Source organism: Microvirga sp. GN3 (assembly GCF_055792825.1).
Genome location: NZ_JBVVAK010000006.1, coordinates 57,207 through 113,519 on the forward strand (window position 1 = coordinate 57,207; position 56,313 = coordinate 113,519).

A 56,313-nucleotide genomic window follows, 5' to 3' on the forward strand; every position below is an offset into this window, starting at 1 on the left:
CAAGCACAGTCAATTTCTTCATGATCAGTCTCCCCAGAGGTTAGGCAAACCTCCGTCGATCGATCAATTCATTACTCTCTGTTCAGTTCACAGCTTGGCCGGGGAATTCAAATCACTTCTTGTCGACTCGTGATGACAACAAGCCATTATTTTTCTATTTCATGAGAATTCTGGAGGTTCATTTGCTGAATCTCTCCTCAACTTCGTGCCTTTTCACTATTCGGCCCATCTCTCTGGCTGACGGAACGCCACTTTCTGGCCAAACGTTGATTCAGAGCCCAAGAGGCCGAGGAGAGATCAGATGCTGGAGACAATCAAAACGTCCGCTCTGACGATGATGCTGGTGGCTTGGAGCGCCATTGCCATGGCCCAAACCCCTCCAAGCGGGACGCCCGGAACGGCGCCCCCCGCTCCGTCAGGAACCACGGCAGGCGAAGGAACGGACTGGCTTTGGATCATTGCGTTGATTGCGGTGGTCGCTGTCCTGCTTTTCTACTTTCTAGGACGCGGTCGCAGCACGCGAATCTGAACGGGAAGGCTACCTGACTACCTAGAAAGCTTGATTGACCACTGCTTCCGAGAGATGCAGCATCAGGTCCTCAAGGGAGGCGCCCATGTTTGAGCAGGCCGTCCAAGTGAGTGAGGCATTCCGCCAAAGTGCACATCAGATGCAGGGATCTCTTCATATGGCGCTGAAAGGCTGCCCGGAATGCGGCACGACGCAGATGATCGCATCGCCGGCTCTCGGCATTTGCGAGGATTGCGGATCGAGCTTGGTTGAGCTGCCGCGCGAGTAGCGCTCTCCTCAGGAGATCGTCTTTCCCGTAGCCGGCCCAACGAGCCACCCTCTATGCTCTGCATTCGGAGAATCGCATGGCATTCTCAGGGTGGATCGAACGGGCACGCGACCGTATCAAAACACGTCCCGCGGAACTGAAGCTGGCGTTGCGAGTGACCATTGCTGGAACACTTGCCTTTGCCATCACGCGCATCTTCGATCTACCGCAGGGCTATTGGGCTGTCATCACGGCCGTCGTCGTGATGCAGGCAAGCGTCGGCGGTTCCCTCAAGGCCGCTATCGAGCGGTTTAGCGGAACCTTGGCTGGCGCTATCTTTGGCGGCTTCGTCGCCGCCTTCGTTCCTCACGGTTCGCCTTTAAGCTTGGGACTCGCCATCGTGGTGGCACTGTTTCCGCTGGCGCTTCTGGCTGCGGTCAAGCCGGCTTTCCGTGTCGCGCCCATCACCTCGCTTATCATGCTTCTGCCGCCGACGGGGCAGGCGATCGGCCCGCTGGCCTCCGCTCTCGATCGGGTCCTGGAGATCACACTCGGCAATATCGTCGGTGTGACCGTCTCTCTGTTTGTCCTGCCTGCTCGGGCGCATACCCTGATGACCGAAGCTGCGGCCAAGGTTGTGTCGCTCAACGCGGAACTCGTTTCAGTCTTCATTGATGAGCTGACGGCAGGACCGAAGGGACGCTCGGCGCTACAGAAACTGCATCCTCAGATCCGCGCCGCATTGAAGAAGGCGGAGGCTGCCGCCGAAGAAGCGGCGCGGGAACGAAAGAGCCATCTGACCGAAGCCCCCGATCCGGAGCCGCTCATCCGCACTCTATACCGGGTTCGCCATGACCTCGTGATGATCGGGCGTGCCGCCTCCAGTCCCCTGCCCGCACCCGTACTCGAACGGCTAGGCCCCTCGCTCACCAACTTGCATCGGGCAGCACGCGACCTCCTTCTCAACCTCGCGAAAGCCCTCCAGCAGTGCAAAGACCCGCCGGAGGATGTGGCATTTCGGTCTGCGCTCGACGCCTTCACCAGCGAGGCGGACGCGCTGAGGGCCGATGTCATGGCGCGCGAATTGCCCGGAAAGACCTTCGGGCAGGTCTTTGCCTTAGGCTTCGCGTTCGAACAATTTCAGAAGAACCTGAGCGACCTGCTGGCCCGCACCGAGGAGCTAGCCTTGGGGCGCACAAACGAGGCTGCGGAGAGTTGAGTTGCCCGTGGTTCGAAAATCCAGGTCAGCGCCGATGTGGTTTTTCACCCTCATTCTTGGTGTCACGCTCCTCTATACGGGCATGGTGCTGATTGCAGCACTGTTCCAGACGAAGATGCTCTTTCCAACGCAGATGGCAGCTGCCAACCAACCACCGTTGCCTCCCGCGGCCGAGCGGCTTGAGGTAACGACACGTGATGCCAATCGCCTCATCGGCGTGCGCCTCGGGGTTCCATCAAACTCGAAACCTCTCCTGCTCGGCTTCGGCGGCAACGCCTGGAATGCGGATGCCGTAGCGCTTTATCTTCACGGCCTCTTTCCGGATCATGAAGTGATCGCCTTCCACTATCGGGGCTATTCGCCGAGCACCGGCGGGCCGAGCGCAAAGGCACTGCTTGCCGACTCTCTGACGATCTTCGATCACCTGAAGCAGGAACACTCGCGTCCCGTCATTGCCATCGGCTTCAGCATCGGCAGCGGCGTGGCAGCCTATCTGGCACACCATCGCTCCGTGAGCGGCCTGATCCTCGTCACGCCCTTCGATTCCTTGAACGCCTTGGCGAAAGAACACTTCTCCTGGGCGCCGACGGGATTGCTCCTGCGGCATCAGATGGTTGTCATCGATCTGGTGAAGGATCAGCCGACCCCCACCGCTATGATCGTGGCTGGCCGCGATACCATCGTTCCGGCGCATCGTAGCGCGCCCCTGCGGGGCGCCATCCCTAATCTCATTCTCGATCGAACGATTGCGGACGTAGGCCACAACGATCTTTACGATCATCCGGCCTTCATGGCTGCAATGCGCGAAGCGGTGGCCGTATTCGAGGCTGCCGCTTCGCGCTGATGCTCATCAATCGTAGAGCGGCACCAGCTCCATCTCCGGCACGAGCACAAGGCCCTTGTCGGTGATGCGGATTTCCGGGATGACCGAAAGCGGGATGAGGTTGAAGCCCATATAGGGGATCTTGCAGCCCGCGTTTTCCCACGCTGTCTTCAGAGCACGTGTCTCCTCCGCCACCTCCGTGACACGTTTGTCGGAGAGAAGGCCGGCGATCGGCAGCGGCACCATGGCGACAACCTTGCCCTGATCCACCACGCAAACGCCGCCCTGCGCTTCGATGATCGCATCGAGGGCCACCTGCATGTCGCCTTCGTTCGTCCCCGCCACGATCAGGTTGTGGGAATCGTGCCCGACGCTGCTCGCGACCGCGCCGCTCTTCAGGTCGAAATCCTTGAGCAGGCCATGGGCTATTCCGGCGCCGTCCGTACGGCCGTGGCGCTCGATCACTGAAACGAAAGTGAGATCGTTCTTGGCGAGCAGCGTATCCCAATCCTTCTCGGGCTGGAGTTGCACCTTGTCATGGAAGAGCACGATTCCCGGCAACGCAACGCGGATGACATTGGCTCCGCAGGGCGATGTGGGCAGCTCCGGGATCAGCTTCGGCCGCTTCGAGACATGAACCGTGCGATACGCCTCCGCGGGATAGCGATAGCGATTGGACAACGCTTCATCGAGCACCGGCGTGATCTTCTTGTTCTCGACCACGAGCTCGCCGCCATACCAGGTGTTCTGCACTTCGAGATTATCGTTGAGCAGCACCACGTCCGCACGGCGCCCACCACCGAGCCCGCCGATCTCGCCGTCCATGCCGAAACGCGTTGCCGGGTGGAGTGAGCCCATGCTCCAGGCCTGCTCGCGGCTCATGCCTGCGCGGCGGGCTTCACGCGTCACCCAATCCATGCCGAAAAGCATGAGATCGTCGGCATCGCGATCGTCGGTGCAGACGCAGATGCGCTTATGCGAAGAGCCCAGTTCAGTGATGGTCTTGATGGCCTCGGGCAGCGAATGCCAGGGCGTCGTGGGCGGGCCGCCGCGGAGAAAGATCCACACGCCCGCATCGAGCAGATCGTCGGCGATATCCCGGTCGATGGCTTCATGCGTATCGGTCACGCCGCTCGCCGCATAGGCCGCGACGAACTCGCGTCCATAGATGTGACCGGAAACGGGCTTGCCGCGTTCCAGGGCCGCTGCGAGGATCGCGTGGCTGCGCTCGTCGCCCATGGTGACGGGCACGAAATCCATCTTCTCGCCGAGCGCCGCGGCCTCGGGCCAGCGGTCGAACAGAGCTGCGATCTTGTCCGGCGTAAGGTCGCCGCCGGCCGTCTCCAGGTCCGGCGAGGTCGCGGGCACTGTACTCGGCACCGTGAGGAAGATGGAAAGCGGCGCGTGACGGGCATCTTCAAGCATCATCTCGATACCGGCGGCATCCATCACGTTGCCGATCTCATGACTGTCGCAGAAGATCGTCGTGGTGCCGTTGAGCAGCGCCGCTTCCGCATAGGCGCAAGCGGTGATCATGCTGCTCTCGATATGGATGTGCGGATCGACAAGGCCCGGCGCGACGATGCCGCCCTTCGCATCATAGACACGGCCCGGCGTTCCCTTGACCTGCCGATACGCACCAGCCGGCTTCACGGCTGCGATGCGTCCGCCGGCGATCCAGACCTCCCGCTCGGGCGCGATACGCTCGCTGTAGGTGGAAAGCACACGGGCGCCGGTGATCACGAGATCGGCAGGAGCGCGACCCGAGGCGACGTCTGCGAGGCGCCGGGTCATGGTCGACAGGGAAGCCACGGAAAAGCGGGTCAGCGCCGATTTGGGCGGCAGCGAAGGTGTGCGATGGTCCATGATCCCTCATCCCGTTTGAACAATGTTGTCCCACGGTAGCAGGATGAACCAGCAACCGCATCTCAGTTCAGGCCGAGAGACAAATCTTCCCCAACGGCATGTTTTCTTAATGCTAAGCTCGGATCCAATAGGAAAACAAACTGATCGATCTGAAGCTCGGATGCTTAGCCGCCCCTTCGAACCGCTGGCCTGGGAGCGAAAACAAAAGGCGCCTTTCGGCGCCCTACACTAGAAAACTAGAAATGAAGTTGGTGGCCAGCCAGGGACAGCGTTGAGGAGGCAACGATCTGCCCCCAGGCTGGCCGAGCCCCCGAAGTCCCAGGAGATGCGGCGGACCTGAGCATCCGTAGGGCATTTCTTCCGCTCGCAGCGGAAAGTTAGGCTGAACGTATAGGAAACATGGAGCGATGCAAGCACCCATGTGGCCAAAAAGCGGCATTTTCCCAAAAAAGTTAAAGCTAAGTCATCTCAACGAGATGAGTCAGTCTCTTGAAGCTTCGGCTCGGGTCCTGCCATGGATTCGGCCCAGTTATGTCGGCTTGCCGTCGGCTTCGAGATAAGTTTTCACGGTCGCGATGAACTTGGAGACGGAGATCGGCTTGGACATATATGCCTCGCAGCCCCCTTCCCGGATCCGTTCCTCGTCGCCTTTCATGGCAAAAGCCGTGATGGCAATCACGGGAATCGACTTCAGCTCGTCATCGGCCTTAAGCCAGCGGGTTACCTCGAGGCCCGAGACCTCGGGCAACTGTATATCCATGAGGATCAGGTCGGGCTTGTGCGCCCGGGCCAGTTCCATGGCCTCAATGCCGTGGCTGGTCTTCAAAGTCGCATAGCCGTGGGCCTCGAGGAGGTCGTTGAAGAGCTTCATGTTGAGTTCGTTATCCTCAACGATGAGCACAGTCTTCTTCATGGCCGCTATCCCCGGGGCTTCGGATGTACTTCACCGGCCCAATGGTTCATTTGATGGTATAGTTAGATCCAAACCTATTGATGAAATGCAAATTGACAGCATGAACACTCCCTTAAAAAGAGTTACCCGCGAGGAGGCCGAAAATGTCGCACTCGGCGCTTTTTCACTTCTGACGAGCGACGAGGAGCGTCTGAGCCGATTCCTGGCAGTCTCCGGGCTGCGCCCGGACACCATCCGCTCAGCCGCCTCGTCCCCTGGGTTCTTCGCGGGGATCCTGGACTATGTCGTCTCCGACGAGTCGCTGCTGATCGCACTCGCCAAGGAGCTGAACACCAAGCCCGAGCACATCATGCAGGCCCATTGGACTCTCTCGCCGTCCGAGTTCGAGTAGCCCCGACCGGCCATGAGTGAAGCGCCCTTCTGCCGTGACTGCCTGACCCTGGCCGCCAGCCCCACGGCGGAACGGTGCTCGGCCTGCGGGTCCCCTCGCCTTCTGCGGCACAAGGAGCGCGACAGCCTATCCATCGCCCATGTGGATTGCGATGCCTTCTTCGCGGCTGTGGAAAAACGGGACGATCCGAGCCTCGCTGATAAGCCGGTCATCATCGGCGGCGGCAAGCGCGGGGTCGTCTCGACGGCCTGCTATGTGGCACGCACCTATGGTGTGCGCTCGGCCATGCCCATGTTCCAGGCGCTCAAGCTCTGCCCCCATGCCACGGTGATCAAACCGAGCGGCGAGAAATACAGCAAGGCCGGACGTGAGGTACGCCAGCTCATGCGGGAGCTGACCCCGCTGGTGGAGCCCGTCTCCATCGACGAGGCCTTTCTCGACCTGACAGGGACGGAGCGGCTGCATCATGGCAGCCCTGCCCTCACCCTCGCCCGTTTCGCCCATAAGGTGGAGAAGGAGATCGGGATCAGCATCTCCGTCGGGCTGTCCTACAACAAGTTCCTGGCCAAGATCGCCTCGGACCTCCAGAAGCCCCGCGGTTTCTCCATTATCGGGCGTAAGGAGGCGGCGGATTTCCTCGCCGACAAGCCGGTCGGGATCATTCCCGGCATCGGTGCATCCGCCCAGAACAGGCTCGCCAAGGTCGGCGTGACGCGGATTTCGCATCTGCGCGACGTGCCGCTGAAGATCCTGTTCGAGGCTCTCGGGCGTGACTCCCAACGCCTCTCCCGTCTTGCCTGGGGTGATGACCGCCGGTCGGTCAACCCGGAACGGGAGACAAAAAGCATTTCGGCAGAGACGACCTTCGAGACGGATCTGCGTTCCTTCGAGGATCTGGAGCCGATCCTGTGGCGGCTCTCGGAAAAGGTTTCGCGCCGCCTCAAGACCGCCGGCCTTGCCGGGCAGAGCGTGACCCTGAAGCTGAAGGACAAGGATTTCCGTCTGCTCACGCGGACGCGATCCGGCCTCGCTCCGACCCAGCTCGCCGCCCGCATGTTCGATCCAGCACGGCAACTCCTGAAGGCGGCCTGCGACGGCACGGCCTTTCGCCTCATAGGCATCGGCGCGGCCGATCTCTGTGATGCCGCCGATGCGGACAAGGGCGACCTCGCCGATCAGAGCGTGGTCCGGCAGGCCCACATGGAAGCCGCCATCGACAAGATCCGCGACAAGTTCGGGGCTGACGCCGTGCAGAAGGGGATTGTGCTGCGCAAACCCTAGAGGAGCGTCGATCCTAGCGCTGACAGGGGCTCGGCACCTGCATGTCCAGGCTCTTTAGGTCGCCCTTCAAGGCGAAGTCCCCGTAATCGAGCTTCAGATTGCGGCTGATGCCGTTCTCGTAGAGTTCGAATGAGATCGTATAGACCGGCATCCGGTCAGCCTTGCCTTCCTCGAAGTAGCTGATCGTGACGGGCCAGCGTGCGACCGAGGCGAGTTTTTCGCCTTGGGCAACATCCTCAAGGGAGGCTGTTGCCGCCCCCGCCTCGATCTTGCGTCCGATCAAGCCCAGGGTGTCGTAAACCTTATCACCCTTGTTAGAACCGTCATAGACCTTCACGGACAGGGTGCTATCACCCCGGCGCCCCGCTTCGATCAGGCGCTTGAGGTGCTCGGTCGGGAACACGGTCTCGCCCGCGGCCTCGAATGCCTTTCTCTTCGGCTGCTTCAGATCGACGTTGAGGCTGCCCTGCGGCGTGAGCTTGGCGTCGCCGTCGACCTCGCCATCCTTGATCATGCCCTGACGGAAGGCCGTGGACTTGAAATGCATCGAGCGGCCGTCACCCGTCTCATAGGTCGCGGTCTGAATATCGAGGGTATTCGAGCCCGTCTCGCTGCTATTGAGAATGGTGACCTGCCGGTATTTGAGGGTGTAGCCATCGCAGGCATCGCCGCCGAATTCCATGGCGATGCGCCCCCTTGCATTGTCGACTCCGTTTGAACCACCGGCCCGTAGGAGCGAGAGATCATAGACCGCTCTGTGAGGTACCAATTGAACCGAGGGCTTCGCCGTTTCCGCAAAAGCAGAAGCCAGCAAAGCGATGGACAAGCCAGAGGCCGCAAAGAGGAAACGCATATCTTCTCCAGATCCGACGCGAGCCAAGATATGATCCTCCTGCGGACAGGGCAATCTTCAAGCTTGCGTCCTTACGGCTCATCCGCCACTACTCCGTCCGGATGATGTCACGGAATGAGGCTTCCATGAGCGCAGTCGACAAGAAACTTCAGGAACTGGGAATCACTCTCCCGACGCCAGCCGCGCCGGTTGCGAATTATGTCCCATTCGTACGGACTGGAAACCTGATCATCATTTCCGGGCAACTCTGCCTCGGCCTTGATGGCAAGCTGGCCGACGCCCACAAGGGCAAGCTCGGCGCAGAAATCTCGCCCGAGGTCGGCCAGGAAGCAGCACGCCTGTGTGCTATCAACCTGCTCGCCCAGCTCAAGGCGGCGATCGGCGATCTCGACAGGGTCACGCGCTGCGTTCGCCTCGGCGGCTTCATCAATGCAGTGCCGACCTTCGCTGCCCTCGCCCCCGTCATGAACGGCGCCTCGGACCTGATGGTCGAGGTTCTGGGCGACGCGGGCCGCCATGCTCGCTCCACCATCGGCGTCGCGGAATTGCCGCTCGATGCCTGTGTCGAAGTCGAAGGAATGTTCGAAGTCAAATGAGCACCCCGAGCTGGCTCGTCGCGAAGCCCATCGCCCATCGCGGCCTTCATAACAAAGCCAACGGCATCATCGAGAACACGATCTCGGCCGCGGAGGCCGCCATCGCGCGCGGCTTCCCCATCGAGCTAGACGTTCAGCTGACCGCCGATAACGAGGCCATCGTCTTCCACGATTTCGAGCTCGACCGCCTCACGAGCGGGACCGGGCTGGTGGTCGAGCGGAAGCTTTCCGCCCTGACCGACATCGACATCGCGGGCGCCACGGACGGAGACAAGATTCCGTCTTTGAAGGACTACCTCGGCGCAATTGCCGGACGCACGCCCCTAGTCATCGAGATCAAGAGCAAGTTCAACGGCGATATGCGGCTGACCAAGCGGGTCATCGAAATCCTGGCTGACTACAACGGCCCCTTCGTCGTGAAGTCGTTCGATCCGGACATCGTGGCCTATCTGCGCGAGAACGCACCGGACATCACGCGTGGCTTCATCGGAGAGCTGGAATACGCCTCCAAATCGGACAGCTTCCTGCCCCCTGAGCAGAAGCACCGCATGGCAAACCTTCTGCATTTCTCGGAAACGCAGCCGCACTTCCTGTCCTGGCGCGTGAAGGACATCCCCTGTGCCTCGACCCATCTCAGCCGGATTCTGAGCAACCTGCCCGTGATGACTTGGACCGTGCGCAACCCGGAAGATCGCGCCCGGGCCGAGAAGCATGCCGACCAGATGGTCTTCGAGGGCTTCCTGCCCTGATGGTTGCAAGGATCTCGCCGAGTGATTAGCTCATAATCCCTAACGGCGAGATCCTTCAAACCCTGTGACCTTCCAAGTCAAAATTGCCCAAGGCCTGAAGGCAGTTCCCGCCACCGACTGGGATGCCTGCGCCGTCAATGCCGGCTCCGGCGACGACGATCCGTTCAATCCGTTCGTATCTCATGCCTTTCTGTCCGCGCTGGAGGATTCCGGCTGTGTTGGGGGAAAGACCGGCTGGGCCCCTGTTCATATTCTCGTCGAGGACGAGGCTGAGAAACTGCTGGGCGCGGCCCCCTGCTATCTCAAGTCCCATTCCATGGGTGAATACGTCTTCGACCATTCGTGGGCGGACGCCTACACCCGTGCGGGCCGGCATTACTATCCCAAGCTCCAAGTCGCGGTACCGTTCACACCGGTCACAGGCCCTCGCCTCCTCGTCCCGAACGGACCTCAAGCGGCGGAGGTCCGCTCCTATCTGATCGCGGGCTTAAGAGCCTTGAGAGACCAGACCGGGGCTTCTTCCATCCACGTTACCTTCCTGCAGGACGCAGATCTCAAGGCACTGACATCGGAAAAATTTCTGCAGCGGGACGATCAGCAGTTCCATTGGCTCAATGACGGCTATGGCAGTTTCGAGGAGTTCCTGACTGCGCTGGCGTCCCGCAAACGCAAGGCAATCCGGCGCGAACGGCGCGACGCACTGGCAAACGGCATTTCCATCGAGTGGGTGACCGGCAAGGACATCACGGAAGCGCATTGGGACGCCTTCTTCGCGTTCTACATGGATACAGGCTCCCGGAAATGGGGGCGGCCGTATCTCAATCGCTCCTTCTTCTCCCTCATCGGCGAGCGCATGTCCGAGAGGGTCCTCCTCGTCATGGCGAAGCACAACGGACGCTACATCGCCGGTGCCATCAACTTCATCGGCGATAAGCGTCTTTATGGCCGCAATTGGGGGTGCATCGAGGATCACCCCTTCCTGCATTTCGAGGTCTGCTACTATCAAGCCATCGAATTCGCCATCGCCCGTGGCCTCGACCGGGTTGAGGCGGGGGCGCAGGGAGAGCACAAGCTCGCACGGGGTTACAGGCCCGTGATCACCTCCTCGGCTCACGATATCGCCGATCCCTCGCTGCGCCGGGCGGTGCAGGCCTATCTCGATCAGGAGCGGCTCTATGTATCCGAAGCTGCCGGCGAGCTATCGGAGGCATCTCCGTTCAAACAGCGGAAAGCGGATTAGGCTCAGGGCGCGGATGCGTTTTGCCGTGCGGCTCGAACGTAAGCTGTGAAGCCTTCGAGAAACTTGCGCAATTGCTCCTCGACCTTCTGATCGGCGAAAGTGCCATCCTGATTTAAGACTGTCTGCGCATGCGACACCATCAGGCGCCCTCCGGCCCAGAAATCGGCTCTCAACGTACGCAGCACCGGGAGCCACGCATTCTGTGACAGGATTGTGCCGAAACTGCCCGGCGACGCGCCAATGACAGCCACTGGCTTGCTGCCGAAAACGCGCTTGATGTCCGAGGCTGGCCGGGAGAGCCAGTCGATGGCGTTCTTGAACACGCCGGGGATCGAATTGTTGTATTCCGGCGTGACGAGGAACAGCCCATCCGCAGCGGCGATGGCATCTTTCAACTCTTCGACGCGCTGAGGGATCCCCTCGTTGACCTCGACATCACCATCATAGAGCGGGATACCCCGGATGGTTTCGACCACGAGTTCCGTATTCTCGGGCATCAGTCCCGCTGCGTTTCGCAGCAATGCGGAGTTGAACGAGGCTTGGCGCAAGCTTCCCGAAATGCCAATCAGTTTCGTCACAGTGTCCTCGTTGCCTGTCAGAATTTCATCTCATAGGTGATCGACGGGTTAGCGAGGCTAGGGTTCGTGGGAGGCCAAGTCAAACCGCCCCGGGGAAACGCTCTTCACCCTAAACAGGCTGATTGTGTGAGGCATGAGCCCCCAAGCTTATTGGATCTGGGGGCTCGCGCATGGCCAAACGCTATGAATTGACGACCCAGCAGTGGCAGCGGATCGCAGAGTCAGATCGGAGTGGGATTGGGATGATGAACCTCCCTGGCTCATCACGTTCGCTCCGACGCAGGAAATCACGAACGAGCCACTCCTCAGAGACCTGATCTTAGGCAACAGTCAGCCGATGGCGCATGCGTTCGAAGCCATCATTGCTGTCCCGTGCATAGACATCCTCCAATCGTACGATGTCATCCTCCCCGAGATAGGCGCCGGATTGCACCTCGATCAGATTGAGGAGCACGCGACCGGGGTTCTCCAGACGGTGCACACAGCCCAGCGGCAGATAGACTGACTCGTTCTCCCGCAGCAGGATCTGTTCGTTATCGCGGGTGACAAGAGCTGTCCCGTTCACCACGATCCAGTGTTCTGCGCGATGGTAGTGCTTCTGCAGCGATAGCTTCTCACCGGGCTTCACCGTGATGCGCTTGACCTGGAAGCGTTCACCCATGTGGAGGGACTGATAGAAGCCCCACGGCCGGTGAACCCGTGTCGTCTGGACGGCGCTATCATGTCCCCTCGCCTTCAACTGGTCCACGAGCTTCTTGACGTCCTGATCTCGCTCTTTCTGCGCGACCAGAATAGCGTCCTGGGTTGCAACGACGATGAGATCCTGAATTCCAACAGCCGCCACCAAGGGGCCGTCCGAGCGGAGATAGCAGCCGCTGCTGTCGAGCGCGACCACATCACCGAGGGCGACCGTGCCATCCTGATCTTTTGAGGCCAGATCCCACAATGCGGACCAAGCACCAACGTCCGACCATGCGCAATCCATGGGCACTACCACTGCAAGGGACGTCTTTTCCATCACCGCGTAGTCGATCGAAATGTCGGGTATGTTCTGGAAGGATGAGGGATCGAGGCGCAGGAAATCCAGATCGACGGTGGCCTTGTCGACAGACTGGGTACAAGCCTGCAGCAATCTTGGCTCCAGGCGCCTCAATTCTTCCAGAAATCGGCGTGTCGGCAGCAGGAAGATGCCACTGTTCCAGGAGTATGTCCCGGACTCGACATAGCTTTTGGCCGTACTCGCGTCTGGCTTCTCCTTGAAGCCCAGCACCTGACGGATACGCGAGTCTTCGAGGCTCTCTCCGCATTGGATGTAGCCATACCCGGTGGCGGGAGCCTTGGGTGTCATGCCGAAGAGCACGAAACGGCCCTGCTCGGCAGCCGTTCTCCCCGCTTCGATGGCCGCCTGGAATTCCGGCACGTTCCCGATACAGTGATCGACCGGCATCAGCAGAATCAGGCTGTCCGGATCCTGCCTGGAGGCCAGGATGGCAGCCACTGCCGCCGCCGGACAGGTATTGCGCCCAAATGGTTCAAGCAGAAGAGTGGCATCCGCGCATCCCATTTCACGGAGTTGCTCCGCAATCAGGAACCGGTGCTCTGCATTGGCGATCACGAGAGGCGCGCCGAAAAGCGGCTGGCCGGATACCCTCCGAAGCGTCTCCTGCAACAGGCTTCCCTGCCCCAGTAGCGGCAGGAGCTGTTTCGGGTAAGCCTCTCTGGAAAGGGGCCACAGACGGCTGCCGGTGCCGCCCGACATCAGAACTGGGGTGATGAGGCTCATGACTAACGCCTCCGCTGGATTGAGATCGTCGATAGTGTGAAGGGCGGATTACCCTGGACGCGCTCGACAACTCAGGCTCAGTCCACGTGAGAATCATAAAACATCCATACGATTGTCATCACGACTATTTCGAGGTCGAACAGAATGGATAGTTCTCAGGGTCGGGGTGCTGCAGCGGGGCGGCCAGAAGGCTGGTCTCCAACGCACTTTATCGAAGAGCATTTATATCGAATAAAGAGTTACATCTGAGAGACAGCCTATTTGCGAGACCGTTAGCATCTATAACAAGATCAAAGGTCGTTGCTTCTGCCTCCTCCTTGCTTACGAGGATCTCTCCAATGTTCGGCAAATGAGAGTACGTATAGCCGAGATTGTGACCCATCATGCTGGTCGGCTCAACCATTGGGTCATAGATCGATAAGCGAAATCCCAGTTGAAGCAGACGACGCGCGAGATCGAGATTGGGGCTTTCCCGCAGATCGTCATTATTTGCCTTGAATGCAAGTCCGACCAAAAGCACCTTTGCTTCAAGGGCTAGGCCTTTTGTGACCAGCTCAACTAAAAATCGCTTGTGTGCTTCATTCGATCGCAAAAGGGAGTCAATAACAAACGTATTGGCTCCAATTTCTTCAGCGATGAAATTTAGCGCACGTACATCCTTTGGCAGGCATGAGCCTCCGAAAGCCCCGCCTGGCCGAAGATATTGCGGCGAGATGTTCAGCTTCGTATCGGAAACAAACATTTCATGAATTTTGCCGGCATCAATCCCGAGTTTTGAGCAGACACGGCCTATTTCATTTGCAAAACTTACCTTGAGAGCATGGAAGGTATTATCAACGAGCTTGATGAATTCTGCCTCACGATAGCCAGTGTAAAATATCGGCGCGGACATGTTCTCATACAGCTTATTCACATTAGCCGAGCGTTTGCCGCCCTCGGTTCCTACGACGATCTTTGGCGGATTGAAGTAGTCTTTTATAGCGGTCGACTCTCGTAGAAACTCCGGATTGTAAATCAGTTCCACGGCGGACAGGTTTTCCTCAAGAATACCTTGAAATATTGGGCGCACGAGTTGCTCGATTGTGCCTGGGCGAAACGTGCTGCGGAACATAACCGTCAGCGGATTTCGGCGGGCAGGGTCAACGTGACACGCAATTTGCCGGGATACCTCCGCAATGTAAGACATGTTGTGCGAGCCATCGGGTGCACTAGGTGTGCCCACGCAGACCATCACAATATCGCAGTGACCGAGACGCCCATCGACGCTCAGAGAGGTCTCAAGCCGACCTTCCTGCACTCCGAGAAGAAGCAAGTCATTGAGACCGGGCTCATAGATTGGAGATCTTCCGTCTTTGATAAGTGCTAGCTTGTCCTCGTTTGGCTCAATGCCAAGGATAAAGTGCCCTTCCTTGAGCAAACAGCCAGCAGCTGTCAATCCGACATAGCCGAGGCCTAATATTGCGATTTTCATCGTTCATGCCTCATTGCCCCATTTTGAATATGATCTTTGTTTTTCAGAAAAACTAATGACCTTGGACAACCATGAAGTCGCATAATCTCAAACAATACTACATCTTTTTCATTTATATTGACACAGTATCCAGGCGGCCGCCCTGATCATATCAAAATTAAACTATGTAAAAAATTATTATTCTGAACTCAAAAACCACTGCAGAGAGTAATACATAATATTATAAAATTAATACCGATGAGTTATTTGCCCACCAACCGCCAAGCTTTGATTCGAAGCGTCCAAACTCGGCTGCATTTGACGTCGCGCATATGCAGTTCGGCATAGCAGGTTAATTAAAGCCTACTTGATGCGGGTGAGTCGCCAAGGAAAAAGCCGCACCGGCGTTTGATCCGATGCGGCTTGATAGACGGCTGGGCTAGTCTCAGCCAATCTTAGAGGCTGACTGAAAACTCCCGGAACGCATCCTGTGGCTGCATCCTGGCAGGAATAGGAAGCTTAATCAGGCCCAAACGGGACAGATTTTCACCGTTTCAGGTGCGGGGAGCGCCAGGAAGACACCTCGGTGGCAGCGGATAGCCGCATTTTGAGTCAGACTCTTAAAGACTGGAGATGATCGCGTCGATGCCTTCCATAATCGCGGATGGCGAGGTGCCGAGCGCGTTGAGGCCGATGTCCAGCAGCCAATAGCAGCCCAAGATGATCACCGGCACGAGGATCCACCCCAAGATTTCCTCGAACCATACACGCCGGCGACGGCGCAGATAGCGCTTCTCGCGCCATGACAACTTCGCCGGCGTCTCCAGGGTTCGGGACGCTTCCAGGGGTCCCTCGTGAATCTCGGTCGTCATGCTCTAACCAACGGAACTTTCGGAACGGTGCGGACACCGCCGCCCCCATTACCATCGGATCCCTTCGGTTTCACGGTCTTTTTCGCCTTCGACGAAGAGGCCTTGGCCTTGGGCTTCTTCTTTGCAGCATTCGCCACGTCCTTCTCGGGCTTCGGCTTCACCGGACCCTCGACATATTCGAAGCCGAGACTCTGCAGACCGATCTCGTCCGTCTTGACCACCACATGAACGGCACCGCCATTCTTCAGGCGACCGAAGAGGACTTCGTCCGCCAGCGGCGTCTTGATGGTCGACTGGATCAGGCGGCCCATTGGGCGAGCGCCCATGGCCTCGTCATAGCCATGCTCGACCAGCCAGTCGCGGGCCTCGTCCGTGAGTTCGATCGAGACGTTGCGGTCGGCAAGCTGGGCATCGAGCTGCATGACGAACTTGTCCACGACCTTCTGAACCACCTCTTTCGGCAGATGAGCGAAGGAAATGATCGCATCGAGTCGGTTGCGGAACTCGGGCGTGAACAGCTTGTTGACCGCTTCCGTATCGTCACCTTCGCGCTTGGTGCGGGTGAAGCCGTAGGCCGGACGGGCCATGTCGGCAGCCCCCGCATTCGTGGTCATGATGATGATCACGTTGCGGAAATCGACCTGCTTGCCGTTGTGATCCGTCAGCTTCCCGTGGTCCATGACCTGAAGCAGGATGTTGAACAGATCCGGATGCGCCTTCTCGATCTCGTCGAGCAGGAGCACGCAATGCGGATGCTGGTCGACGCCGTCGGTCAGCAGGCCGCCCTGATCGAAACCCACATAGCCGGGAGGCGCACCGATCAGACGGCTGACCGTGTGCCGCTCCATGTATTCCGACATGTCGAAGCGCAGGAGCTCGACGCCGAGCGAGGCCGCCAGTTGCTTGGCCACCTCCGTCTTGCCGACGCCCGTGGGGCCGGCGAAGAGGTAGGAGCCGATGGGCTTTTCCGCATCGCGCAGGCCAGCGCGGGCCAGCTTGATCGCCGAGGACAACGCCTCGATAGCCTTGTCCTGACCGTAGACGACCCGCTTCAGGGTATCCTGCAGGTGCGCGAGCACCTCGGCATCGTCCTTCGACACGGTCTTGGGCGGAATGCGGGCCATGGTGGCGATGGTCGCCTCGATCTCCTTGATGCCAATGGTCTTCTTGCGACGGCCTTCGGGAAGGAGCATCTGCGATGCGCCGGTCTCGTCGATCACGTCGATCGCCTTGTCCGGCAACTTCCGGTCGTTGATGTAGCGGGCCGACAGTTCCACCGCCGCCTTCACGGCGTCGTTGGTGTATTTCAGCTTGTGGAAGTCCTCGAAGTAAGGCTTCAGCCCCTTCACGATCTCGATCGCATCCGGCACCGAAGGCTCGTTGACGTCGATCTTCTGGAAGCGACGCACGAGGGCCCGATCCTTCTCGAAATACTGCCGGTATTCCTTGTAGGTCGTGGAGCCGATGCAGCGCAGCGTACCCTGAGCCAAGGCAGGCTTGAGCAGGTTCGAGGCATCCATGGCGCCGCCGGAGGTCGCACCAGCACCGATCACCGTATGGATCTCGTCGATGAACATGATCGCGTTCGGGTGCTGTTCGATCTCCTTCATCACCTGCTTCAGACGCTCTTCGAAGTCGCCGCGATAGCGGGTGCCCGCCAGGAGCGTGCCCATGTCGAGAGAGAAGACGGTGGCTCCCTTGAGGACCTCCGGCACCTCGCCCTGGACGATCTTGCGAGCCAGACCTTCCGCGATGGCGGTCTTGCCGACGCCGGGCTCGCCGACGAGGAGCGGATTGTTCTTCTGGCGGCGGCACAGGACCTGGATGGTGCGCTGGACCTCGGACTCACGACCGATCAGCGGATCGATCCGGCCTTCCTTCGCCTTCTTGTTGAGGTTGACGCAGTATGCTTCGAGCGCGTCGCCCTTTTTCTTACTCCGCGCATCACCCTCGTCCTGGGTCGGACGCTCGGTCGAGGATTCCTCCTCGGATCCGCGCGGCGAGCGGCTCTCGGTGAGGCCGGGACGCTTGGCGATACCGTGGCTGATATAGTTGACCGCGTCGTAACGGGTCATGTCCTGCTCCTGCAGGAAGTAGGCCGCATGGCTCTCCCGCTCGGCAAAGATGGCGACAAGCACATTCGCACCCGTCACCTCGTCGCGACCGGACGACTGGACATGAATCACAGCCCGCTGAATCACACGCTGGAAACCGGCCGTCGGCTTGGAATCCTGGCGTCCATCGGCCACGAGATTGGCAAGTTCGCTGTCGACGTAATCGATCAGGTTGCGGCGGAGAACATCGAGATCGACATTGCAGGCCCGCATGACGGCCGCGGCGTCCTGGTCGTCGATCAGAGCCAGGAGGAGGTGTTCAAGGGTTGCGTATTCATGGCGGCGCTCACCCGCAAGAGCGAGGGCTCGGTGAAGGGCTTGTTCAAGACTGCGAGAAAAGCTCGGCAACGGCTTGTCCTTTATGAGACGGGGCTCGGCTAATTCTTTTCCATGACACATTGCAGAGGGTGCTGGTGCTTCCGGGCGAAATCCATCACCTGAGTCACCTTCGTCTCAGCAACTTCGTAAGTAAAAACTCCACATTCCCCCACGCCATTCTGATGCACGTGCAACATGATCCGGGTTGCATCCTCACGGTTCTTGTTGAAAAAGCGCTCCAGCACGTGCACCACGAACTCCATCGGGGTGTAATCATCGTTCAAGAGAAGAACGCGGTAAAGGTTCGGCCGTTTCGTGCGCGGTTTGGTTTTCGTGATGATGGCCGTGTTCGAGCGACCGCCATCATCGCCTCCAGGGGGCTGTGAACCGCCGGCAGCGGAGATCGGAAAAGACTCCGACAGGGTCAAAGTACCTTGAGCTAACCGCAGCATAATCGGACGACCGCCCCTTCTTCTGTTCTCGCCCTCGGCCTTCGGCCCACCTGTCTCGGGCCGTCGACACCAAGCCAAATGTATAGTCGCTCCATTCGGTTCGCCAGATCAACCAGATGGGTGGTCGCAGCCTCCTGGAAAAGAGCGACATCTTGGTCACTCCTGCGCGAGCGGCGCAAGCGTGCAGCCAAGCCTTAGGCGCATGGCAGCTCCAACGCAAAACGCCCGGGACAGGCCCGGGCGCTTCATCATGAGAGAAGAGCTGCAATCGTCCGATCAGGCGGTCGTCGCCTTGGAAAGGAGGCCCTCGTAAGGCTTGATCGTCTCAGTCGCGAGAGCGGAATAGAGCGCGCCCATCTTAGTGGTCTGGCTCACGAGGCTGTCATAGGTGCTCTTCACGAAGGCCGTCTGGATTTCAAAAGCCTTATCGAGGGTCTGCACACCGATGAGCTTTTCGACGGTCGCAGAGGTCTGCTCGAACGACTTCTGGGCGAAATCCGCTGTTTCGGTCGCGATCGCCTGGCTGTTGCTGGAAAAGGCGCCCAGGGCCTTCACGGTGGCATCCAGGTTGTCCTGGCCGAATTTCTGAATCTGGGTAAACGGCTGAAGCATTGTGAACCTCGGCAATAAGGCGTTAAATGACGGTTGGCGCCGCTGGATAGCTGACGAACTCAATATGTGCAGTGCACAAAATTTGTCAAGTTCTATTGTGCATTGCACAATATCTCAATCATTCGATTCTCCCCCGTTAACCGCCCCGTAACCGCATCCTCTTACTGTCGGAGGATGTGTTGTGCTGGCAACGGTTCCTTTCAGAGAGCCGGGCGCACGGGCCTAAAACCAAACGAAACAGGGATTTTTGCAGCATGAATTCGGTTTGGATGGGACACCGAAAGACATGGGCTCTTATTGGTATTATTGCTTCAGTTGCGGTTGCGTTTTCCTCTCCGGCGGATGCAGCGCGCCGCAGGGCTAAGCCCTCCGGCGGCGGCAGCCCTCTCACAGCCTCCATCGTCGTCGATTCCAAGACCGGCAAGGTGCTCCAGGGCGAGAATATCGACGAACCCCGGATTCCGGCTTCGATCACCAAGGTGATGAGCCTTTACCTGCTGTTCGAGCAGCTCGAACGCGGGCGCATGCGCCTCGACACGCCCCTGACCGTTTCGACCTATGCCGCAAGCCAGCCTCCGACCAAGCTCGGTCTTCGTCCCGGATCAGCTATCGAGGTCGACGATGCCATCAAGGCCATGGTGACCCTATCCGCCAACGACGTCTCGGTCGTGGTGGCAGAAAACATCGCGGGTTCAGAGGATGCCTTCGCCCAGATGATGACCCGCAAGGCCAAGGAGCTCGGCATGAGCTCAACCGCGTTCTACAACCCGCACGGCCTGCCGCATGAGCCGCCGAACATCACCACCGCCCGCGACCTGTCCGTCCTCGGCCGCGCGATCCAGGACCGATTCCCGAAATATTTCGCCTATTTCCAGACCCGCTCGTTCCAGTACGGCAGCCGCACCATCCGCGGCCACAACCGTCTGCTCGGTAAGGTCGAAGGCGTGGACGGCATCAAGACCGGCTACACCCGCCTCTCCGGCTTCAACCTGCTGACCTCGGTCAATACCGATACCCGCAGCATCGTCGCCGTCGTGCTCGGCGGCCGCTCCGGCTCTTCTCGCGACCAGAAGATGGCGGCCCTGATCGACGATCACCTGCCCCGCGCCTATGCCGGTGCTCGTACGGCACCAGCCGTAGTCGAGAGCCGACCCGCCATGGTAGCCGAAGCTCCGGCTCCGCGCCCGGTTGAAGCCACTCCGGTCGCAACTCCTGTGCGAGTCGCCTCGGCCACCCCACAGGCTCCTGTCGCGCAGGCCTCGACGCCTCAAGCTGCACCCGAGCGTAAGCCGCTCGACCTGAATACCTTGCGCCCCGTCGTGGCCTCGGCCGCCGGCGCCAGCTCGACCACCACACCCTCCTCGGTGCGGTGGCAGAAGGGACAGGAGCCGTTGCCCCTGAACGCCCAGGCCTACGCCGCCCTGCCGGCTCCGGCCCAGATCCCGGCCTCTCAGAAGGCCGCTCTGCAGGCCAAGATCGAGGCGAAGGCAGTCGAGCCCGCACCGGCTGCAACCACCGCTGTGGCGACCAAGGTCGCATCTCTCAAGACGGATGCTCCCAAAACTGAGGTTGCCGAACCCAAAAAAGCTGTGACGGGTTGGGTGATCCAGCTCGGCGCCACGGACGACGAGGACAAGGCCAAGGCCATGCTCGACTCGGCCCGCAGCCGCTTCGGCAAGCTCCTCAACAAGGCCGCTCCGTTCACCGAGAAGGTGACTGTGGACGGCAGCACGCTCTATCGTGCCCGCTTCTCCGGCTTCTCCGAATCCAACGGTGCCGCCAACGCTTGCAAGCAGCTCAAGAAGGGCGGCATGAACTGCTTCGCCTCGCGCAGCTGATCTGATGTAAGGGAGTTCTGCGACGGCGCGTGTGTTTGCGCCGCCGCAGTCTAAAGACAAACCGGATCGCGCGTGGAGTATCAGCGATGTCGGCCCAGCAAAACTTCTCTCGCCTCGTTCACGCGAGCCGCGAGATACGCCGTCCCTCCCTGGTCGGGATGGAGTTTCTTCATGAGCGTCCGATGCGCTTTTCGGATCTCATCGAGGCTCGCACCCGGCTGAAGCCCCAGGATCTGATAGGCTTCCTCTTTCGTCATTACGCCCGAATGCGCATGGGTGCGCGTCCGCGTGTCACGATCTCCCTGAGCGTTTTCACGCCAGCCGGAAAACCTGCGATCAAGATAAGCCTCTAGGAGCGGAACGCCCTGGGGATCATGGGCACAGCATTCGTCATAGAGACGGCGCAGGCTCTGCGGATCGAGACTTGAGAGGCGGCGGCCAGCGAAAGCCCCGACCAAAATGCTGCCCTCGACGGCGCCGGTCGCGTGGTCGATTTCCATCTCGATCATCGCCGATCGGATGCGGGAGAAGCGGCCGGTCGCCTGCTGGAATTTCTGCCAGGGGCCGGGAATGTTCAGGGCATTCCAGCCTAGGGCCCAGGCCCCAAAGCCCCCTAGCAGGAGGGCCATATCGAAACGCCCCTTGATGCCGAGAAGCACGGCCGCGCCAAGAGCCGCGACACCGGCCACGACTTTGAGGCTCTTCGCCAGAACCTTCGTGTCCGTCCGCGTATACGTCTTGGCAAGCCACCACAGAAGGGCGACCGCCGCGATTCCGAAAAGCAGCATCATCGTTTTTGTCCCCACCCCAACATGTGGGCCGGGATGGGGCGGATGTAAATTGCAAGGTTGAAGAATGAGGGCCCGACGAAAGCCTATTCGGGCCGTTTCGGAATATCGAGGCCGCGCTGGACGGCCGGACGTGCCAAGCCACGCTCCAGCCAGGCCGGAACCCACTTCAGGCGGTCGAACTCCACCAGTTCGCCCGCGCCATAGAACCCGATCAGGTTGCGGACCCAGCCGAGCAGAGAGATGTCGGCGATGGTGTAGTCCTCGCCCATGATCCAATTGCGGCCTTCCAGCCTCGTCTCAAGCACGCCGAGCAGGCGCTTGGATTCGTTGCGATATCTTTCGAGCGGACGCTTGTCCTCGATCTCGCGACCCGCGAATTTGTGAAAGAAGCCGAGCTGGCCGAACATCGGTCCCACCGCCGCCATCTGGAAGAATACCCACTGGATGGTCTGATAGCGCTGTGCCGGATCGGACGGCAGGAATTTGCCTGTCTTCTCGGCGAGGTAGAGGAGGATCGCGCCGGATTCGAACAGGGGCAGCGGTTTTCCGCCCGGTCCGTTAGGATCGATGATGGAAGGAATTTTGCCGTTCGGGTTCAGAGACAGGTATTCTGGCGTCCAGGTCTCGTTCTGGCCGATATTGATGAAATGCGGCTCGTAAGGAAGTTCGGTCTCCTCCAGCATAATGGAGACCTTGACCCCGTTCGGCGTGGGCGTGGAATAGAGCTGGATCCGGTCGGGATGCTGGGCTGGCCAGCGGTTCGCGATCGGGAAAGCGGAGAGATCAGCCATGGAAACTCCATCATCGGCGTGAGTCGTGATGGAGCGATGCTAGAGCATCGGACCCAAAAGTGGATCCACTTTTGGGATTCAATCCGATGCTCCACTCTTTGAAGAGCGCATCGTTCGGCGCGGAAAACCGGGTCCACTTTTCCGCACGATGCGCTAGAGGGAGCAACCCGGCCTGCAAACGTGAAGCCGGGGCTGTCCCAATCAAGTTTCAGTGCAGCTGCGAGAACCGGCTGCGCTGGCTTTCCCGTTCCCAGGTCTGGACCACGATCCCGTTGATACCCGAATCGTGCAGTCTGTCGCTCAGATCGATGAAATGTCGCTCAGTTGCCTCCACATCGAGCTCGATCTGGTCGTCATCCACATGTTCGAGTTCCGAGGCGGCGTAGCGCTCATAGGCGGCCGACATCTCGGCGTAGGCAAAGGCCACGGGAAGGGTGCGGAAGATGGTGGAGAATTCCTCGTCCAGCTCGCCAGTGGTCAAGTCCCGCATTTGGACGAGATAGCCGTCATCATGCTCGCAGACTTCGTAACGCCAGTGCCGGCCTTCAGATGCACACATCAGCATCGGAACCTCCACTCAACTGTACTGCTGAGCCAATGCTATTCAAGGCAGCGCGGTTCCAGGACGATCCCCAGCTAAAAAGTCTAACGGCGCCCACCGACTTCCGCCCGGACACGGCCGCCGATCCGCACTTGCGTACCATTCCCTAAATCGATGAAGCCCTGGTTCGCCCTGAGAGAATTTTGACTCTTTGCCTCCAGCCGGCGGTCCGGCAAACGTTCCTTGCATTCCGGGGGCACTTGCACGTTCATGCCAGGAGGCATGTCAGGCATGCGGCACTCTTTCGCAAGGACAGAGCTATCGGTGGCGATCAGAAGGAAGGCTGTCGCGAACAGAAGCCTCATCGAACCATCTCCAGGGATTCACATAGGTTATAGAAGACCCAGCTCGGCCAGTTCGCGACGCATGTCTTCCGGCATGACGGCAAGATCGCCCGATTTGAGATCGATGTCACGCGGAGCTTCCTTGGCGGCCAGATAGCGCCAACCCTGGAACGGCCGATACGGACGCGGCTCCACTGCAACCACCTTCGATTCCAGCACCAGATGACAACGGCCAATGCCGTCGGCATCTGTGAAGGGACGCACGTCCAGCAGCTTCTGGCGTGCTGCAACCTGCCCTTTGATCACCCAGAACAAGGAGCCGCCATCCAGTAGCTCGTCGACGCGCTTCGGCACCATGCGGGTGGTATGCGTCTGCTCGTAATCGCGTCCAAGGCGCCGATGCAGCGCACGGTTCTCCTCGATCCACTCTTCAAGGTCCGTGATCGAGTCGCAGCCGACGCAGAGTTTGATCAGGTGAAGTGCCATATCCGTCTTCAACCACGTGCTCGCCCGATGTGTCACCCGGCAATGCGCCGCAGCTTATTCCTCTGTTTTGAACACGATCAGGCGTGCCCCTTCCGCAACCTGCGCCCCCGGCTCGGCGGCGATCTCCGCCACCTCGGAATCGGAGGGCGCCACCAGCACATGCTCCATCTTCATGGCTTCGACAATGGCAAGCCGCTGGCCCTTCTCGACCCGCTCGCCGGGCTGCACGAACACGGCAATGAGCTTGCCATGCATCGGTGCCTTGACCGTGCCGCCCTCATCCATGTGCTCGAGATCGACATCGAACGGATCGTAGGGCTGCACAAGCGTCTGGCGCCCATGACGGATGATGTAGACGCCGTGTGGCGCCTCCACCTCCTGGTCAACCTCCGCATCGGCCCAGGGATCACTTTTGCCAAACGCAACCGTACTCGCACCAGGATGCTCGCGGCTGAACACCTCGCGGGCATCGACACGTTCGCCATCAACGCGCAGCGGAACGCCGACGCTGCGCAGTCCGAGAAGCTGGAAGCCGTCCGGCATCGACCAGGGCGACGCCGGTTCATCGCTTTTCTGCAGTTCGGCCACGCGTAGCCGCTCGATCTCTCGCGAGATCAGCGCGGAAGCGCCGAACGACACGGCAACCTCATCCACTGGCTGCGGTCCGACCCCGAGGCTTTCGATATTGCGGTCGATGAAGCCGGTATCGAACTGCCCTGCCCTAAAACCTTCGGCCTCGCACAGCTTCTTCAGGAACGCCGCATTGGTCTTCGGACCGGCAACGATCGTTTGCCCAAGCGCTTCTGCCAGCTTGTCCAAGGCCTCCTCGCGCGTTGCAGCGTGCGCGATGACCTTCGCGATCATCGGGTCGTAGTAGGGCGTCACCTCGGCTCCGGCCTCGACGCCGGCATCGATGCGGATGCCCTCGCCTTCCGGAAATTCCAAGGCCCAGAGTTTTCCTGTCGAGGGCAGGAATTCCTTTTCCGGGTCCTCCGCGTAGAGACGCGCCTCGACCGCATGGCCGTCGATGGTGAGGTCGCCCTGCGAGAACGGCAGCGTCTCGCCGGATGCGGCTCGAAATTGCAGTTCCACGAGGTCGAGCCCGGTGATCGCTTCGGTCACCGGATGCTCAACCTGCAGACGGGTGTTCATTTCCATGAAGTAGAACCGGTCGGGACGAAGGCCCTCGCGGCCATCGGCAATGAACTCGACGGTACCCGCGCCGACATAACCGACCGCGCGAGCTGCTTCGACGGCCGCCTGTCCCATCACTTGGCGCATCTCTGGTGTCATGCCGGGAGCCGGTGCTTCCTCGATGACCTTCTGGTGGCGGCGTTGGAGAGAGCAGTCACGCTCGAAGAGATGCACCACATTGCCGTGGCTGTCGGCAAAGACCTGGATCTCGATATGGCGTGGGGAGAGGATGTATTTCTCCACCAGCACGCGCGGATCGCCGAAAGAGTTCTGTGCCTCGCGCTGCGCGCTCTCCAGCGCCGCATCGAAATCGGCCGCTTTCTCGACGCGCCGCATCCCCTTGCCGCCACCGCCGGCAACGGCCTTGATCAGAACCGGATAGCCGATCTCGTAGGCTTTCTGGCGCAGAAAGTCCGGATCCTGCTTCGAACCGTGATAGCCGGGCACGACCGGCACGCCCGCCTGCTGCACCAGCGCCTTGGCCGCATCCTTCAGGCCCATGGCCTTGATGGCGGAAGCCGGCGGTCCGACGAACACAATGCCATTCTTGGCACAGGCGTCCGCAAATTCGGCCCGCTCGGAGAGAAAACCATAGCCAGGGTGAATGGCGGTGGCTTTGGCGCGTTTGGCGACCTCGATGATTTTGTCGATCTGGAGATAGCTCTCACGGGCGGGCGGCGGGCCGATGGGATACGCCTCGTCAGCCATCTGCACGAAGAGCGCGTCCGAATCGGCCTCCGAATAGACCGCAATGGTCCGCATCCCCAGCCGCTGGGCGGTGCGAATGATGCGGCATGCGATCTCGCCGCGATTCGCAATCAGGACACTCTCGAGCATTTCCGACCCTTGTTCCGGCAATTCTGTCTGGCTTTACCAAACCTAGAGCAAACCTCGGGCGTCTTGTCACGCGAGAACAGGCGAGCCGAAAGCCTGTCTCCAATAGGGTGCCTCGCCTTTCCACCCAAAGTCGAGCCCTCGCCTGAAGCCCCGCTCGAATTCCCCACTTGCCGGATCAAGCATTCCAAGTTAGCTTCTTATTGCAAATAATTTGCAACTGCAGAAAGAGACCATGGACCAATCGGCCCCCATTTCCCTCGTTCAAAAGGCCGCCTGGCGGCGCTCCCGGGACCTGCCCTCCCTGCCGGAGGTCAATCGCTCGATTACGGTGCGGCCAGGATCGACTTGGCGGCGGGCAGCAGCATTTCTGGGGCCGGGCTATCTGGTGGCCGTGGGCTATATGGACCCAGGCAACTGGGCCACCTCCATCGCCGGCGGGTCGAAATACGGCTACGCTCTGCTCTCGGTAGCACTGATCTCCAACATCATGGCGATCATTCTGCAGTCGCTCTGTGCCCGGCTGGCGGTCGCCACGGGCCGCGACCTCGCCCAGGCCTGCCGGGACGCGTATCCAAGGCCGGTCGCCTGGGTTCTATGGGCTCTCGCAGAACTTGCCATCTGTGCCACAGACTTGGCCGAGGTCATCGGCACGGCGATCGGCCTCAACCTCCTTTTCGGCATTCCATTGGAGATCGGCGTCATCATCACGGCGCTGGACGTGTTCCTAATCCTCTATCTGCAAAATCTCGGCTTCCGTTGGGTCGAAGCATTTATCATCACTCTGCTCGGCGTGATTGCCATCTGCTTCGGCATCCAGATCGCCATGGCCGATCCGGACTGGGCCGGCGTGATCACCGGATTTGCCCCGACGACCGAGATCGTCACCAATCCCGACATGCTCTATCTGGCGCTTGGCATCCTGGGCGCGACGGTGATGCCGCATAACCTCTACTTGCATTCCGGCATCGTGCAGACCCGCGCCTATGGCGACACGTTGAGCGAGCGGCGCGAAGCCTTACGCTTCGCGACCCTCGACTCGACCATCGCCCTGATGTTCGCTCTCACCATCAATGCATCCCTGCTCATCCTAGCGGCCGCTGCCTTCCACCATACGGGGCGGACGGAGATCGCCGAGCTCGGTGAGGCGCACACCCTCCTCCAGCCGATTCTCGGCAGCGCCATCGCGCCGATGCTCTTCGGCCTGTCGCTCCTGTGCTGCGGCCTGAACTCCACGGTGACGGCGACCATGGCGGGGCAGATCGTCATGGAGGGCTTCATCAACTTCAAGATGGCGCCCTGGATGCGACGCCTCATCACGCGCGGCATCGCCATCATTCCCGCGGCCGGCGTCACCATCGCCTATGGTGAAAGCGGCACGGCGAAACTCCTGATCCTGAGCCAGGTCATCCTGAGCCTTCAGCTCCCCTTTGCCGTCATCCCGCTCGTGACCATGACCGCCTCGAAAGCCAAGATGGGCGCTCTCGTCACGCCGCGCTGGCTCACCGCCATCGCAGGACTCATCGCCGCGGTGATCGTGGTGCTGAACGTGAAGCTGCTGGTAGATTTCGCCCTGGGTTGAGGCAGCGGAGCTTACTGCATCCGCGCCAGTGACAGGCCGGAGCGCCATGTCAAATCCACGATCAGCCCTGCCGGAAGGATCGCCAGACTTGGCGTCGTCGGAACCCCTGCGGCGTCCAAAAGATCCGCGACCCAGTGGTTGCACACGCGAAACAGATTGAAATGGCCTTTGGCTTTATAGAACAGGCTCGGCCCATAGAGGCCGGGACCTAATTCCTGGGGCCGCAGACTCTCGTCCGAGGCGAAGGATTCTTCGATCTTTTGCCCGAGGCGGGCAAAGCCCTCCGGCGAGAGCCTGATCCTCACGAGATCGGATGTGGGAAAAGTCCGCTCCGGCTCTTTTTCCAGGCCGACGACATGAAGAACGCTTCCCTGCCCCTGCCCCGTGAGCGCGAGCCAGGCGAGACGCCACTGGAACTCGTCTGTCGTCGGCGTTGCGCGATAGAATTCGGCATCACCCCATCCGAATTCGATCCACTCATAATGCTGGAAGCGTGAAGCTATCGAGATCAGGGCCGGTAGCCCCTTGGCACTCCCGAGATTGGCCACCTGTTTTCGGGGCAGCGCTAATCCCGCGTGATAGCCGTTGCTAACGAACGCGACCTCCAGACCATCCCGCCCGGCGGGAAAGATATTCGGATCGCCATGTCGTGCAGTCAGCACGATCAGGCCTGCCAAAACGAGAAGAAGGGCGATAATGCCCTTCAGTCCGTTTTGCAGAATAGGCCTCAACCGGCGTCCCTGAGGCGCCCGAGTGCCTCTTCCATCTTTGCCTTGCGGGTCAGGGCCTCGTCGCGGCGTTCACGCTGCTCCTCGACCACCTCTTCCGGTGCGCGCTTGATGAAATCCGCGTTCCCGAGCTTCGCGTCGATCTTGCCGACCTCCACGTCGACTTTTTGGATTTCCTTGGCGAGGCGCGCGCGCTCGGCATCGAGATCGATCACGCCTTCCAGCGGCAGGGCTGCCACTTCACCCCGAATGAGGAGCTGGATCGAGCTCTTCGGCGCCGCATCGGCGAACGAGATGTCGGAGAGGCGCGCGAGGCGCTTCACGATATCGCCCCAGCGCCCGGCGCGAGCCTTCACACCCTCAGAGGATGCCACGAGGACGAGCGGGATCTGCGCGCCGGCAGGCACGTTCGTCTCCGAACGGGCAGACCGGATTTCGGTGACGAGATCGACTACCCAACCGATCTCGGCCTCCGCCTGCGGATCGATCAGATCATCGAGTTTCGACCAGGGAGCGAGGGCTAGGATCGTCTCGCGCTTCGGGCCCTCCTGCCCTTTCACCTCCCAGAGCTCCTCCGTGAGGAAAGGCATGATGGGGTGCAGGAGCTTGCAGATCTCGTCGAGGATGAACGCGATGGTGGCGCGGGTCTCGTCCTTCGCTGGCGAATCCGCACCCTGCAGCACAGGCTTGGACAGTTCTAGCGTCCAGTCACAGAACACGTTCCACACGAAGCGATAAGCCGCGCCGGCAGCTTCGTTGAACTTGTAGCTCTGGATGCCCGAGGCCACTTCGTTGATCGCCTTGGCGCATTCGCTGAGCGCCCATTTGTTGAGCGTCTCCTTCACCGATTTCGGATCGAAGCCGGCAACGCGCTTGCACTCATTCATTTCGGCAAAGCGGGCCGCATTCCAGATCTTGGTCGCGAAGTTGCGGTAGTTCTCGACACGCTGAACCGACAGCTTGATGTCGCGTCCCTGCGCTGCCATCGAGGTCAGCGTCATGCGCAGCGCATCTGCGCCATACTGCTCCACCACGTCGAGCGGATCGATGACGTTGCCTTTCGACTTCGACATTTTCGCGCCCTTCTCGTCGCGGACGAGGGCGTGAATATAAACCGTGTCGAAGGGCACTTCGTCCATGAAGTGCATGCCCATCATCATCATCCGGGCGACCCAGAAGAAGATGATGTCGAAGCCCGTGACGAGCGTGTTCGTCGGATAATAGCGCTTCAGCTCCGGCGTCTCGTCCGGCCAGCCGAGCGTCGAGAATGGCCAGAGCGCCGAGGAGAACCAGGTATCTAGCACGTCCTCGTCGCGCTTGAGCGGCACGTCCCGGCCATTCTTGGCACGCGCCTCGGCTTTTGCCTCTTCCTCGCTCGGGGCGACGAAGACATTGCCCTGGTCGTCATACCAGGCCGGGATCTGATGGCCCCACCAGAGCTGGCGCGAGACGCACCAGGGCTCGATGTCCTCGAGCCACTGGAAATAGGTCTTTTCCCAGTTCTCGGGCACGAACTTCGTCTGCCCCTTGCGCACGGCGCCAAGCGCGCGCTCGGCGAGCGGCTTCACGTTCACGTACCATTGATCCGTGAGGTAGGGCTCGATCACCACGTTCGAACGGTCGCCATGCGGGACGGTGTGGGCGTGCGGCTCGATCTGGACGAGAAGCTCGCGCTCCTCCAGCATCAGGACGATGCGCTGGCGAGCCTCAAAGCGGCCGACGCCGTCGAGTGCCAGCACTTCCTTGAGATCGTCCGTCTGCTCAAGGCCCTGCAGGAAGGCTTCGTTACCGGCGAGTGCCAGTTGCGCCTCGGTGCCGAAAATGTTGATGAGCGGCAGCTTGTGGCGCTTGCCGACCTCAAAATCGTTGAAGTCGTGCGCAGGGGTGATCTTCACCGCGCCGGTGCCCTTCTCCGGGTCGGAATATTCGTCGGCCACAATGGGGATGCGGCGGCCGACCAGCGGCAGGATGGCGAACTTGCCGACCAGATCCTTGTAGCGCTCATCCTCCGGATGAACCGCCACGGCCACGTCGCCGAGCATGGTCTCCGGGCGGGTCGTGGCGACTGTGATGGAGCGGTCGGGCATGCCCTCGATGGCATAGCGGATATGCCAGAGACTGCCCTTCACCTCGACCTGCATGACTTCCAGGTCCGAAATCGCGGTCTGGAACTTGGGATCCCAGTTCACAAGGCGCTTGTCCTTGTACATCAGGCCCTGCTTGTAGAGATCGACGAAGACCTTCAGCACGGCGCGGGACAGGCCCTCGTCCATGGTGAAGCGTTCGCGCGACCAGTCGCAGGAGGCGCCGAGGCGCTTGAGCTGGCGCACGATGGTGCCGCCGGACTCCTCTTTCCACTCCCAAACGCGCTTGATGAACTCGTCACGGCCGAGGTCACGGCGCTGGATCTGGCGCTCGGCCAGCTGGCGCTCGACCACCATTTGCGTGGCGATGCCGGCATGGTCCATGCCCGGCTGCCAGAGCACGTCCTTGCCCCGCATGCGCTCAAAGCGGCAGAGAATGTCCTGGATCGTGTTGTTGAGGGCATGCCCCATATGGAGCGAGCCTGTCACGTTCGGCGGCGGAATGACGATCGTATAGGGTACCGCGTCCTTGCGATCCGCACGGCCGGCCTTGAAGGCCTCAGCCTCTTCCCAGCGAGTGGAAATGCGCGCTTCGACAGCGGAGGGATCGAACGTCTTGTCCATCATGATGAGTACCGGCCTTTTGGCGCGAATAACGCGCAAGCAAGACGGCTACAAACCGGACGGATCGGACGAAGTCAACAGAGGGGCGACAATCTGAGCGCATCGGGCATCAAAAGCACCCTCTGCAGGAGGTCCTCTGATGGCTCAGCCCCGGCAGCGGGTCACGCGCTCGATTTCGTCTCGCACCAGCCGCTCGACCAGGGAAGGAAGATTGTCATCGAGCCATGCCTTCAGCATGGGCCGCAGCATCTCCTTCATGAGATCCTCTACCGTCTGAGGCTGGCTTGGCTTCAAGGAATCACTCAGCCGGCCGAAGGCATCGGAGACCGAGGCGCTGGCCTCATGCGAGACGAGAAAATCGGTCGTTGCAGGCTCGTTTGTCGCGACTGAGGTAACCGCTTTCCGGGGAGATTCTTGGAGAACAGCCGGAGCCGGAGCTCCCTCTTCCCGTTCGCGAAGGATATGGCGCCCCTCCACGATATCGTCCCCGGGGTGCGTATCCGCGACCAGAACCTCCCCGCGGCTCCAAGGTCCGAGCACCGGCTCATTGGGGCCTGCGGCGGTCAGTGGAGACATATGAAGCTCGGCAATGTCGAGCACATTATTCAGAGGTGAGGAGCTCGGCTCCTCGGGCCCGGAGGGTTGCAGCACCTCATCGTCAGAGATGATACGCCGGATGGAAGCCAAAATTTCTTCCATTGATGGCTCATTAACCTTCAGGCTCGCAGAACCCATAGCCGCATCCAAACTAAAATACGCAAGAATCACATTCGAACGAATGTAAATGAAGTATTTTACGCAAACTTAAAGAAAACAAGCGGGGCCAGAACTTTTTGGTTCTGGCCCCGAAACTTATCAACGACCGTCAGGCGTGCTCGTACCGATCCAGAGATCTTTGACCTGATCGTAATGGATCTTCGGGCTGTAGTGATTAACCTTCAGCGCGAGAGCCCGCGAGTTGAGGCGGCCCATCGCATTGACGAGGCTGTAGGAAGCCACCACACGGTCGCGCTGGGCCGTGATGAGATTCACACGGGCATTCAGCAATTCCTGCTGAGCGTTCAAGACATCGAGGGTCGTGCGCTGACCGACGCGAGCCTCTTCGCGCACACCGCTGAGTGCCGTCTCGGCGGCATCGATCTGGGCCTGAGCGGCGATGATCTGAGCGCGAGCCGCTTCCAACCGTCCCCAAGAGGAGCTCACGGCGGCGCGAACCTGATCGCGCACGGAATCGGCTTCGAGGCGGCGCTGCCCAGCCACTTCCTTGGCTTGGCGAGTCGCGGCATAGGCCTGACCGCCTTCGTAGATCGGCACGGTCAGCCGCGCGACCACGGAAGCCGAAAGCGCGGCATCGCCTTCCTGCTGTCGGTCATAGCGCTGATCGACGGCTCCGGCGATACCCAATTGCGGAGCAAGAGCGCCCTGCTCGATCTTCACCTGCAGCTCGGCCACATCGACAGCGTGCTGACGCGCCTTGATGGCCGGATGCTCGTTCAGGGCGACTTTCAGGGCCGCATCGACGGTGCGGGGCGTCAGGCGATCAAGGGGACGCCCGGGCGCCAACTGCGCAGGTTCGACACCCACGACCTGCCGGTAGACGGCGATGCTGTTGCGTAAGGTCGCCTCGGCCAAGCTCGCTTCGGACCGTGCGGCTGCCAGACGGGCTTCCGCCTGAGCGACGTCCGTCCGGGTCACTTCGCCGACGTTGAAGCGGTCCTGGGTCTGACGCAGCTGCTCGTCGATGACTTCGACGTTATTGCGCTGCAGATCAAGAATGGCCGTATCTCTCAGAACATCCATATAGGCGGTAGCAGCGTCGAGCAGGATGCTCTGCTCGGTGCTGTTCAGAGTTTCCCGGGAACCGAGGACGGAGGATTCCGCCGCGCGGACCCTGTTGGTGGTCCGAAAGCCGTCGAAGATCGTCTGATTGAGCTCAACCCCGAACCCACGAGGGTTCAGTACGGTCGTATTCGTCGTATTCGGCGCGAACCGCGACGCGGGAGTCTCGGCCGATACCCAGGACCGGCTGACATCGGCCGTTCCATTGATCGTCGGACGGTATCCAGACTTGGCCTGGGCGACCGTTTCATCCGTCGCGCGGACATTCGCGCGCTGAGCATTCAGATCCGGATTGTTGCCATAAGCGCGTGCCAGGGCACTTTCCAAGGTCTCCGCCGATACCCCGTCGGGGCCCATCAGCACGAACACCGAGGTCATCGCCCCAAAGAGCAAGCGATACGTCTTCTTGGAATGCTTCTTCTTCACGCGCACCTGCCTAGCGACCGAAACGGAATAACCGCAAGAGACGCCATTTTCAGAAACCACTGCGATTCAAAGCGCAACAATACCCAAGGGAACAGAGTCGGCAACAACGCGTTAGGGCCAACTCGATTTTAGCTTGGGAGTGGCGCAAAAAAGCGACACTATCAACAGGAGGAAATTAAGAATTTGGAAGGGATTAGAACGTGAAGCCCGGAGTCTGGACAAAAGGCGCCAGAAGAGGTGCCGCGGCTTCGAACAGGCTGCGTTCGCCAAGGGCATCGCCAGAGCGGACATAAAGCGTCGCGCGGGCAGCCCGCCCCCGCCCCTTCACACAGACCAGGCGGCCACCTTCGGCCAACTGCTGGAGAAGTGCGTCCGGACGAACCTCGACCGAGCCGTTCAGGACGATGGCGTCATAAGGACTGTTGGCAGCATAGCCTTGCTCAAGAGGACCCGTCGCGACAGTGACATCGCCGACACCGGCAGCGCTCAGGCAGTGCCTGGCAGCAGCAGCGAGAGTGTCATCCGCCTCAAGGGCCGTCACCTGAGCGCCAAGCTTGCTGAGAACCGCTGAGGAGTAGCCGCGGCCGCAGGCAATATCGAGAACTTTGTCACCGGCATCGATCTCGAGTGCTTGGATCATACGGCCGAGGATCATCGGAGAGAGCATGTAGCGGCTCTCGCCGCTGTCGCTGACAAGAATGTCCTGGTCGATATAGGCAAGGCTTTCGCGACCCGGGAGCACAAAAAGCTCTCTCGGAACGCTGTCCATGGCATCCAGAAGGGGCATGTCGTTCACATCGAAAGTGCGCAGCTGGCCATCAACCATCATGCGGCGCGCTTGGGTGAAATCGACCATGGATAGTGCCTTCAGAATTTTGTTGGAGGCCTCGCCCGGAATCGAACCGGGGTGCAAGGATTTGCAGTCCTCTGCGTAACCACTCCGCCACGAGGCCATCCGGGGCGTGTCGCGACCGCGACGGCTGCTCCATAGCAACCATCCCCCCAAAGAGCAACAGGCCCTTTTCGGTCCCGTGCGCCAACAATGCACTTGCAACCGTCGAAACCCGTGCTATATGCCTCCCACCTCGCCGACGGACACGTCCCTGGAGACCTCCGAGGCGCTCAAGAAGCTCAAATCAAGGCTTCTTCGAAAGGTATGGCTTATTCCGGCGTGGCGCAGCGGTAGCGCAGCGGACTGTTAATCCGTTGGTCGTAGGTTCGAATCCTACCGCCGGAGCCAACCTTCCTCTCCTGATCAAATCCTGACCAAGCCGGGCATAATTGTTGCGATCTCGCGTCACAGTCGAGGTCCGCAATCGGCTGCGCGTCCCCCTTACCCATACTTGCCGGCGGCAAGCGTCGCAGGTTCGATCATCGCGGGTTCGAATGCGGGCGCTCTCAGGCTCGGTCGGTACCCGCCGGTTATGGCTTGACCATCGAACCTCCTTGCCGTCAGCATCGCCGCTCTCTTTCGAACGGGGCAATTATGACCGCCACGACGCTTCTCTTCCGCGACGATGCTTATGCCACCTCCTGCGAGGCGAAAGTCCTCGGGATCACGCCGGAGGGTGGAATCATTCTCGACCGTACGATCTTCTACGCCCAGGGTGGCGGCCAGCCGGGCGACTCCGGCGTGTTGGTGATGTCGGGCGGGGAGAGAATCGAGATCGCGAACACGGTCTACGGCACCGATCGGTCTCAGGTGGCTCATCTCATCGGCCCGGAGACGGCCTCCCGCTTGAAGGAAGGCGAGACCGTTACGCTCCAGCTCGACTGGCCTCGTCGCCTGAGACGCATGCGCGTCCACACGGCGCTCCACCTGCTCAGCGTCGTTCTGCCCTACCCGGTGACCGGCGGCGCCATCGGTGAGGGCGACGGCCGACTCGATTTCGATATTCCCGATGCCGGGCTGGATAAGGCCGAGATCACGGAGAAGCTCAACGCTCTCATTCAGCGCGACGCACCGGTCACCGAACGCTGGATCACGGACGAGGAACTCGACGCCAATCCGGGTCTGGTAAAGACGATGTCGGTGAAGCCGCCGCGCGGATCCGGCCGCGTTCGTCTGGTGGAGATCGAGGGAATCGATCTGCAGCCCTGCGGCGGCACCCATGTCCGCCACACCGGCGAGATCGGCGCGGTCCTGGTCACCGATATCGAGAAGAAGGGCAAGCAGAACCGCCGCGTTCGCATGTCCCTGGTTGATTGAGCCAATCTTTTAAGGAGCCGCCATGTCCCAGCCTTTCGTATCGACTGCCTGGCTGCAGGAGCATTTGAACGATCCGAACATCGTGATCGTCGACGGCTCCTGGTATCTTCCAACCCAGAACCGGGATCCACAGGCGGAATATCTTGCAGGCCATATTCCGGGCGCGGTGCGCTTCGACATTGATACGGTGAAGGACACATCGTCCTCCCTGCCCCACATGCTGCCGTCACCGGAAGAGTTTGCCAAAGCCGTGGGGGCCATGGGCATCGGCGAGGACATGACCATCGTGGTCTATGACGGTGCAGGCCTCTTTGCAGCGCCACGCGTCCGCTGGACGTTTCAGGTCTTTGGCGCGCGCGACGTCTCGCTCCTCGACGGCGGCTTTCCGGCCTGGAAGGCTGAGGGAAGGCCCATCGAGATGGGACCGGAGAAGCCCCGCGCACCTCGAACCTTCACCCCCTCCTTCAACACCTCCGCCGTTGCCGATGCATCGGCGGTCCAGGAGGCCCTGCGCTCAGGATCGGCGCAGGTCGTCGATGCACGCCCGGCGGACCGCTTCAGAGGTGAAGCGCCTGAACCCCGTCCTGGCCTTCGCGCCGGTCACATGCCGGGCAGCCTCAACCTGCCCTTCGGCGAGATCGTCGAAAACGGGCGGCTGAAGGACAAGGCAGGGTTGGAGAAAGCCATTGCGGAGGCGGGCATCGATTCCGGCCAGCAGGTGATCACGAGCTGCGGCTCCGGCGTCTCGGCAGCGATCCTCGGCGTCGCCTTCGAGGTGGCGGGCCGTCCGATCAAGGCGATCTATGATGGCTCCTGGTCTGAATGGGGCGCGCGAGAGGAGCTACCGGTGGAAACGGGACCGGGAAAGAAGGGCTAGAGGATCGATCCCTTAAGCGGCGCATCGTTCGGGGCGGAAAACCGGGTCCACTTTTCACTGGCGTGGCCCTACGGGTCGCTGACGCGGCCCTCTGGGTCCGCACGATGCGCTAGGCGGCCCTGGTCAGCATTTTCGCAACGGCACCGACGATCTGTCGGAGTTGGACCGGCTTCTCCAATCGCTCGATACCGCTGAACTCCTGCGGGATGACTTTCTGGTCGTAGCCGGTAGTGAATACGAACGGGATGCCCCGGCCCTTTAGGATCTCGGCCAGCTTGAACGACGGTCCAGCCCCGAGGTTGATGTCGACTACGGCCGCATCGGGACGCTGCGCCTCCAGTTCAGCCCGCGCGGCCTCCTCGGTCGGGAACGGGCCCATGACCTCCGCCCCGACCCCCTGGAGAGCCCGCACGGCGTCTGAGGCCAGATAATAATCGTCCTCTACCACTAGGATGCGGTGGCCGCCGAGATCCGCTTCGCCTAACATGTCGAGTGCTCCTCCGAAGACCGATGCCCGTTGCGGGGCTCCCGTCTCCAGGACGCTGGGCCCTTCCGTGAGCGGGAATTCCAGGTGGCATTTGGCGCCGCCGGGCTCGATGACAACCCGCCCCGCCCCCAAGTTCGTAGGGGATGCGGCCCTCGATCAGCTCGCTGCCGAAGCCGCGTCGGCGAGGCCCATCGGACGCCGGCCGAGGCCGTTCGGGCGCGCCTTCCTCCGTCCAATCGAAGCGCAGCCAAGGTCCGCCGTGCTTCTCGAAGGCGGCCCATCGCACAATGGCCCGGCCATTCGGAATAGAGAACGCGCCATATTTGAGGGCATTGGTGGCCAGTTCGTGGACAGCAGGCGTCAGGATTTCCGCCGCCTTGGGCGAGAGCGTGATGTCGGGGCCCTTGAGGACATATTGGCCCTCGTGCTGCGCCCGCACGCTCACTTCCTCGTGCACGATGGTCGCGATTCCGACGCTGGTATTGGCCGCGCGGGTCAGTAGCGTCTGCACCCTGGCCAGGGCGAGGAGCCGCCCCGCCAACAGAGCCGCATATTCCGGCACGCTCGCCGGTTCTGGGAAGCCAATCGATCATCGTGCCCGTCCCATCTGCCAGGACGTGTTCGACGGCCACATCGCTATATGCGCCTTACACTCCAATGGCAGCTCTCGACCACAGCAGATGCGCTCAAGGGCGCGTCAATGTCACCTGTTCGGCCTCAAAAGGCGGCGATGACAGAAGGCGTGATGGCCGAGGCTTAGCTTTACGCAAGTTAACATCCCAACGAGACGTAGCCGGCGCTAAACCTGAATGGTCAGGCATCTTCGCCGGGCCCAAATAAAAAGGCCCCGGACAATGCCGGGGCCTTCTGCATTTCAACGGATCTGCCTTAGTGCAGGATCTGGGACAGGAAGAGCTTGGTGCGCTCGTGCTGCGGGTTCTTGAAGAACTCGTCGGGCGTGTTCATCTCCACGATCTGCCCGTAATCCATGAAGATCACCCGGTCGGCGACCTGACGGGCAAAACCCATTTCGTGGGTGACGCAGAGCATGGTCATGCCCTCGTCGGCGAGGCCGACCATGGTGTCGAGCACTTCCTTCACCATCTCAGGGTCCAGAGCCGAGGTCGGCTCGTCAAACAGCATGATCTTCGGGCTCATGCAGAGCGAGCGGGCGATCGCCACGCGCTGCTGCTGGCCGCCGGAGAGCTGGCCCGGATACTTGTTCGCCTGCTCCGGGATCTTGACCCGCTTCAGGTAGTGCATGGCGATCTCTTCCGCCTCCTTCTTGGGCATCTTCTTCACCCAGATCGGAGCGAGCGTGCAGTTCTCGAGAATCGTCAGATGCGGAAAGAGGTTGAAATGCTGGAACACCATGCCGACATCGCGGCGCACCTCGTCGATGCGCTTCAGATCGTTGGTCAGTTCCGTGCCGTCGACGATGATGCGGCCCTTCTGGTGCTCTTCCAGCCGGTTGATGCAGCGGATCATCGTGGACTTGCCGGAGCCCGAGGGGCCGCAGATCACGATGCGCTCGCGGCGGCGCACATTGAGATTGATGTCACGCAGCACATGGAACTCGCCGTACCACTTGTGCACGTCGATCATCTGAACGGCGGCTTCGGCTTTGGGATCGATTTCGACGGAGCGGATGGTTTGAGATGACATTGTGGTCGCCATGAATGTTTACCGTTTCTGACCAGCCGCAAGGCGCCGCTCGACCCCGAGCGAGTACCGCGACATGCCAAAGCAGAAGATGAAGTAGAACAGGGCCGCGAAGGCATAGCCCGTGATGCCGATAGTCGGAGCCGCCCAGTTCGGGTCGATGCGCGAGGCCTCGATGGTCTTCACCAGATCGAAGATGCCGACGATGGCGACAAGCGACGTATCCTTGAACAGGCCGATGAAGGTGTTCACGATGCCGGGGATCACGATCCGCAGGGCCTGGGGCAGGATGATGAGGCTCATCATCTGCGGATAGTTCAGCCCTAGGGACATCGCGCCTTCGTACTGGCCTTTCGGCATGGCCTGAAGGCCGCCGCGCACCACCTCGGCCATGTAGGCGGAGGCGAAAAGCGCCGTGCCGATGAGAGGCCGCAGCAGGCGGTCCACCGTCATGTCGCCGGGCAGGAAGAGCGGCAGCATGGTGTTGGCCATGATCAGCACCGTGATCAGCGGCACGCCGCGCACGAACTCGATGAAGATCACCGAGGCCATCCGCAGGATCGGGAGTTTCGAGCGCCGGCCCAGGGCCAGCAGAATGCCGAAGGGCAGCGAGACCACGATACCCACCGTCGCGACGAGCAGTGTCACGAGGATGCCGCCCCACAGGGAGGTAGGAACATGGGCCAGGCCGAAATCGATATCGACGACGGCAAGCGTAATGCCGATCACCGCGACGATCCCGCCGCCCATGATAAGTGCCGGACGCATGGCGGTCTTGAGGAGCGCGGCAAAGAAGGCGAACAGGGCGATCACCAGCGCTCCGAAGATCGCAAACCAGATCCAGAAGCGCGCACCGAAATCGGCATTGCCGCCGGTCAGGAGGACGTAGGAGACGACCGGGAAGATCCAGAAGAAATAGACTGCCCCCAGGTCCCGGCGCGGGGCCCTGAGCCACAGCAGCCAGCCGACGCCGATGGCCAGAAGCGCGAAGAAGATGTCCACGCGCCAGCGCTCGGAGACCGTATAGGAGCCGTAGATGAAGTAGTTGATCTTGTCGAAAATGAAGGCCCAGCAGGCGCCGGCCTCGCTGCCACCCGCATCGGCACGGCAGGCAGCCCGGTCGGTACCGCTCCAGACCGCATCGATGAACAGGAATCGCACCAGCGGCGGAACGGTGACGTAGAGGAGGTAGAAAACCACCAGTGTCAGGATCGTGTTGAAGGGACCGGAAAACAGGTTCTCCCGGACCCAGGCGATGGGGCCGCGAGCCAGATTCGGCGGAGGCAGCGCGTCCACCTGCTTGGCGCGGACGAAACGAGGCATATCGACGGCGGTGCTCATGCGATCTCCTACCGTTCGACGATCGCCACGCGGCGATTGTAGATATTCATGATGAATGAGGTCACGAGGCTGATCGTCAGATAGACGCCCATGGTGATGACGACGACTTCGATGGCCTGGCCGGTCTGGTTGAGCACGGTGCCCATGAAGACCTGCACGAGATCCGGATAACCGATGGCCACGGCCAGCGACGAGTTCTTCGTCAGGTTCAGATACTGGCTGGTCAGCGGCGGAACGATGACGCGCATGGCCTGCGGGATCACCACGAGGCGCAGGGTCTGTCCGGGGGTGAGGCCAAGGGAGCCCGCCGCTTCCGACTGTCCCTTCGATACGGCGAGAATGCCGGCGCGGACGACCTCGGCGATGAAAGCTGCGGTATAGGTGACGAGGCCGAGGAGCAGCGCCACGAATTCCGGCAGGATCTGCATACCGCCCGTCAGGTTGAACGTGCCCTTGCGCGGCAGTTCGAAGGTGATCGGATTGGCGCCAGTCAGGGCAAGGATGATCCAGGTCAGGATCGGCAGACCGAGGGTGAGGGCCAGCGTGACCTTGCCGACGGGATATTGCCGCCCGGTCTGCTCCTGCTGCTTCTTCGCCCAGCGGCGGTACAGGAAGGTGCCAACGAGGCCGATCACGAGAGCCGCGACGAGAATCGAGATGTTGCTGCCCCAGATGGGCTTGGCCATGAAGAGGCCGCGGGAATTCAGATAGAACCCTGCGCCCATCTCGAGCGAATTGCGCGGCTGCGGCAGGGTGCCGAGAACGGCGATGTACCAGAACAGCAGCTGCACCAGCAGCGGGATGTTGCGCAGCACCTCGACGTAGACCATCGCGACCTTCGCCACCATCCAGTTCTTGGACAGGCGTGCGATGCCGATGAGGAAGCCGAGAATGGTGGTGAAGAAGATGCCGATGGCCGATACCAGCAGGGTGTTCAGAAGGCCGACGAGGAAGGCATCGCCATAAGTTCCGCCGGCCGCGCTGAACTGGATCAGCGTCTGGCTGATGTCGAAGCCCGCGGTGTTGTTCAGAAAGCCGAAACCGGAGGCGATCTTGGCGCGCTGCAGGTTCTCGATGGCGTTGGTCGCAGCTGCATAAAACAGGAAGACGACCGCGAGGACGAGTACGACCTGATAAAAGATTCCGCGAACCTTCGGATCGTAAAGAAACGATTTTTTGGGGGGCGATGTCTGACTGACAACGGTCTGCACTGAGTTCATCCTCTGACGGCTTTTTTATTTTATACCGGGCCGTCCTCCCCTGTTCATGCTCGGGTCGAACCCCATGAACGGGCGGCTTTTTATCGTTCTTGAAAGGACGCCCGGAATATCCGGGCGCCCAGGTCTTGGATCGGCTTAGCGAACCGGGATGCCGTATTGCAGGCCGCCCTTGGTCCATTGGGCGTTCTGGCCGCGCTTGATCTTCAGGCGCGAGCCTTCGCCGACGTTCCTCTCGAAGGACTCGCCGTAGTTGCCCACATGCTTGATGATGCGCACGGCCCAGTCGTTCGTCAGGCCGGTGGCCTCACCGAACTTGCCTTCCGTGCCGAGAAGACGCTTGATCTCCGGGTTCTCGGAGGTCTTCATCTGCTCGACATTGGCCTTGGTCACGCCAAGCTCTTCGGCGTTCAGCATGGCATTGTGGGTCCAGCGGACGATATCGCCCCACTGGTTGTCGCCGTGGCGGACTGCCGGGCCAAGCGGCTCCTTGGAGATGATCTCGGGGAGGACGATATGATCGTCCGGAGCCGAGGCGCGCAGACGCTCGGCGTAGAGGCCGGAGGCGTCCGTGGTGAACGCATCGCAGCGGCCGGCGTCATAGGCCTTGAACGTCTCGTCCGAGGTCGCGAAAGCCACCACTTCGTACTTCATGTTGTTGGCACGGAAGTAGTCGGCGAGGTTCAGCTCGGTCGTGGTGCCCTGCTGGGTACAGATCGAAGCGCCGTTCAGCTCCTTGGCGGAGGAAACGCCAAGCTTCTTGCGGACCATGAAGCCCTGACCGTCGTAGTAATTGATGGCCGGGAAGTCGAGGCCGAGCTGCGTCTCGCGCGACATGGTCGCGGTCGAGTTACGAGCCAGCACATCCACTTCGCCGGACTGGAGCGCAGTGAAGCGGTCCTTGGCGGCGAGCGGAATGAAGCGAACCTTGGTCGGGTCGTCGAAGATGGCTGCAGCGATGGCGCGGCAGAAATCGACGTCGAGGCCCGTCCAGTTGCCCTGAGCGTCCGGCTGGCCGAAGCCCGCAAGACCCGTGTTCGAGCCGCAGGTCAGGAAGCCCTTCTGCTTCACACTGTTGAGTGTCGCCTGGGCCGATGCGCCCGTTGCGAACAGGCTGGCTGTCAGGCCGAAGGCAATCGATACGAGAGCCTTTTTCATGTTGGTATCTTCTCCCAATAGTTCGACACGGCTCGACCGTTTATGGTTATCACCCCCCAGCCGAGCCCCGGATAGACCGTTCCGCGCCGCCTCGGTTGAGGCGGCATCGAGATCCATCACATTCCATGATTAATCACTGGTCAAGTCTTGATGGAAGGCATTTCTTGCCTGACTTGACGGCAGGGCCGGGCCGGTTTCAGATCGGAATCTCCTCAGCAAGCCCTTGAAGCAATGTCAAAACTCCCTCCAAAGCCCCAAAACATATCCGAACGAACCCGTCTCGTTCATGCCGGACGGGACCCGTTCGAGCAGCACGGTTTCGTGAACACGCCGATCTATCGCGGCTCCACCGTTCTGTATCCGACGACCGACGATCTCCTTCATCGGCGCGGGCGCTATTCCTATGGAACGAAAGGAACTCCGACGACGAATTCCCTGGAAACCGCGTGGACGGAACTGACCGGCGCGGCGGGAACCGTTCTGGCTCCCTCGGGGCTCGCCGCCGTCACGGTGGCGCTCATGTCCTGCCTCAAGGCCGGTGACCATCTTCTGGTGACGGATTCGGTGTACCTGCCGACCCGACAGTTCTGTAACGGCGTGCTCAAGAATTTTGGTGTGGAAACCACCTATTATGACCCGCAGGTCGGTGCCGGAATCGAAGCTTTGATCCGTCCGAATACGACGGCCGTGCTCACGGAGGCTCCCGGTTCGCAGTCTCTCGAGATGCAAGACATCCCCGCCATCGCCGAAGTGGCACACCGGCATGGGGCTGTAGTCCTCATGGATAACACCTGGGCGACGCCCCTGCTCTTCCCACCGCATGAGCGCGGCGTCGACATTGCCATCGAGGCTGGCACCAAATACTTGAGCGGAGGATCGGACCTGCTTCTTGGCATGGTCTCGGCCAATGAGCGCTGTTTCAAGCGCCTGCGGGAGACCTACGACGCCTTCGCCATGTGCCCAGGCCCTGAGGACGTCTTCCTGGGCTTGAGGGGTCTACGCACCATGGCGGTGCGTCTGAAGGAGCATGAAAGTCAGGCGCTTCGGCTCGCCCGTTGGTTCGAAACTCGACCGGAGGTGGCGCGTGTGCTTCACCCGGCCCTGGAGACTTATCCCGGTCACGAGATCTGGAAGCGCGACTTCAAGGGCTCGTCCGGCCTGTTCTCGATCATCCTTAAGCCGTGCTCCGACAGTGCGCTTGCCGCCATGCTCGACGGCCTTTCCCTCTTCGGCATGGGCTATTCATGGGGCGGATTCGAGAGCCTCGTGATTCCCTTCAACTGCGCGACCTACCGGACGGCCACCAAGTGGGAGCCCGGCGGCCACGCTCTGCGATTCCATATCGGATTCGAGGATCTGGACGATCTGAAGCGGGATCTCGACGCGGGATTCGCGCGGCTCCGGGAGACGGATGCCAAAGCAGCCTAAGGCTTCCGGGCTTCGGCGGTCATCCCGCCGAAGCTTCGACCTCTGAGCCGGAGACGACTTGGCCTCCGGCCTTTTTCTTCTCTTTCGCAATCAGCATCAAATTGCGGACATAGATGAAGATCGAGAAGGCTTGGCCCAGGATGATGACGATGTCGCTGCGGGCAAAGCCATAGACTAGGGTCATCAGACCGCCGGAGATCGACAGCAGCCAGAATCCGACGGGAATCACGCTCTTTTCCGCCTTCTCGCTTGCGATCCACTGCACGAGGAAGCGCGCGCCGAAAACGAACTGTGCCAGCACGCCGAAGGCCGCCCACAGATCGAACCGGGCGACGACCAGATCATAGAAATAAAGTCCCAGATCGTGGGAAAGACGCATCAACATCAGACGATTTCCTGAGCAGCGGGAACGCGGCGGCGGCGCCGGATCAACCACCAGACTCCGGCTAAATCAAGGATGCCGACCCATAGACGGTCGAACATGCCATAATTGGAACGGCCCGCATGGCGGGGCCTGTCGATCACATCCACATGCGCAATCTTGTGGCCCTCGCGCTTGACCAGGGCCGGCATGAAGCGGTGCAGGGCGTCGAAATAGGGCAGCCGCAGGTAGACCTCGCGCCGGAAGGCCTTGAGGCCGCAGCCGGTATCCCGCGTTCCGTCCTTCAGGATTCTTCCGCGCACACCGTTGGCGATGCGGGATTGCCATTTCTTGTAGGCGCCGTCCTTGCGCCCCACCCGCTGTCCGGCAACGAGCGCCGTCTGCGGATCGTCGAGGGCCGCAACAAGCTGGGGGATGAAGGCCGGATCGTTCTGCCCGTCCCCGTCCAGGGTGACGACGATGGGCCCGCGGGCGGCGTGGACGCCGGTGCGGACGGCCGCGCTCTGGCCGCAACTCGCCTCGTGCCGGACGAGGCGCAGCCATGGCCGGGTCGCGCGGGTGTTCAGGACCTGCTCCACGGTCGCATCCGTCGAGCCGTCGTCCACATAGACCACCTCGAAAGGCGAGAGCGGCGCGCAGGCGCGCTCGATCTCCTCCACCAGGGGGAGGATGTTGAGCGCCTCGTTCTTGACAGGCACCACGACGCTGATGCGGGGGCCCGGGGAAAAATCAGTCATCCGTTATGGGCCGTTGCCGGCCGCCTCTTCAAATCGCGATCAAGGTTTACAGGCCCGTCGCATAGGCGGCGATATCGACCCGCCGCCCGCTGTTGATATTGAATCCCTGGATTCGGGTCGAGAGCACCGGCTGCTGGCGCAGGCGCGCATTCGCGGCCCGGAACTCGTCCTCATAGCGCTTTTCCACGAAAACGACACGACATCCGCCCTGACGCAGGAAGGCCAAAGCCTCGGCTCCCGTCTCAACCATCTCAAGGTTCGTCCCCGTCAGGAAGACGAGACTCGGCTCCCGATAGCCGAGGGTCGCAACCTGCGGATTCTCGCACGATACGTTGCGAGCAACCTCGGCCAAACGGTCTGAGACCTTGAGGGAGCGCAGGTCGAGCTGGGCGAATCCGAAGACGCCGATGGCGAGGAAGGCTGCCGAGACGAAGCTCGCCCATAGCGTCGGGATCATCCGGTTCTTCACGAAAAGCCACCAAGCCCAAAGAGCGAGAAGCGACGAGATCACAAGGAATGGAAGCGCCCGGAAGGGCAGCATGCCGTCGAAGGACCAGCCGACCGCCGAGAGACCGATGGTCAAGCCTACGGGAATGAACGGAATCAGAACCGTCGCCAGCTTGGCTGCGGGCCGGTGCGGCCCCACGAAATGGCGCGAGATGGCCATGATTGTGATGATCGCAACTGCCGGCAGAAGCGGCAGCGTGTAGTGCGGGAGCTTGGTCGGCACCATCTCGAAGACGATCCAGGACGGCACGATCCAGGCAAGCGCGAAGGCCACCGGCTCTTCGCGGCGGTGTATCCAAGCAAAAGGCACCGCGATGGCAGCCAGAATAGCTCCGGGCCAGAAGGTTGCGAAGAACGAGATCAGATAGAAGCCGGGCGGTGCCCAATGGTATTTCTGCGCCGTGCCGACCTTGCCCAGCATATCCTGGCCAACCGAGGCCGCGAAGAAGGCGCCACCGCTCTTGATCGCGATGGCGACGAACCACGGCAGCACGACGGCGAGGGTAAAGACAAGGCCAAGCCAGGGCCTCAACGTGAGAAGCCAGCGCGCCGAACGCTCCTTGTAGGACAAAATCGCCGCGGTGGGCCCTGCGAACATGAGGACAAGGGGGCCCTTGATGAGGACACCCAGGGCAAAGCCGGTCCAGAAGATCAAGAGCGCCCGCCGGGGCAAGATTCCGGCTCCCCGGCTCAAATAAGCCCGGGCAAGGCCTCCCATCACTGCGACGGAACAGGCGGTGAGCATGGCATCAGTCTTGGCGAGACGCGCCTCGACCATGAGAATCACACAGGTCGCCATCAAGGCGGCTGTCAGGAAGGCTCCTCGCCTCCCAAAGAAGGCCAAAGCGGCCCAGTAGGTCAAAAGGACAGTCGCGATGGCACCGAACAGGGACGGGATTCGATAAAGCGCGATGGTGGTCCGCGCCTTGGGTACACCCAGCGCTTCGCCGATGGCGACGCTGGCGCTCTGCATCCAGTAGATGCCGACCGGCTTCTTGTGCCGTGCTTCATCCTGGAAGCGGATATCCACGAAATCGCCAGTCTCCAGCATCTGCTTAGACGCCTGGGCATAGCGGGGCTCGTCCCGGTCCATCGGCTGGAGCGACGTGAAGCCCGGCAGGAAGCAGACGAGCGACAACAGCACGAGAACGGCGCACAGCCGCGCATGGCTCCGCTCGACGACGCTCGTCAGCTGGGCCACGGAGAAGTAGCGCAAAGACATCCGCTGCTGGGGGACAGAACCGTCCATCAATGACTCCGGAGGCGGGGAATCCTTCGTGCCGAGGAGATTTCCCACGGGCACAGGTCTATCAAACCGCGTGATGTCCTCTAAACCCGGCGGGAAGTCAAATTGACGGAAGGTAGCGGGCAGTCACCCAGGAACATGGACCCTCGAGCCGGCATTGCCTGAAAGGTCGGGCTCAATGCCGGAGGTCTTGCCATGAACAGATCCGTCCAATGGTGCGGCATAGCTTTTTTGATGCTCGCTGCTTCGCCGGCGATGGCTCTCGATCAGCCCGTGGTCTGGCGAGACGAGGATACGGGCTGCGCCTATCTGCTCACCCCTCAGGGCGGCATCGCGCCCCGACACCGGCGTGATGGGACACTGGATTGTCCGGATGTAGCTGCAAGCACGGGCGTCGTGGAGAACATGGGCAGAGACATAGCGCGTGGCCTCGATGCCCTACAGCGCGAGGTTGAACGCCTGCGCGAGCGGTACAACCGACCTTGAGGGATTGAATACACTGTTACATATCCAATCGCTTCGAAACGAGGAGATGGTTCTTGGCGACGAACACTCGCATCTACGGCGAGCACGACGAGAAGACGATCAGACAGCTGGACCGCTGCATGCAGGTCGGCAGCGCTGCCAAAGGCGTGCTCTGCGCGGATGGGCATCTCGGCTATGCCCACCCCATCGGCGGCGTGATCGCCTATGAGGAGCATGTCTCCATCAGCGGCGTAGGATTCGACATCGCCTGCGGAAACATGGCTGTGCGTCTCGACACCCGCTACGAGGACATCGCTGGGCGGACGAGGCGCATCCTCGCCGATATCGGCCGCACCATCAGTTTCGGGATCGGACAGAAAAACGCCGTTGCGGTCGATCATGAATTGTTCGATTCCCCTCTCTGGGACGAGGCCGGGGTCAGGGATCTGAAACAGCTGGCCTCCGCCCAACTGGGGACTGTCGGATCGGGCAACCACTATGTGGATTTGTTCGAGGACGAGCAGGGATTCATCTGGATCGGTGTCCATTTCGGCTCACGCGGCCTTGGTCATAAGATCACGACCCAGCACCTTGCGCTGGTTGGAGCCAAGGACGGCATGGAGGTCGACCCGGCCCTCGTCCACCAAGACAGCGAGGTGGGGCGCAGCTACATTGCCGGCGTGAAGCTCGGCGGTCTTTATGCCTATGCCGGACGCGAGTGGGTGGTCGAGCGCGTGCGCCAGATCGTCGGAGGGCGGGTGACGGATACGGTCCACAATCATCACAATTTCGTCTGGCGGGAGAAACACGGCGACAAGGAATACTGGGTCGTCCGCAAGGGTGCGACGCCGGCTTTCCCAGGGCAGCGTGGCTTCGTCGGCGGCTCCATGGGCGATAATGCGGTGATCCTGCACGGGGTCGAGAGCCCGGAGAGTGCCGACAGTCTCTATTCAACAGTGCATGGCGCGGGCCGCCTCTTCGGTCGCATGGAGGCAAAGGGCAAGAAGAACAAGGCTGGCGAATGGATCCGCCCTCCCCGCTTCACGAGAGATCAAATGGATGCATGGCTGCGCGAGAAAGGAGTCCTTCTGCGCGGCGGCGACGTGGACGAAAGTCCCATGGTCTATCGGAGGCTGGAGGACGTGCTCGCCTATCACAGGGGCACGATCGCAATTGAGCACACGCTCCGACCCTTTGCCGTCGCCATGGCAGGCCCTGGCGAGTTCGATCCCTATAAGGACTAACCTGCTAGCGACTCGTGCGGACCCGAAGGGCCACCTTAGTGAAAAGTGGCCCCGGCTTTCCGCCCCAAAACGATGCGCTTTGAGGACATGAGCATCGGATTGGATCCCAAAAGTGGTTCCCACTTTTGGGTCCGATGCTTAGACCAGGGCCGCCTGAGCTCTACCGAAACCAGCCGAAATAGAGCGCCCAAAGGCTCGGTGACCGGATGCCGCGGACCCGGCGGGCCGCCTCATCCGCACGCATGGCTTCGCCGCCATGGCACGAGCACAGGACGATATGAGCATCATGTTCGGATATCTGGAAGAAATCGACCGCATCGCCGAACCGATCGCTGAGAAGCCCCGCCGTCCGAAGCACTGGATCGGAATAGGCCACCGTCAGGGCGGATCCATCCGCGCGCAGCGCACGGCGCTGGGCTCTTGGCTTCCACTCGATTTCGTCCAGGGTCTTGAGAATGCGGTCGGGCTCCCGCTCCAGGAGTTCGACCCAACGGTCCAGGCGTTCTCTCTTCGACAGGACCGGCGCTTGTACAGGGATCTTCAGATCGGCGACGCTACTGAGTTCGGACAGAGGCCTGTGTTCCATGCTCCCCTCCTTGGCAGAAGAGCGGTTTCGAGCACCCACCAGCTACAAGCTCAACCTTGAAGCCTAGGGAAAAGTTCGAGGAACGGGGCTGCCGGAGCCGCTGATATTTTGTGCACTCCCAACCTTCGTCAGGGGGCGCCGATGAGATGCATGATCGCCGGTGCGCCAAGCGACATACCGGAGAAGAACAGCAGTCCAAGCACGATCCAACGCATGGCGGCGGGCGAAAGCGGCGGTGGCCATTGCCGTGCGGCATGGGTTGCACCCATGACGACGGGGATGGCGAACAGCCCCGTCAGGGTCGATGGCGACGGGAGATTGCCGGAGAAGACGACAAGACCGTTCCGAAACACGGCATTGAGTGCAAAGACAGTCACCAATGTTTCTCGCACCGTCACCTGCGCCATCGGCTGCCGATAGAAGTGATAGACAAGCGGTGGCCCCGCGGTCGAGAACAGGCCGCCCATCACGCCCGCTATACTGCCGAAGAACATGAACGAACCATCGCTGGATCGTTTGGGAAGCGGCTCGGGTCGACGAGCGAGTTGCAGACTTGAGACGATGATTACCAAGCCGAGAATGATTCGCAGAATGTCGGCGCGCGTCCCGGCGAGCCATTCCAGAAGCCAGTATCCGACAAAGAGCATGGGAATGCTGGTCAGCATCACAAAGCGGAACTCCCGCCATGCCACGTCCCGCCACCCCTTGTGAAGCATCTGAACGGCATTCACGAAGGTAAGCACGCTCACGAGCATCGCCGCATCTGGCAACGACAGGAGGCCGGTGAGACCGACACCGCCCATGGTGATGAGGCCGAAGGCAAAACCGGTCAGGGTCTGGATGTAGGCGGCAATTCCGGCGAGAACGAGGAACCCGATCAGTTCGACAAACGACATGCCCTTGAGAAATCCTTCAGGCCGTCGGCTGTCGTTGCAAGTTCGGGTGCCGGACGCCGCTGCCGGGGAGCAGCAGCAAGGCCCCAAAAAGGAATGCTATGCGTCCGCTCACATTGTGGTGAGCGGACGCATAGCATGCATTGAATGGATTTGTCAGGCGATTACCGAGTGATCGTGGTCGAGCCGTGTCGTCCCCATCAGTTCGGCGAGGCGGTTGCGCGCGCGATTGACGCGGCTCTTGATCGTTCCGACCTTCACGCCCAGCGCCTCGGCCGCATCCTCGTAGGACATGCCCTCGGCGCCGATGAGGATGATCGCCTCGCGCTGCTCCTGAGGCAGCTTCTCGAGCGCGGTCGAAAGATCCTGAAGCGCGAGCTTGTCCTCCTGGTCCGGGATCGCGATCATGCTCGCGGCATGCGTCCCGTCCCCATCCTCGACCTCGCGGCTGGTTTTACGGTGAGTGGAGTAGAAGCCGTTGCGCAAAATCGTGAAGAGCCAGGCCTGCAGGTTCGTTCCGGCCTCGAACGTATCCTGCTTGGTGAGGGCCTTGAGCACAGTATCCTGTACCAGATCCTCTGCCTGATCGACCTTGCCGGTCAGGGACAGGGCGAAAGCGCGCAGATTCGGCAGCGCATCCATGACGCCGTTGATGAACTCCTGGTCGACCGGCTCCGTATGCGCACGGATAACCTGGGCCACGCGATCGGCCAGACGCGCGAGGTCGCGCGGCAGCTTATCCTCCGCCGGATCGCCATAGAGGGCGCGCAATTGCTTCCCGAGATGCAGCCGCACGGCAGCGCTCAACGCAGCTGCCGAGGAAGGCGTATCGGGCCGGGTGAACTCAGACTGGGTTTTGGAATTCTGTGGCATGCCGAATTATTTGGGGCATGCCGCTGCCATTTAAATATCCGAGCGACATTTCGACCACGAGAATTTTTCATGGCCAGGCCTCTGGATTTCATCTCCCGTATGCCTCAGCGGCCGGGCTGAGCTATATGCTCCTCTGAACATGAGGCCAAACCAAGGCCATCAACATTTCAAGGAGCATGCGGCGTGCCCCATTATCTCGGCATCGATGTCGGCACCTCGGCGGTAAAAGCGATCCTCGTGGACGAGCGGCAGACCGCGGTGGCGGAAGCGGATGTTCCGCTCCAGGTCTCCCGCCCGCACGACCTCTGGTCGGAGCAGGATCCTGAAATCTGGTGGGAGGCGGTGGAATCCGCTCTCGATCAGCTGCGTACCCAGTCCCCATCGGCGCTGGCCGACATCCGCGGTCTCGGCCTCTCGGGTCAGATGCACGGGGCCGTGCTGCTCGATGACGACAACCGGCCTCTTCGCGCGGCCATTCTCTGGAATGACGGCCGCTCGTTCCGGGAGGCGCAGGAGCTCGGCGACAAACATCCGGAGCTTTCGCATGCCATGGGTGTCATACCGATGCCCGGCTTCACCGCACCGAAGCTCGTGTGGCTCGCGCGGCATGAGCCCGATATCTTTCGCGCCGTGCGCAAGGTGATACTGCCGAAGGACTATATCCGCCTCAAGCTCACCGGCGAGATCGTGACTGAAATGTCGGACGCCGCCGGCACCTGGTGGCTGGATGAAGCCAAGCGCGATTGGTCGGACGAAGCGCTCGCCGCGACAGGTCTGACGCGCGATCAGATGCCGAGCCTCGTGGAGGGCTCACAGCCCTCTGGCATCCTGCGGACCGACCTCGCCCAACGATGGGGCCTGCAGAACGATGTCGTCGTGGCAGGCGGTGCAGGAGATGCAGCAGCAGGCGCCGTCGGTCTCGGCGCTATCGAGGACGGATCGGCTTTCATCTCACTTGGCACCTCCGGGCAGCTTTTCGTCACGACGCAGGATTTCAGCCCGGCGCCCGAGGCCGTCGTGCATTCCTTCTGCCATGCAGTGCCGGGCCGCTGGTTTCAGATGGCCGCGATGCTGAACGCAGCAAGTTGCCTGGCCTGGGGAGCCCATGTCCTGAAACGAGACATCGGCGAGCTCCTGCACGAGGCCGAAGCCGCTTATCGAAAGCCGTCTTCCGTTCTCTTCCTACCCTATCTCGCGGGCGAGCGGACGCCACACAACGATCCTTACGCGCGCGGCGTTTTTTTCGGACTCTCGCCGCAGACGCAGCAGACGGATCTGGTGCAGGCGATCCTCGAGGGCGTGGCCTTCAGTTTCGCCGATGCGAAGCAATGCCTTGAACAGGCAGGCACGCCCCTCACCTATGCCGGCATGATCGGCGGCGGATCGCGGAGTGTGTTCTGGGCAAGAATCTTCGCTAGCGTGCTGAACGTTCCTATGCTGCGATACCAAGGTAGCGACAAGGGACCGGCTTTCGGCGCGGCGCGGCTGGCGCGGCTCGCCGCGACCGGCGAGGCTCCGGAAGTTGTCTGCACCGCGCCGAGCATTCTCGAGACCATCGAACCCCAGCCGCAGCTCGTGGAGCTGTATGGCCCGCGGATCGAGGCCTTCCGCAGATTGTATCGCGCGTTGAAGTCGGAATTCGCGCAGCCCTGATGGAAAGCGGGTGCGTGCCCGCCTTTCTCGCAAGGCAATATTGTATCTCTTGAAATGAAGCGCATTGCCATAAAGGTTGGCGACGTGGGCAAAAAGTCATGCGCTCCTGTCCAAGGCTAGAAAGGAGGGATTGAAACCCGATTGAATTGAAACATTTAGGGCAATCACGATCCCTGCTGATCCGATCCAACTTTTGGCATGATAGAGTCTTCAGACTTCAAGGCTGAAAACTGTCGCTGCAAGAACACGCCTTTAGGGAAACGCCCATGACAGGATCCGCGCCGATCCTCGAAATGAAAGATATTTCCAAGACGTTTCCAGGCGTGAAAGCGCTCACGAACGTCTCGCTGACCGTCTATCCCGGCGAGATCCACGCCTTGATGGGCGAGAACGGGGCCGGCAAGTCGACGCTGATGAAGATCCTGTCGGGCGCCTACCAAGCCGATCCCGGCGGCGAGATCCGCATCAACGGTCAGCATGTCACCATCGACGGGCCTCTGACGGCTCGTCATCACGGCATCTCAATCATCTATCAGGAGCTTTCGCTCGCCCCCAACCTGACGGTGGCCGAGAACATGCTGCTCGGACGCGAGCACAAGTCGGGCCCGATGGTCGACCGACGTTCCATGGAGAAGGCCTGCCAGACGGTTCTCGAGCGGCTTGGCGTTCATTTCAAGGCGACCACGAAGGTCAGCGAATTGTCGATGGCCGAGCGTCAGCTCGTGGAGATTGCCCGCGCGCTCATCGCAAACTCCCGCATCCTGGTGATGGACGAACCCACCACGTCCCTTTCCTCCCGCGAGACGGAGGCGATGTTCGCGCTCGTCCGGCAACTCCGGGCGGAAGGGCTTGCCATCATCTATATCAGCCATCGCATGGCCGAGATCTACGAGCTTGCCGAGCGGGTCTCGGTGCTCCGGGACGGCTCCTATGTCGGAACGCTCGTCGGCGACGAAATCTCGGCCGAGCGCCTGGTGCAGATGATGGTCGGCCGCGACCTGTCCTCGTTCTATAAGAAGGAACATGATGCCCATCAGAGCCGCGGACCGGTGATGTTCGCGGTGCGCAACATGGACGACGGCGTACGCGTGCATGATTGCTCGTTCGAGCTGCATGAGGGCGAGGTGCTTGGCATCGCAGGCCTCGTCGGCGCCGGACGCACAGAGCTCGCGCGCCTCATCTACGGTGCCGATCCGCGCGCCAGCGGTGAGGTCTTTCTCCAGGGTAAACGTCTTTCGATCGAAAAACCTCAGGACGCCGTCGCGTCTGGGGTCGTCTATCTGACTGAGGACCGAAAGAATCTCGGCCTCTTCCTCGATCTCACAGTACGCGAGAACGTAAACATAAGCGTTCTGGACCGGGACGCTCGCTTGGGCGGCGTCCTCAACCTGAAGGCCGCCAAGCAGCGGGCGGCGGCGGCGATCCGGGCGCTCGGTATCCGCGTCGCGGCTGACGTGGTGCCAGTGGGCAGTCTGTCGGGCGGTAACCAGCAGAAAGTTCTTCTCTCGCGCCTGCTCGAAACCAAGCCGAAGGTGCTTATTCTCGACGAGCCGACGCGCGGTGTCGACATCGGCGCCAAGTCAGAGATCTACCGGCTGATCGACAGCCTCGCCCGCAACGGCGTCGGCGTGATCGTGATCTCCAGTGAGCTTCCGGAAGTCGTCGGCATCTGCGACCGCGTGCTCGTGATGCGCGAGGGTCGGCTCGAGGGCGAGGTCGGCGGAGCCGGTCATCCGCCCATGACACAGGAAAACATCATCACCATCGCGACAGGCGTAAGGGAAGCGGCCGAATGACATCCCCGAATGAGACCAGCGCAGGCTTGCAAGCGACCGGAGCCAAGGGCGCCGATGCGGCGTCTCAAAGCCTTCAGCGCCGTCTTGCCTGGCGCTCCACCCTGCAGGCCATCGGCATGCTGCCGGTGCTCGTCATCCTCGGCATCGTGTTCGAACTCATGTCGGGCCGATTCCTGAGTTTCCAGAATCTGTCGATCGTGATGCAGCAGGCCTCGATCAACACCGTGCTCGCGGCCGGCATGACCTTCGTCATTCTCACCGGCGGCATCGACCTGTCGGTGGGCTCGATCCTGGCCGCCGCCGCCATGGTGGCGATCCTCGGGTCGCTCATTCCGGAATGGGGCATGCTGGGGATTCCCGCTGCCCTTCTGACGGGCCTGGGCCTCGGCCTCGTGAACGGCGCGCTGATCGCCTTCGCGAAACTGCCGCCCTTCATCGTGACCCTCGGCTCATTGACGGCCGTGCGCGGTCTCGCCCGCCTGCTCGGAAACGACACGACCCAGTTCAACCCGCAGCTGCCCTTCGCCTTCATCGGCAACGGCACTCTGTTCGGCCTGCCCTGGCTGGTCTGGATCGCCTTCGCGGTGGTGCTGATCTCGTGGTTCATCCTCAGACGAACGGTGCTGGGCGTTCATATCTATGCCGTCGGCGGCAACCCGGACGCGGCGCGGCTCACCGGCATCAAAGTCTGGGCCGTGCTGCTCTTCGTCTATGCCTTCTCGGGGTTAGCAGCAGGTCTCGGCGGCGTCATGTCGGCGGCACGTCTGTTCGCCGCGAACGGATTACAGCTCGGACAATCCTATGAGCTCGATGCCATCGCGGCTGTCATTCTCGGCGGCACCAGCTTCGTGGGCGGCATCGGGTCGATCTGGGGCACCCTGATCGGCGCGCTCATCATCGCCATCCTGTCGAATGGCCTTATTCTCGTGGGCGTGTCCGACATCTGGCAGTTCATCATCAAGGGGCTCGTGATCATCGGGGCCGTGGCGCTCGACCGCTACCGTCTCAAGGGGTCGGCACGCACCTGATCAAGGAATACCAGCGCCCATTTCGGGCGCTCGTATATGCGATCTCCCGAAGGTCAGCGCGTAATCCGGGAGACGCGGGGCAACAGGACACCTGCAAAAGACACTCGGAGGAACCAATGGCACTTTCCCGTCTCACGCTAAGCCTTGCCGCCGCTGCCGTTCTCGCAGCCCCGGCCTACGCCAAGGACGTCAAGAATGTCGGCATCTCGGTCGGCCTGCTCGGCAACCCCTTCTTCGTCGCCACCATCAAGGGCATCGAGGCCAAGGCGAAGGAGATCTCTCCCACCGCCAAGATCACCTCCGTGTCCGCGGATTACGACCTGAACAAGCAGTTCACGCAGATGGACAACTTCTCGGCCGCCGGCACCGACATCGTCATGATCAATGCGGTCGACCCGAAGGCCATCGAACCCTCCGTGAAACGTGCCCAGGCCGCAGGCATGGTCGTAGCGGCCTTCGACGTGGCCGCGGCCGGCGCCGATGTCACCGTGATGACCGATAACGTCAAGGCAGGCGAACTCGCCTGCCAGTACATCGCCGATCACCTTAAAGGCAAAGGCGACGTGCTCATCATCAACGGCCCGCAGGTCTCGTCCATTGTCGACCGCGTCAACGGCTGCAAGGGCGTGTTCTCCAAGTACCCGGACATCAAGGTCCTCTCCGACAATCAGGACGCCAAGGGCTCCCGTGAAGGCGGCTTCGCCGTCGGCCAGAGCCTGCTGACCCGCTTCCCGAAGATCGATGCGGTGTTCGCGATCAACGATCCGACCGCCATAGGCATCAACTTGGCGGCGAAGCAGCTCAACCGCAACGAGTTCATCATCACAGCGGTCGACGGAGCGCCGGACATCGAGACCGAGCTGAAATCGGGCAATTCCCTGATCAAGGCTTCGGCCTCGCAGGATCCGTACATCATGGCCGGTCAGTCCTATGAGCTCGCCGTCGGCATCGTGAACGGTAAGAAGCCCGAGAAGAACGTAATCCTGCTCGATCCGAAGCTGATCACCGCCGACAACATCAAGGATTACAAGGGCTGGACGGCCGCCCGCTGATCCTCATTCCACCTGCGGCGGCCATGGCGCGAGCAATGGCCGCCGTTTTCCATGAAGGAGGCGCCTCGATGTTGAAGCAGCTGCGCGAGCAGGTTCTGGAAGCCAATCTGGAAGTGGTGCGCCGCGGGCTCGTGCTTTACACCTTCGGCAATGTCAGCGGCATCAGCCGCGAGGATAACCTCGTCGTCATCAAGCCGAGCGGCGTGCCTTATGAGCGCATGAAGGCCGATGACCTCGTCATCACGGATTTCGACGGCAAGATCGTCTGGGGCGAGCTGCGTCCCTCCTCCGATCTAGATACCCACATCCACCTCTATAAGTCCTTCCCGCAGATCGGCGGCGTGGTGCACACCCATTCCGAACACGCCGTCGCCTGGGCGCAGGCCTGCCGGTCGATTCCGCCCCTGGGCACGACCCATGCCGATTATTTCTATGGTCCGGTTCCGATCACGCGACAGCTGACCGCCGAGGAGATCGAGAAGGA

54 protein-coding genes and 2 tRNA genes (2 of these 56 running past the window's edge) are annotated in these 56,313 nt (G+C 61.0%); 22 read left to right on the forward strand and 34 right to left on the reverse strand.

All coding sequences use genetic code 11. The features are described from left to right. Positions 1-22, reverse strand: partial view of a hypothetical protein gene (locus tag ACS5Q1_RS05050; RefSeq protein WP_473097164.1) — the 5' portion only. The gene continues 557 nt to the left of window position 1, outside the view; only the first 22 of its 579 coding nucleotides appear in the window; the start codon lies at positions 20-22; its stop codon lies beyond the left edge, outside the window. Between the two features lie 279 nt (positions 23-301). On the opposite strand from ACS5Q1_RS05050, the gene ACS5Q1_RS05055 reads away from it, so the two are divergent. The 4 genes from ACS5Q1_RS05055 (at position 302) to ACS5Q1_RS05070 (ending at position 2,839) form a co-directional block, all read left to right on the forward strand. Next, entirely contained in the window at positions 302-529 is a 228-nt protein-coding gene (locus ACS5Q1_RS05055) for a hypothetical protein (RefSeq protein ID WP_473097165.1), read from the forward strand. 85 nt (positions 530-614) lie between these two features. Beyond that, on the forward strand, positions 615-797 hold the full coding sequence (locus ACS5Q1_RS05060) for a hypothetical protein (protein ID WP_473097166.1): 183 nt from the start codon (positions 615-617) through the stop codon (positions 795-797). 76 nt (positions 798-873) lie between these two features. Further along, on the forward strand, positions 874-1,995 hold the full coding sequence (locus tag ACS5Q1_RS05065; RefSeq protein ID WP_473097167.1) for an FUSC family protein: 1,122 nt from the start codon (positions 874-876) through the stop codon (positions 1,993-1,995). A gap of 34 nt (positions 1,996-2,029) precedes the next feature. After that, positions 2,030-2,839, forward strand: a complete 810-nt coding sequence (locus ACS5Q1_RS05070) for an alpha/beta hydrolase (protein WP_473097168.1) — start codon at positions 2,030-2,032, stop codon at positions 2,837-2,839. 6 nt (positions 2,840-2,845) lie between these two features. Here the strand turns inward: ACS5Q1_RS05070 and ACS5Q1_RS05075 are convergent, their stop codons facing one another. Beyond that, positions 2,846-4,684 (reverse strand): adenine deaminase, encoded by a 1,839-nt coding sequence (locus tag ACS5Q1_RS05075; protein WP_473097169.1) that lies wholly within the window; start codon positions 4,682-4,684, stop codon positions 2,846-2,848. A gap of 529 nt (positions 4,685-5,213) precedes the next feature. Beyond that, on the reverse strand, positions 5,214-5,597 hold the full coding sequence (locus ACS5Q1_RS05080; protein WP_203443958.1) for a response regulator: 384 nt from the start codon (positions 5,595-5,597) through the stop codon (positions 5,214-5,216). A gap of 100 nt (positions 5,598-5,697) precedes the next feature. On the opposite strand from ACS5Q1_RS05080, the gene ACS5Q1_RS05085 reads away from it, so the two are divergent. Together ACS5Q1_RS05085 and ACS5Q1_RS05090 are read left to right on the forward strand one after the other, a co-directional pair. Continuing rightward, complete coding sequence (locus ACS5Q1_RS05085) at positions 5,698-5,988, forward strand: DUF3572 domain-containing protein (protein WP_203443956.1); 291 nt, start codon at positions 5,698-5,700, stop codon at positions 5,986-5,988. Positions 5,989-6,000: 12 nt separating this feature from the next. Beyond that, positions 6,001-7,269: a DNA polymerase IV gene (locus ACS5Q1_RS05090; protein WP_473097170.1), complete on the forward strand. Its 1,269-nt coding sequence runs from the start codon at positions 6,001-6,003 to the stop codon at positions 7,267-7,269. Between the two features lie 13 nt (positions 7,270-7,282). Here the strand turns inward: ACS5Q1_RS05090 and ACS5Q1_RS05095 are convergent, their stop codons facing one another. Continuing rightward, positions 7,283-8,122 (reverse strand): cell envelope integrity EipB family protein, encoded by an 840-nt coding sequence (locus ACS5Q1_RS05095; protein WP_473097171.1) that lies wholly within the window; start codon positions 8,120-8,122, stop codon positions 7,283-7,285. A gap of 125 nt (positions 8,123-8,247) precedes the next feature. Here ACS5Q1_RS05095 and ACS5Q1_RS05100 point away from each other — a divergent pair, with 125 nt between their 5' ends. The 3 genes from ACS5Q1_RS05100 (at position 8,248) to ACS5Q1_RS05110 (ending at position 10,707) form a co-directional block, all read left to right on the forward strand. Beyond that, positions 8,248-8,718, forward strand: a complete 471-nt coding sequence (locus ACS5Q1_RS05100) for a RidA family protein (RefSeq protein ID WP_473097172.1) — start codon at positions 8,248-8,250, stop codon at positions 8,716-8,718. Beyond that, positions 8,715-9,467, forward strand: a complete 753-nt coding sequence (locus ACS5Q1_RS05105) for a glycerophosphodiester phosphodiesterase family protein (RefSeq protein ID WP_473097173.1) — start codon at positions 8,715-8,717, stop codon at positions 9,465-9,467. The genes ACS5Q1_RS05100 and ACS5Q1_RS05105 overlap by 4 nt, the downstream gene beginning before the upstream one ends. A gap of 64 nt (positions 9,468-9,531) precedes the next feature. Further along, positions 9,532-10,707 (forward strand): GNAT family N-acetyltransferase, encoded by a 1,176-nt coding sequence (locus tag ACS5Q1_RS05110; RefSeq protein WP_473097174.1) that lies wholly within the window; start codon positions 9,532-9,534, stop codon positions 10,705-10,707. Between the two features lie 2 nt (positions 10,708-10,709). Here the strand turns inward: ACS5Q1_RS05110 and ACS5Q1_RS05115 are convergent, their stop codons facing one another. The 7 genes from ACS5Q1_RS05115 to ACS5Q1_RS05145 all read right to left on the reverse strand — a co-directional run bounded on the left by ACS5Q1_RS05115 (position 10,710) and on the right by ACS5Q1_RS05145 (position 18,886). Continuing rightward, a complete protein-coding gene (locus ACS5Q1_RS05115; RefSeq protein WP_473097175.1) occupies positions 10,710-11,285 on the reverse strand; it encodes an NADPH-dependent FMN reductase in 576 nt (191 codons plus the stop codon). 319 nt (positions 11,286-11,604) lie between these two features. Next, positions 11,605-13,068 carry a mannose-1-phosphate guanylyltransferase/mannose-6-phosphate isomerase gene (locus ACS5Q1_RS05120; protein WP_473097176.1) on the reverse strand — a complete coding sequence of 488 codons (1,464 nt, stop codon included), beginning with the start codon at positions 13,066-13,068 and terminating at the stop codon, positions 11,605-11,607. 208 nt (positions 13,069-13,276) lie between these two features. Next, complete coding sequence (locus ACS5Q1_RS05125; RefSeq protein WP_473097177.1) at positions 13,277-14,539, reverse strand: nucleotide sugar dehydrogenase; 1,263 nt, start codon at positions 14,537-14,539, stop codon at positions 13,277-13,279. Between the two features lie 599 nt (positions 14,540-15,138). Continuing rightward, the gene (locus ACS5Q1_RS05130) at positions 15,139-15,390 is read right to left on the reverse strand and encodes a hypothetical protein (RefSeq protein ID WP_473097178.1); all 252 of its coding nucleotides are present in this window, start codon (positions 15,388-15,390) and stop codon (positions 15,139-15,141) included. Beyond that, positions 15,387-17,852 (reverse strand): ATP-dependent Clp protease ATP-binding subunit ClpA, encoded by a 2,466-nt coding sequence (gene clpA / locus ACS5Q1_RS05135; protein WP_473097179.1) that lies wholly within the window; start codon positions 17,850-17,852, stop codon positions 15,387-15,389. The genes ACS5Q1_RS05130 and clpA overlap by 4 nt, the downstream gene beginning before the upstream one ends. Before the next feature lie 29 nt (positions 17,853-17,881). Further along, complete coding sequence (gene clpS / locus ACS5Q1_RS05140) at positions 17,882-18,274, reverse strand: ATP-dependent Clp protease adapter ClpS (RefSeq protein ID WP_203444172.1); 393 nt, start codon at positions 18,272-18,274, stop codon at positions 17,882-17,884. Positions 18,275-18,550: 276 nt separating this feature from the next. Continuing rightward, a complete protein-coding gene (locus tag ACS5Q1_RS05145; protein ID WP_473097180.1) occupies positions 18,551-18,886 on the reverse strand; it encodes a phasin family protein in 336 nt (111 codons plus the stop codon). A 254-nt stretch (positions 18,887-19,140) separates the two neighbouring features. Here ACS5Q1_RS05145 and ACS5Q1_RS05150 point away from each other — a divergent pair, with 254 nt between their 5' ends. Next, positions 19,141-20,724 carry an SPOR domain-containing protein gene (locus ACS5Q1_RS05150; protein ID WP_473097181.1) on the forward strand — a complete coding sequence of 528 codons (1,584 nt, stop codon included), beginning with the start codon at positions 19,141-19,143 and terminating at the stop codon, positions 20,722-20,724. A gap of 80 nt (positions 20,725-20,804) precedes the next feature. On the opposite strand, the gene ACS5Q1_RS05155 is transcribed toward ACS5Q1_RS05150, so the two are convergent. From ACS5Q1_RS05155 to ACS5Q1_RS05175, 5 genes are all read right to left on the reverse strand, one after another. Next, positions 20,805-21,515, reverse strand: coding sequence for a DnaJ domain-containing protein (locus tag ACS5Q1_RS05155; RefSeq protein WP_473097182.1), 711 nt, complete (start codon positions 21,513-21,515; stop codon positions 20,805-20,807). A gap of 83 nt (positions 21,516-21,598) precedes the next feature. After that, entirely contained in the window at positions 21,599-22,306 is a 708-nt protein-coding gene (locus ACS5Q1_RS05160; RefSeq protein WP_473097183.1) for a glutathione S-transferase N-terminal domain-containing protein, read from the reverse strand. Positions 22,307-22,514: 208 nt separating this feature from the next. Then, positions 22,515-22,871 (reverse strand): hypothetical protein, encoded by a 357-nt coding sequence (locus ACS5Q1_RS05165; RefSeq protein WP_203443927.1) that lies wholly within the window; start codon positions 22,869-22,871, stop codon positions 22,515-22,517. Between the two features lie 368 nt (positions 22,872-23,239). Then, on the reverse strand, positions 23,240-23,677 hold the full coding sequence (locus ACS5Q1_RS05170) for a DUF1489 family protein (RefSeq protein WP_203443926.1): 438 nt from the start codon (positions 23,675-23,677) through the stop codon (positions 23,240-23,242). A 54-nt stretch (positions 23,678-23,731) separates the two neighbouring features. Then, positions 23,732-25,708: an acetyl/propionyl/methylcrotonyl-CoA carboxylase subunit alpha gene (locus tag ACS5Q1_RS05175; RefSeq protein ID WP_473097184.1), complete on the reverse strand. Its 1,977-nt coding sequence runs from the start codon at positions 25,706-25,708 to the stop codon at positions 23,732-23,734. 232 nt (positions 25,709-25,940) lie between these two features. Here ACS5Q1_RS05175 and ACS5Q1_RS05180 point away from each other — a divergent pair, with 232 nt between their 5' ends. Next, positions 25,941-27,287 (forward strand): Nramp family divalent metal transporter, encoded by a 1,347-nt coding sequence (locus ACS5Q1_RS05180; RefSeq protein ID WP_473097185.1) that lies wholly within the window; start codon positions 25,941-25,943, stop codon positions 27,285-27,287. Between the two features lie 11 nt (positions 27,288-27,298). Here the strand turns inward: ACS5Q1_RS05180 and ACS5Q1_RS05185 are convergent, their stop codons facing one another. From ACS5Q1_RS05185 to ACS5Q1_RS05210, 6 genes are all read right to left on the reverse strand, one after another. Further along, on the reverse strand, positions 27,299-28,018 hold the full coding sequence (locus ACS5Q1_RS05185; protein WP_473097186.1) for a DUF2459 domain-containing protein: 720 nt from the start codon (positions 28,016-28,018) through the stop codon (positions 27,299-27,301). Further along, complete coding sequence (locus tag ACS5Q1_RS05190) at positions 28,015-30,726, reverse strand: valine--tRNA ligase (protein WP_473097187.1); 2,712 nt, start codon at positions 30,724-30,726, stop codon at positions 28,015-28,017. Before ACS5Q1_RS05190 ends, ACS5Q1_RS05185 begins: the two co-directional genes overlap by 4 nt. Positions 30,727-30,867: 141 nt before the next feature. Beyond that, the gene (locus ACS5Q1_RS05195) at positions 30,868-31,458 is read right to left on the reverse strand and encodes a PopZ family protein (RefSeq protein WP_473097188.1); all 591 of its coding nucleotides are present in this window, start codon (positions 31,456-31,458) and stop codon (positions 30,868-30,870) included. A 120-nt stretch (positions 31,459-31,578) separates the two neighbouring features. Next, a complete protein-coding gene (locus ACS5Q1_RS05200; RefSeq protein ID WP_473097228.1) occupies positions 31,579-32,940 on the reverse strand; it encodes a TolC family outer membrane protein in 1,362 nt (453 codons plus the stop codon). 241 nt (positions 32,941-33,181) lie between these two features. Then, positions 33,182-33,844: a protein-L-isoaspartate O-methyltransferase family protein gene (locus ACS5Q1_RS05205; RefSeq protein WP_473097189.1), complete on the reverse strand. Its 663-nt coding sequence runs from the start codon at positions 33,842-33,844 to the stop codon at positions 33,182-33,184. A 23-nt stretch (positions 33,845-33,867) separates the two neighbouring features. Continuing rightward, a tRNA-Cys gene (locus ACS5Q1_RS05210) sits at positions 33,868-33,941 on the reverse strand. A gap of 212 nt (positions 33,942-34,153) precedes the next feature. On the opposite strand from ACS5Q1_RS05210, the gene ACS5Q1_RS05215 reads away from it, so the two are divergent. The 3 genes from ACS5Q1_RS05215 to sseA all read left to right on the forward strand — a co-directional run bounded on the left by ACS5Q1_RS05215 (position 34,154) and on the right by sseA (position 36,074). Then, positions 34,154-34,228: transfer RNA gene (locus ACS5Q1_RS05215), tRNA-Asn, on the forward strand. 246 nt (positions 34,229-34,474) lie between these two features. After that, positions 34,475-35,197, forward strand: coding sequence for an alanyl-tRNA editing protein (locus ACS5Q1_RS05220; RefSeq protein WP_473097190.1), 723 nt, complete (start codon positions 34,475-34,477; stop codon positions 35,195-35,197). 22 nt (positions 35,198-35,219) lie between these two features. After that, positions 35,220-36,074, forward strand: a complete 855-nt coding sequence (gene sseA / locus ACS5Q1_RS05225; RefSeq protein ID WP_473097191.1) for a 3-mercaptopyruvate sulfurtransferase — start codon at positions 35,220-35,222, stop codon at positions 36,072-36,074. A gap of 109 nt (positions 36,075-36,183) precedes the next feature. On the opposite strand, the gene ACS5Q1_RS05230 is transcribed toward sseA, so the two are convergent. The 6 genes from ACS5Q1_RS05230 to ACS5Q1_RS05255 form a co-directional block, all read right to left on the reverse strand. Next, complete coding sequence (locus ACS5Q1_RS05230; protein WP_473097192.1) at positions 36,184-36,522, reverse strand: response regulator; 339 nt, start codon at positions 36,520-36,522, stop codon at positions 36,184-36,186. Then, positions 36,416-37,123, reverse strand: coding sequence for an HWE histidine kinase domain-containing protein (locus ACS5Q1_RS05235; RefSeq protein ID WP_473097193.1), 708 nt, complete (start codon positions 37,121-37,123; stop codon positions 36,416-36,418). The genes ACS5Q1_RS05230 and ACS5Q1_RS05235 overlap by 107 nt, the downstream gene beginning before the upstream one ends. Before the next feature lie 326 nt (positions 37,124-37,449). Then, positions 37,450-38,166: an amino acid ABC transporter ATP-binding protein gene (locus ACS5Q1_RS05240; RefSeq protein WP_371826877.1), complete on the reverse strand. Its 717-nt coding sequence runs from the start codon at positions 38,164-38,166 to the stop codon at positions 37,450-37,452. A 78-nt stretch (positions 38,167-38,244) separates the two neighbouring features. Continuing rightward, complete coding sequence (locus ACS5Q1_RS05245; RefSeq protein WP_203443914.1) at positions 38,245-39,564, reverse strand: amino acid ABC transporter permease; 1,320 nt, start codon at positions 39,562-39,564, stop codon at positions 38,245-38,247. An 8-nt stretch (positions 39,565-39,572) separates the two neighbouring features. Then, positions 39,573-40,784, reverse strand: coding sequence for an amino acid ABC transporter permease (locus ACS5Q1_RS05250; protein WP_473097194.1), 1,212 nt, complete (start codon positions 40,782-40,784; stop codon positions 39,573-39,575). A 135-nt stretch (positions 40,785-40,919) separates the two neighbouring features. Then, on the reverse strand, positions 40,920-41,939 hold the full coding sequence (locus ACS5Q1_RS05255) for an amino acid ABC transporter substrate-binding protein (protein ID WP_473097195.1): 1,020 nt from the start codon (positions 41,937-41,939) through the stop codon (positions 40,920-40,922). A gap of 231 nt (positions 41,940-42,170) precedes the next feature. Between ACS5Q1_RS05255 and metC the strand changes: the two genes are divergently transcribed. Further along, positions 42,171-43,367 carry a cystathionine beta-lyase gene (gene metC / locus ACS5Q1_RS05260; protein WP_473097196.1) on the forward strand — a complete coding sequence of 399 codons (1,197 nt, stop codon included), beginning with the start codon at positions 42,171-42,173 and terminating at the stop codon, positions 43,365-43,367. 19 nt (positions 43,368-43,386) lie between these two features. Here metC and ACS5Q1_RS05265 read toward each other — a convergent pair whose 3' ends face one another. The 3 genes from ACS5Q1_RS05265 to ACS5Q1_RS05275 are packed head-to-tail and all read right to left on the reverse strand — an operon-like array spanning position 43,387 to position 46,242. Continuing rightward, positions 43,387-43,752 (reverse strand): lipid-A-disaccharide synthase N-terminal domain-containing protein, encoded by a 366-nt coding sequence (locus tag ACS5Q1_RS05265; RefSeq protein ID WP_203443910.1) that lies wholly within the window; start codon positions 43,750-43,752, stop codon positions 43,387-43,389. Then, positions 43,752-44,486, reverse strand: coding sequence for a glycosyltransferase family 2 protein (locus ACS5Q1_RS05270; RefSeq protein WP_473097197.1), 735 nt, complete (start codon positions 44,484-44,486; stop codon positions 43,752-43,754). Before ACS5Q1_RS05270 ends, ACS5Q1_RS05265 begins: the two co-directional genes overlap by 1 nt. A 46-nt stretch (positions 44,487-44,532) precedes the next feature. Continuing rightward, a complete protein-coding gene (locus ACS5Q1_RS05275; RefSeq protein ID WP_473097198.1) occupies positions 44,533-46,242 on the reverse strand; it encodes an ArnT family glycosyltransferase in 1,710 nt (569 codons plus the stop codon). Positions 46,243-46,434: 192 nt separating this feature from the next. On the opposite strand from ACS5Q1_RS05275, the gene ACS5Q1_RS05280 reads away from it, so the two are divergent. Both ACS5Q1_RS05280 and ACS5Q1_RS05285 read left to right on the forward strand, forming a co-directional pair. Further along, the gene (locus ACS5Q1_RS05280; protein WP_473097199.1) at positions 46,435-46,725 is read left to right on the forward strand and encodes a hypothetical protein; all 291 of its coding nucleotides are present in this window, start codon (positions 46,435-46,437) and stop codon (positions 46,723-46,725) included. Positions 46,726-46,778: 53 nt separating this feature from the next. Then, complete coding sequence (locus ACS5Q1_RS05285) at positions 46,779-47,948, forward strand: RtcB family protein (RefSeq protein WP_473097201.1); 1,170 nt, start codon at positions 46,779-46,781, stop codon at positions 47,946-47,948. A 160-nt stretch (positions 47,949-48,108) separates the two neighbouring features. On the opposite strand, the gene ACS5Q1_RS05290 is transcribed toward ACS5Q1_RS05285, so the two are convergent. The 3 genes from ACS5Q1_RS05290 to ACS5Q1_RS05300 all read right to left on the reverse strand — a co-directional run bounded on the left by ACS5Q1_RS05290 (position 48,109) and on the right by ACS5Q1_RS05300 (position 50,300). After that, positions 48,109-48,534 (reverse strand): hypothetical protein, encoded by a 426-nt coding sequence (locus ACS5Q1_RS05290; RefSeq protein ID WP_473097202.1) that lies wholly within the window; start codon positions 48,532-48,534, stop codon positions 48,109-48,111. A 128-nt stretch (positions 48,535-48,662) separates the two neighbouring features. Next, a complete protein-coding gene (locus ACS5Q1_RS05295; protein WP_473097203.1) occupies positions 48,663-49,430 on the reverse strand; it encodes a TSUP family transporter in 768 nt (255 codons plus the stop codon). A 153-nt stretch (positions 49,431-49,583) separates the two neighbouring features. After that, complete coding sequence (locus ACS5Q1_RS05300; protein WP_473097204.1) at positions 49,584-50,300, reverse strand: sigma-70 family RNA polymerase sigma factor; 717 nt, start codon at positions 50,298-50,300, stop codon at positions 49,584-49,586. Between the two features lie 183 nt (positions 50,301-50,483). On the opposite strand from ACS5Q1_RS05300, the gene xylB reads away from it, so the two are divergent. The 5 genes from xylB to ACS5Q1_RS05325 all read left to right on the forward strand — a co-directional run. Next, the gene (gene xylB / locus ACS5Q1_RS05305; protein WP_473097205.1) at positions 50,484-51,953 is read left to right on the forward strand and encodes a xylulokinase; all 1,470 of its coding nucleotides are present in this window, start codon (positions 50,484-50,486) and stop codon (positions 51,951-51,953) included. Between the two features lie 266 nt (positions 51,954-52,219). Further along, positions 52,220-53,749, forward strand: a complete 1,530-nt coding sequence (locus ACS5Q1_RS05310) for a sugar ABC transporter ATP-binding protein (protein ID WP_473097206.1) — start codon at positions 52,220-52,222, stop codon at positions 53,747-53,749. Then, positions 53,746-54,777: an ABC transporter permease subunit gene (locus ACS5Q1_RS05315; RefSeq protein ID WP_203443901.1), complete on the forward strand. Its 1,032-nt coding sequence runs from the start codon at positions 53,746-53,748 to the stop codon at positions 54,775-54,777. Before ACS5Q1_RS05310 ends, ACS5Q1_RS05315 begins: the two co-directional genes overlap by 4 nt. A 116-nt stretch (positions 54,778-54,893) precedes the next feature. Next, positions 54,894-55,829, forward strand: a complete 936-nt coding sequence (locus ACS5Q1_RS05320; protein WP_203443900.1) for an ABC transporter substrate-binding protein — start codon at positions 54,894-54,896, stop codon at positions 55,827-55,829. Positions 55,830-55,897: 68 nt separating this feature from the next. Further along, on the forward strand, positions 55,898-56,313 hold the 5' portion of the coding sequence (locus ACS5Q1_RS05325; protein ID WP_473097207.1) for an L-ribulose-5-phosphate 4-epimerase. 280 nt of this gene lie beyond the right edge of the window; the window shows 416 of its 696 coding nt (coding positions 1-416); the start codon lies at positions 55,898-55,900; its stop codon lies beyond the right edge, outside the window.

Bases quoted from the DNA above. Each gene is read 5' to 3' on its own strand.
- ACS5Q1_RS05055 (WP_473097165.1), top strand. From the start codon at position 302: ATGCTGGAGACAATCAAAACGTCCGCTCTGACGATGATGCTGGTGGCT.
- ACS5Q1_RS05060 (WP_473097166.1), top strand. From the start codon at position 615: ATGTTTGAGCAGGCCGTCCAAGTGAGTGAGGCATTCCGCCAAAGTGCA.
- ACS5Q1_RS05065 (WP_473097167.1), top strand. From the start codon at position 874: ATGGCATTCTCAGGGTGGATCGAACGGGCACGCGACCGTATCAAAACA.
- ACS5Q1_RS05070 (WP_473097168.1), top strand. From the start codon at position 2,030: ATGTGGTTTTTCACCCTCATTCTTGGTGTCACGCTCCTCTATACGGGC.
- ACS5Q1_RS05075 (WP_473097169.1), bottom strand. From the start codon at position 4,684: ATGGACCATCGCACACCTTCGCTGCCGCCCAAATCGGCGCTGACCCGC.
- ACS5Q1_RS05080 (WP_203443958.1), bottom strand. From the start codon at position 5,597: ATGAAGAAGACTGTGCTCATCGTTGAGGATAACGAACTCAACATGAAG.
- ACS5Q1_RS05085 (WP_203443956.1), top strand. From the start codon at position 5,698: ATGAACACTCCCTTAAAAAGAGTTACCCGCGAGGAGGCCGAAAATGTC.
- ACS5Q1_RS05090 (WP_473097170.1), top strand. From the start codon at position 6,001: ATGAGTGAAGCGCCCTTCTGCCGTGACTGCCTGACCCTGGCCGCCAGC.
- ACS5Q1_RS05095 (WP_473097171.1), bottom strand. From the start codon at position 8,122: ATGCGTTTCCTCTTTGCGGCCTCTGGCTTGTCCATCGCTTTGCTGGCT.
- ACS5Q1_RS05100 (WP_473097172.1), top strand. From the start codon at position 8,248: ATGAGCGCAGTCGACAAGAAACTTCAGGAACTGGGAATCACTCTCCCG.
- ACS5Q1_RS05105 (WP_473097173.1), top strand. From the start codon at position 8,715: ATGAGCACCCCGAGCTGGCTCGTCGCGAAGCCCATCGCCCATCGCGGC.
- ACS5Q1_RS05120 (WP_473097176.1), bottom strand. From the start codon at position 13,068: ATGAGCCTCATCACCCCAGTTCTGATGTCGGGCGGCACCGGCAGCCGT.
- ACS5Q1_RS05125 (WP_473097177.1), bottom strand. From the start codon at position 14,539: ATGAAAATCGCAATATTAGGCCTCGGCTATGTCGGATTGACAGCTGCT.
- ACS5Q1_RS05130 (WP_473097178.1), bottom strand. From the start codon at position 15,390: ATGACGACCGAGATTCACGAGGGACCCCTGGAAGCGTCCCGAACCCTG.
- clpS (WP_203444172.1), bottom strand. From the start codon at position 18,274: ATGCTGCGGTTAGCTCAAGGTACTTTGACCCTGTCGGAGTCTTTTCCG.
- ACS5Q1_RS05145 (WP_473097180.1), bottom strand. From the start codon at position 18,886: ATGCTTCAGCCGTTTACCCAGATTCAGAAATTCGGCCAGGACAACCTG.
- ACS5Q1_RS05150 (WP_473097181.1), top strand. From the start codon at position 19,141: ATGAATTCGGTTTGGATGGGACACCGAAAGACATGGGCTCTTATTGGT.
- ACS5Q1_RS05155 (WP_473097182.1), bottom strand. From the start codon at position 21,515: ATGATGCTGCTTTTCGGAATCGCGGCGGTCGCCCTTCTGTGGTGGCTT.
- ACS5Q1_RS05160 (WP_473097183.1), bottom strand. From the start codon at position 22,306: ATGGCTGATCTCTCCGCTTTCCCGATCGCGAACCGCTGGCCAGCCCAG.
- ACS5Q1_RS05165 (WP_203443927.1), bottom strand. From the start codon at position 22,871: ATGCTGATGTGTGCATCTGAAGGCCGGCACTGGCGTTACGAAGTCTGC.
- ACS5Q1_RS05170 (WP_203443926.1), bottom strand. From the start codon at position 23,677: ATGGCACTTCACCTGATCAAACTCTGCGTCGGCTGCGACTCGATCACG.
- ACS5Q1_RS05175 (WP_473097184.1), bottom strand. From the start codon at position 25,708: ATGCTCGAGAGTGTCCTGATTGCGAATCGCGGCGAGATCGCATGCCGC.
- ACS5Q1_RS05180 (WP_473097185.1), top strand. From the start codon at position 25,941: ATGGACCAATCGGCCCCCATTTCCCTCGTTCAAAAGGCCGCCTGGCGG.
- ACS5Q1_RS05190 (WP_473097187.1), bottom strand. From the start codon at position 30,726: ATGATGGACAAGACGTTCGATCCCTCCGCTGTCGAAGCGCGCATTTCC.
- ACS5Q1_RS05195 (WP_473097188.1), bottom strand. From the start codon at position 31,458: ATGGGTTCTGCGAGCCTGAAGGTTAATGAGCCATCAATGGAAGAAATT.
- ACS5Q1_RS05200 (WP_473097228.1), bottom strand. From the start codon at position 32,940: ATGACCTCGGTGTTCGTGCTGATGGGCCCCGACGGGGTATCGGCGGAG.
- ACS5Q1_RS05205 (WP_473097189.1), bottom strand. From the start codon at position 33,844: ATGGTCGATTTCACCCAAGCGCGCCGCATGATGGTTGATGGCCAGCTG.
- ACS5Q1_RS05220 (WP_473097190.1), top strand. From the start codon at position 34,475: ATGACCGCCACGACGCTTCTCTTCCGCGACGATGCTTATGCCACCTCC.
- sseA (WP_473097191.1), top strand. From the start codon at position 35,220: ATGTCCCAGCCTTTCGTATCGACTGCCTGGCTGCAGGAGCATTTGAAC.
- ACS5Q1_RS05240 (WP_371826877.1), bottom strand. From the start codon at position 38,166: ATGATCGACGTGCACAAGTGGTACGGCGAGTTCCATGTGCTGCGTGAC.
- ACS5Q1_RS05245 (WP_203443914.1), bottom strand. From the start codon at position 39,564: ATGAGCACCGCCGTCGATATGCCTCGTTTCGTCCGCGCCAAGCAGGTG.
- ACS5Q1_RS05250 (WP_473097194.1), bottom strand. From the start codon at position 40,784: ATGAACTCAGTGCAGACCGTTGTCAGTCAGACATCGCCCCCCAAAAAA.
- ACS5Q1_RS05255 (WP_473097195.1), bottom strand. From the start codon at position 41,939: ATGAAAAAGGCTCTCGTATCGATTGCCTTCGGCCTGACAGCCAGCCTG.
- metC (WP_473097196.1), top strand. From the start codon at position 42,171: ATGTCAAAACTCCCTCCAAAGCCCCAAAACATATCCGAACGAACCCGT.
- ACS5Q1_RS05265 (WP_203443910.1), bottom strand. From the start codon at position 43,752: ATGTTGATGCGTCTTTCCCACGATCTGGGACTTTATTTCTATGATCTG.
- ACS5Q1_RS05270 (WP_473097197.1), bottom strand. From the start codon at position 44,486: ATGACTGATTTTTCCCCGGGCCCCCGCATCAGCGTCGTGGTGCCTGTC.
- ACS5Q1_RS05275 (WP_473097198.1), bottom strand. From the start codon at position 46,242: ATGGACGGTTCTGTCCCCCAGCAGCGGATGTCTTTGCGCTACTTCTCC.
- ACS5Q1_RS05280 (WP_473097199.1), top strand. From the start codon at position 46,435: ATGAACAGATCCGTCCAATGGTGCGGCATAGCTTTTTTGATGCTCGCT.
- ACS5Q1_RS05290 (WP_473097202.1), bottom strand. From the start codon at position 48,534: ATGGAACACAGGCCTCTGTCCGAACTCAGTAGCGTCGCCGATCTGAAG.
- ACS5Q1_RS05295 (WP_473097203.1), bottom strand. From the start codon at position 49,430: ATGTCGTTTGTCGAACTGATCGGGTTCCTCGTTCTCGCCGGAATTGCC.
- ACS5Q1_RS05300 (WP_473097204.1), bottom strand. From the start codon at position 50,300: ATGCCACAGAATTCCAAAACCCAGTCTGAGTTCACCCGGCCCGATACG.
- ACS5Q1_RS05310 (WP_473097206.1), top strand. From the start codon at position 52,220: ATGACAGGATCCGCGCCGATCCTCGAAATGAAAGATATTTCCAAGACG.
- ACS5Q1_RS05315 (WP_203443901.1), top strand. From the start codon at position 53,746: ATGACATCCCCGAATGAGACCAGCGCAGGCTTGCAAGCGACCGGAGCC.
- ACS5Q1_RS05320 (WP_203443900.1), top strand. From the start codon at position 54,894: ATGGCACTTTCCCGTCTCACGCTAAGCCTTGCCGCCGCTGCCGTTCTC.